Annotated in this window: 48 protein-coding genes (1 of these 48 running past the window's edge); 21 read left to right on the plus strand and 27 right to left on the minus strand. The window is 53.1% G+C overall.

Annotation, left to right across the window (positions count from 1 at the left end; all coding sequences use genetic code 11):
- Positions 1-2,600, plus strand: a 2,600-nt coding sequence (locus tag LBQ97_01755) for a hypothetical protein (GenBank protein ID MDR1831442.1), incomplete at its 5' end; no start/stop codon positions are given.
- 61 nt (positions 2,601-2,661) lie between these two features.
- Here LBQ97_01755 and LBQ97_01760 read toward each other — a convergent pair.
- On the minus strand, positions 2,662-3,357 hold the full coding sequence (locus tag LBQ97_01760; GenBank protein MDR1831443.1) for a FadR family transcriptional regulator: 696 nt from the start codon (positions 3,355-3,357) through the stop codon (positions 2,662-2,664).
- A 162-nt stretch (positions 3,358-3,519) separates the two neighbouring features.
- Here LBQ97_01760 and ilvD point away from each other — a divergent pair, with 162 nt between their 5' ends.
- From ilvD to LBQ97_01780, 4 genes are all read left to right on the plus strand, one after another.
- Positions 3,520-5,184 (plus strand): dihydroxy-acid dehydratase, encoded by a 1,665-nt coding sequence (ilvD, locus tag LBQ97_01765; protein ID MDR1831444.1) that lies wholly within the window; start codon positions 3,520-3,522, stop codon positions 5,182-5,184.
- A gap of 68 nt (positions 5,185-5,252) precedes the next feature.
- Positions 5,253-6,224: a TRAP transporter substrate-binding protein gene (locus LBQ97_01770; GenBank protein MDR1831445.1), complete on the plus strand. Its 972-nt coding sequence runs from the start codon at positions 5,253-5,255 to the stop codon at positions 6,222-6,224.
- A gap of 26 nt (positions 6,225-6,250) precedes the next feature.
- The gene (locus LBQ97_01775; GenBank protein MDR1831446.1) at positions 6,251-6,742 is read left to right on the plus strand and encodes a TRAP transporter small permease; all 492 of its coding nucleotides are present in this window, start codon (positions 6,251-6,253) and stop codon (positions 6,740-6,742) included.
- On the plus strand, positions 6,739-8,001 hold the full coding sequence (locus LBQ97_01780; GenBank protein ID MDR1831447.1) for a TRAP transporter large permease: 1,263 nt from the start codon (positions 6,739-6,741) through the stop codon (positions 7,999-8,001). The genes LBQ97_01775 and LBQ97_01780 overlap by 4 nt, the downstream gene beginning before the upstream one ends.
- 77 nt (positions 8,002-8,078) lie before the next feature.
- On the opposite strand, the gene LBQ97_01785 is transcribed toward LBQ97_01780, so the two are convergent.
- The 3 genes from LBQ97_01785 to LBQ97_01795 are packed head-to-tail and all read right to left on the minus strand — an operon-like array spanning position 8,079 to position 12,085.
- Positions 8,079-9,569: an altronate dehydratase family protein gene (locus tag LBQ97_01785; protein MDR1831448.1), complete on the minus strand. Its 1,491-nt coding sequence runs from the start codon at positions 9,567-9,569 to the stop codon at positions 8,079-8,081.
- A gap of 25 nt (positions 9,570-9,594) precedes the next feature.
- A complete protein-coding gene (locus tag LBQ97_01790; GenBank protein ID MDR1831449.1) occupies positions 9,595-11,028 on the minus strand; it encodes a tagaturonate reductase in 1,434 nt (477 codons plus the stop codon).
- Positions 11,029-11,065: 37 nt separating this feature from the next.
- Positions 11,066-12,085, minus strand: a complete 1,020-nt coding sequence (locus tag LBQ97_01795; GenBank protein ID MDR1831450.1) for a zinc-binding alcohol dehydrogenase family protein — start codon at positions 12,083-12,085, stop codon at positions 11,066-11,068.
- A gap of 318 nt (positions 12,086-12,403) precedes the next feature.
- On the opposite strand from LBQ97_01795, the gene LBQ97_01800 reads away from it, so the two are divergent.
- The 12 genes from LBQ97_01800 (at position 12,404) to LBQ97_01855 (ending at position 23,814) form a co-directional block, all read left to right on the plus strand.
- Positions 12,404-13,390: a C4-dicarboxylate TRAP transporter substrate-binding protein gene (locus LBQ97_01800; protein ID MDR1831451.1), complete on the plus strand. Its 987-nt coding sequence runs from the start codon at positions 12,404-12,406 to the stop codon at positions 13,388-13,390.
- A 41-nt stretch (positions 13,391-13,431) separates the two neighbouring features.
- Positions 13,432-13,902, plus strand: coding sequence for a TRAP transporter small permease (locus tag LBQ97_01805; GenBank protein MDR1831452.1), 471 nt, complete (start codon positions 13,432-13,434; stop codon positions 13,900-13,902).
- Positions 13,903-13,908: 6 nt separating this feature from the next.
- A complete protein-coding gene (locus tag LBQ97_01810; GenBank protein MDR1831453.1) occupies positions 13,909-15,195 on the plus strand; it encodes a TRAP transporter large permease in 1,287 nt (428 codons plus the stop codon).
- 89 nt (positions 15,196-15,284) lie between these two features.
- The gene (locus tag LBQ97_01815) at positions 15,285-15,920 is read left to right on the plus strand and encodes a GntR family transcriptional regulator (GenBank protein MDR1831454.1); all 636 of its coding nucleotides are present in this window, start codon (positions 15,285-15,287) and stop codon (positions 15,918-15,920) included.
- A gap of 138 nt (positions 15,921-16,058) precedes the next feature.
- Positions 16,059-17,381 carry an electron transport complex subunit RsxC gene (rsxC, locus tag LBQ97_01820; protein MDR1831455.1) on the plus strand — a complete coding sequence of 441 codons (1,323 nt, stop codon included), beginning with the start codon at positions 16,059-16,061 and terminating at the stop codon, positions 17,379-17,381.
- 14 nt (positions 17,382-17,395) lie between these two features.
- Positions 17,396-18,385, plus strand: coding sequence for an RnfABCDGE type electron transport complex subunit D (locus tag LBQ97_01825; GenBank protein MDR1831456.1), 990 nt, complete (start codon positions 17,396-17,398; stop codon positions 18,383-18,385).
- Positions 18,375-18,914, plus strand: a complete 540-nt coding sequence (locus LBQ97_01830) for an RnfABCDGE type electron transport complex subunit G (GenBank protein MDR1831457.1) — start codon at positions 18,375-18,377, stop codon at positions 18,912-18,914. The genes LBQ97_01825 and LBQ97_01830 overlap by 11 nt, the downstream gene beginning before the upstream one ends.
- Position 18,915: 1 nt before the next feature.
- Positions 18,916-19,560, plus strand: a complete 645-nt coding sequence (locus tag LBQ97_01835) for an electron transport complex subunit E (protein MDR1831458.1) — start codon at positions 18,916-18,918, stop codon at positions 19,558-19,560.
- 3 nt (positions 19,561-19,563) lie between these two features.
- Positions 19,564-20,148 carry an RnfABCDGE type electron transport complex subunit A gene (locus tag LBQ97_01840; GenBank protein MDR1831459.1) on the plus strand — a complete coding sequence of 195 codons (585 nt, stop codon included), beginning with the start codon at positions 19,564-19,566 and terminating at the stop codon, positions 20,146-20,148.
- 18 nt (positions 20,149-20,166) lie between these two features.
- Positions 20,167-21,051: an RnfABCDGE type electron transport complex subunit B gene (locus tag LBQ97_01845; GenBank protein ID MDR1831460.1), complete on the plus strand. Its 885-nt coding sequence runs from the start codon at positions 20,167-20,169 to the stop codon at positions 21,049-21,051.
- Between the two features lie 88 nt (positions 21,052-21,139).
- Entirely contained in the window at positions 21,140-22,063 is a 924-nt protein-coding gene (trxB, locus tag LBQ97_01850) for a thioredoxin-disulfide reductase (GenBank protein ID MDR1831461.1), read from the plus strand.
- Between the two features lie 161 nt (positions 22,064-22,224).
- Positions 22,225-23,814, plus strand: coding sequence for a L,D-transpeptidase/peptidoglycan binding protein (locus tag LBQ97_01855; GenBank protein MDR1831462.1), 1,590 nt, complete (start codon positions 22,225-22,227; stop codon positions 23,812-23,814).
- Between the two features lie 91 nt (positions 23,815-23,905).
- Here LBQ97_01855 and LBQ97_01860 read toward each other — a convergent pair whose 3' ends face one another.
- From LBQ97_01860 to LBQ97_01870, 3 genes are read right to left on the minus strand one after another with little or no spacing between them, the layout of a single operon-like run.
- Entirely contained in the window at positions 23,906-26,563 is a 2,658-nt protein-coding gene (locus LBQ97_01860) for a DEAD/DEAH box helicase family protein (GenBank protein ID MDR1831463.1), read from the minus strand.
- Positions 26,563-28,434 (minus strand): site-specific DNA-methyltransferase, encoded by a 1,872-nt coding sequence (locus LBQ97_01865; protein ID MDR1831464.1) that lies wholly within the window; start codon positions 28,432-28,434, stop codon positions 26,563-26,565. The genes LBQ97_01860 and LBQ97_01865 overlap by 1 nt, the downstream gene beginning before the upstream one ends.
- 29 nt (positions 28,435-28,463) lie before the next feature.
- Positions 28,464-31,355, minus strand: a complete 2,892-nt coding sequence (locus LBQ97_01870; protein MDR1831465.1) for an ATP-dependent helicase — start codon at positions 31,353-31,355, stop codon at positions 28,464-28,466.
- 730 nt (positions 31,356-32,085) lie between these two features.
- Here LBQ97_01870 and LBQ97_01875 point away from each other — a divergent pair.
- Positions 32,086-33,207, plus strand: a complete 1,122-nt coding sequence (locus LBQ97_01875; GenBank protein ID MDR1831466.1) for a HipA domain-containing protein — start codon at positions 32,086-32,088, stop codon at positions 33,205-33,207.
- Here LBQ97_01875 and LBQ97_01880 read toward each other — a convergent pair.
- From LBQ97_01880 to LBQ97_01915, 8 genes are all read right to left on the minus strand, one after another.
- Positions 33,164-34,495 (minus strand): four-carbon acid sugar kinase family protein, encoded by a 1,332-nt coding sequence (locus LBQ97_01880; protein MDR1831467.1) that lies wholly within the window; start codon positions 34,493-34,495, stop codon positions 33,164-33,166. The two genes, LBQ97_01875 and LBQ97_01880, sit on opposite strands and share 44 nt — an antisense overlap.
- On the minus strand, positions 34,465-35,541 hold the full coding sequence (gene pdxA / locus LBQ97_01885) for a 4-hydroxythreonine-4-phosphate dehydrogenase PdxA (GenBank protein MDR1831468.1): 1,077 nt from the start codon (positions 35,539-35,541) through the stop codon (positions 34,465-34,467). Before pdxA ends, LBQ97_01880 begins: the two co-directional genes overlap by 31 nt.
- A 162-nt stretch (positions 35,542-35,703) precedes the next feature.
- On the minus strand, positions 35,704-35,985 hold the full coding sequence (locus tag LBQ97_01890) for an HU family DNA-binding protein (protein MDR1831469.1): 282 nt from the start codon (positions 35,983-35,985) through the stop codon (positions 35,704-35,706).
- 190 nt (positions 35,986-36,175) lie between these two features.
- Positions 36,176-40,573 carry a PolC-type DNA polymerase III gene (locus LBQ97_01895; protein ID MDR1831470.1) on the minus strand — a complete coding sequence of 1,466 codons (4,398 nt, stop codon included), beginning with the start codon at positions 40,571-40,573 and terminating at the stop codon, positions 36,176-36,178.
- A 19-nt stretch (positions 40,574-40,592) separates the two neighbouring features.
- Entirely contained in the window at positions 40,593-41,156 is a 564-nt protein-coding gene (locus LBQ97_01900; protein MDR1831471.1) for an RNA methyltransferase, read from the minus strand.
- Positions 41,146-41,913 carry a tRNA (guanosine(37)-N1)-methyltransferase TrmD gene (gene trmD / locus LBQ97_01905; GenBank protein MDR1831472.1) on the minus strand — a complete coding sequence of 256 codons (768 nt, stop codon included), beginning with the start codon at positions 41,911-41,913 and terminating at the stop codon, positions 41,146-41,148. The genes LBQ97_01900 and trmD overlap by 11 nt, the downstream gene beginning before the upstream one ends.
- Positions 41,903-42,448, minus strand: coding sequence for a ribosome maturation factor RimM (gene rimM, locus LBQ97_01910; GenBank protein ID MDR1831473.1), 546 nt, complete (start codon positions 42,446-42,448; stop codon positions 41,903-41,905). The genes trmD and rimM overlap by 11 nt, the downstream gene beginning before the upstream one ends.
- Before the next feature lie 4 nt (positions 42,449-42,452).
- Entirely contained in the window at positions 42,453-42,692 is a 240-nt protein-coding gene (locus tag LBQ97_01915) for a KH domain-containing protein (protein ID MDR1831474.1), read from the minus strand.
- Positions 42,693-42,997: 305 nt separating this feature from the next.
- On the opposite strand from LBQ97_01915, the gene LBQ97_01920 reads away from it, so the two are divergent.
- Genes LBQ97_01920 through LBQ97_01930 form a run of 3 tightly spaced genes read left to right on the plus strand, consistent with a single transcriptional unit; the run spans position 42,998 to position 45,995 of the window.
- Complete coding sequence (locus LBQ97_01920; GenBank protein ID MDR1831475.1) at positions 42,998-43,942, plus strand: tripartite tricarboxylate transporter substrate binding protein; 945 nt, start codon at positions 42,998-43,000, stop codon at positions 43,940-43,942.
- Positions 43,943-43,981: 39 nt separating this feature from the next.
- The gene (locus LBQ97_01925) at positions 43,982-44,428 is read left to right on the plus strand and encodes a tripartite tricarboxylate transporter TctB family protein (protein MDR1831476.1); all 447 of its coding nucleotides are present in this window, start codon (positions 43,982-43,984) and stop codon (positions 44,426-44,428) included.
- A gap of 13 nt (positions 44,429-44,441) precedes the next feature.
- The gene (locus tag LBQ97_01930; protein ID MDR1831477.1) at positions 44,442-45,995 is read left to right on the plus strand and encodes a tripartite tricarboxylate transporter permease; all 1,554 of its coding nucleotides are present in this window, start codon (positions 44,442-44,444) and stop codon (positions 45,993-45,995) included.
- On the opposite strand, the gene LBQ97_01935 is transcribed toward LBQ97_01930, so the two are convergent.
- The 12 genes in view from LBQ97_01935 to secF are tightly spaced (at most 54 nt apart) and all read right to left on the minus strand, a layout consistent with a single transcriptional unit that may run on beyond the window.
- Positions 45,992-47,131, minus strand: coding sequence for a metallophosphoesterase (locus tag LBQ97_01935; protein ID MDR1831478.1), 1,140 nt, complete (start codon positions 47,129-47,131; stop codon positions 45,992-45,994). The two genes, LBQ97_01930 and LBQ97_01935, sit on opposite strands and share 4 nt — an antisense overlap.
- A gap of 14 nt (positions 47,132-47,145) precedes the next feature.
- A complete protein-coding gene (locus LBQ97_01940) occupies positions 47,146-48,798 on the minus strand; it encodes a phosphoenolpyruvate carboxykinase (ATP) (GenBank protein ID MDR1831479.1) in 1,653 nt (550 codons plus the stop codon).
- Between the two features lie 21 nt (positions 48,799-48,819).
- On the minus strand, positions 48,820-49,737 hold the full coding sequence (locus LBQ97_01945) for an RluA family pseudouridine synthase (GenBank protein ID MDR1831480.1): 918 nt from the start codon (positions 49,735-49,737) through the stop codon (positions 48,820-48,822).
- Position 49,738: 1 nt separating this feature from the next.
- Positions 49,739-50,800, minus strand: coding sequence for a rod shape-determining protein RodA (gene rodA, locus LBQ97_01950; GenBank protein MDR1831481.1), 1,062 nt, complete (start codon positions 50,798-50,800; stop codon positions 49,739-49,741).
- Between the two features lie 54 nt (positions 50,801-50,854).
- The gene (dut, locus tag LBQ97_01955) at positions 50,855-51,304 is read right to left on the minus strand and encodes a dUTP diphosphatase (GenBank protein ID MDR1831482.1); all 450 of its coding nucleotides are present in this window, start codon (positions 51,302-51,304) and stop codon (positions 50,855-50,857) included.
- Entirely contained in the window at positions 51,301-52,530 is a 1,230-nt protein-coding gene (locus LBQ97_01960) for an insulinase family protein (GenBank protein ID MDR1831483.1), read from the minus strand. The genes dut and LBQ97_01960 overlap by 4 nt, the downstream gene beginning before the upstream one ends.
- Positions 52,530-53,618 (minus strand): LptF/LptG family permease, encoded by a 1,089-nt coding sequence (locus LBQ97_01965; GenBank protein ID MDR1831484.1) that lies wholly within the window; start codon positions 53,616-53,618, stop codon positions 52,530-52,532. Before LBQ97_01965 ends, LBQ97_01960 begins: the two co-directional genes overlap by 1 nt.
- A gap of 4 nt (positions 53,619-53,622) precedes the next feature.
- On the minus strand, positions 53,623-54,693 hold the full coding sequence (locus LBQ97_01970; protein ID MDR1831485.1) for an LptF/LptG family permease: 1,071 nt from the start codon (positions 54,691-54,693) through the stop codon (positions 53,623-53,625).
- 24 nt (positions 54,694-54,717) lie between these two features.
- On the minus strand, positions 54,718-55,242 hold the full coding sequence (locus LBQ97_01975) for a CvpA family protein (protein ID MDR1831486.1): 525 nt from the start codon (positions 55,240-55,242) through the stop codon (positions 54,718-54,720).
- Between the two features lie 15 nt (positions 55,243-55,257).
- Entirely contained in the window at positions 55,258-56,433 is a 1,176-nt protein-coding gene (locus LBQ97_01980; protein ID MDR1831487.1) for a class I SAM-dependent rRNA methyltransferase, read from the minus strand.
- A gap of 1 nt (position 56,434) precedes the next feature.
- Complete coding sequence (gene alr / locus LBQ97_01985) at positions 56,435-57,541, minus strand: alanine racemase (GenBank protein MDR1831488.1); 1,107 nt, start codon at positions 57,539-57,541, stop codon at positions 56,435-56,437.
- 38 nt (positions 57,542-57,579) lie between these two features.
- Positions 57,580-57,671, minus strand: partial view of a protein translocase subunit SecF gene (gene secF, locus LBQ97_01990; GenBank protein ID MDR1831489.1) — the 3' end only. Its footprint extends 841 nt past the window's final position; the window shows 92 of its 933 coding nt (coding positions 842-933); its start codon lies beyond the right edge, outside the window; the stop codon is at positions 57,580-57,582.

A 57,671-nucleotide genomic window follows, 5' to 3' on the forward strand; every position in this document is an offset into this window, starting at 1 on the left:
AGACGAAGCGAATCGAGGCCGGAAACAAGGTTGATCTTACCGCGGGAACGGACATAGCGGGCGTGTTGATTACAGCGGGAACCGACGCGATTCTCGCGGCGGGGAACGATATCGCCAGCGATAGTATCACAGCGGACAATGATGCGGCTCTGACTGCTGACGGCGATATTGAGAGCACGACAGTTACTGCCGGTAATGACGCAACGCTTACTGCGAAGAATGATATCACTTCCGAAAAAGTCGAAGCTACAAAAAAAGTAACACTTGACGGAACGAATATCGTCAGCAAAACAATCAAAGCCGGAACGGATGCGATTCTTCTTGCAAAGAATGATATCACCAGCGATAGCATTACAGCGACCAACAATGCGGCTCTGATAGCGGACAACGATATCAAGAGCACGACAGTTACTGCCGGTAATGACGCAACGCTTACTGCGAAGAATGATATCACTTCCGACAAAGTCGAAGCTACAAAAAAAGTAACACTTGATGGAACGAATATCAACAGCAAGACAATCAAAGCCGGAACGGATGCGATTCTTACCGCAAAGAACGATATTACAAGCGCGACAATCACAGCGGACAACAATGCTGTTCTGACAGCAGACGGCGATATCAAGAGTACCACAATTACGTCCGGCAACGACGCGACGCTTACCGCAAAGAATGATATTACTTCCGACAAAATCGAAGCTACCAAAAAAGTAACATTAGATGGAACGAATATCAACAGCAAGACAATCAAAGCCGGAACGGACGCAGTCCTTACCGCAAAGAACGACATCACAAGCACAACAATCACAGCGACCAACAATGCAGTTCTGACAGCAGACGGCGATATCACAAGCACAACAATTACTGCCGGTAATGACGCAACGCTTACTGCGAAGAACGATATCACTTCCGACAAAGTTGAAGCTACGAAAAAAGTAACACTTGACGGAACGAAAATCGACAGTAAAACTATTAAAGCTGGAACAGATGCAATTCTAACTGCGAAAAACGACATTATTTCTGACATGATTACGGCTACGAAAAAAGTAACACTTGATGGAACGAATATCGACAGCAAAACAATCAAAGCAGGAACGGACGCGAATCTCACCGCAAAGAATGATATCACCGGCGGCAATATCACAGCAGCCCAAGACTCCAATTTGAAGGCCGCTCACGATATTACCGTAAATGCCGTCACAACAGGCCGAGACGCCAACCTGACAGCGAAAAACAATGTGACCGGAAATCTCTTCGACTCAGGCAGAGATGTCAACATCACCGCGGGAGAGGACCTCAGCGCCAAGGATATCGAGGCTGTACGCGACATCAACCTTTCCGCGAAAAACATCCGGATCGGAAGCGCCAAGGCTGGAAAAGACGTAAATGTTGCCGCTCGGAACAATATTGCCTCCGATACCGTCACAACAGGCAACAACGTAACCTTGACAGCACAAAACAATATTACATCAGAAGCGATCAGTGCAGGCCATGACGCAACTCTGACTGCGCAGCACGATATCAATGCAAACACAACCGGCGCGGGAAACGACGCGACCTTGACAGCCCGCAATACGCTGACAGCCGGCAACGTAACCGCCGGGAACGACGCGGAACTCTCGACACAAACGGGCGCCCTGAGCGCAAATACCGTTACGGCAGGAAATGAAGCTGTTGTTACGACCAATAACGGCGACATCAACCTCAATACCTTGACGGCGCAAAACAACGCCCACATCGAGAGCAAAACCTCCGGCGCCATTACGAGCAAAGGAACCCTGACTTCGGCCAAGGAATCCCTGGTTGTCATATCCAACAAAGGCGACATTGACCTGCGGGATATTTACGGCCACAAAGCGGTACAAGTCACCGCCAGAGACGGAAACGTCGTGATCGGAACCGTGAACGGCGAGACGATCATCGTCAGCACCCTGAATCCCGACAAAAAAACCGACATCGACAACATCATTGCCGGGAAAAACGTGATCATCACCAGCGACGACATCTCAGCCGATGACCTCAAACAGCGGCCGGGCTACGACAACGCCCTTGTTTTCACCCCGAGAAACCCCGATCCGACGAAACCCATCAGCAATTTCGAATTGGGCGTCACGATGGTAAATCCCTTCATTGTGGATGAACTGTGGGCGAAAAACGCGCGGATCACCATGAACGGAATCCGTCTGGAGCTGCCGAAACTCAGGATCACCGATACGGGATACTTCAGCAACAGCATGACAACCGTTACGGTCCATGGCGCCGACAAAGCGCCGGATGATTCCGACATCAACCTCTGGAATGACGCCAAAGACAACAACAGATGGGTTATGCTGTTGTTCCGGGAAGGAAAAAACAAAATTTATACGGACGCTGTCCTCCTGCGAAACATGGACTTCTATCACACCTATGCCCAGCGCTTCAGCGCGATTGATCTCATGTTCAAGGGATTGAATGATTTCTATGACGGGCAGAAAATCCGGATGGAAACGCTGATTCCAAGAGGGTATCAGAATTTCTACCAAAAACCCGAAGGAATTGAAGTCAAGATTGATTGGGACGAGTGGGAGAAAAACCTGCAGACCATGATCAAGGCGGGCGATTGATCGAAGGGGCAATCAAAAAACCGGCGCTAACGCGCCGGTTTTTTCTGTTACCCCCTCCCCCTCACTTCTCCGCCAGCATATCGTTGAGTCCCCGAGTCAAGTGATAGCGCATGGCAAGTTCGGCCCCTTCAGCGTCGCCGGCAGCGATAAAATCCGCGATCAGTCGGTGATAAATCAGCGCGTTTTCGTAGGAACGCTTGGATCCCCCGATGTGCGTGGACGTCAGGATCGTATCTTTTACGGCCGCCAGAAGGGAGGGAATCGTAAGTTTGATGACGTCGTTATGGGTCGCCGCGGCGACGGCCCTGTGAAAGGCCTGATCTTCCGCGATAATGGTCTTTTGCTCCCGGATCAGGTGCTCGAGCCGTTTGGCGGAATCGAGAATCGCCTTTTTTTCCTCTTTTGTGCCATTCAAGACGGCCAGCTTTACGCTGGACGGTTCCAGAATGATCCGAAATTCAAACCAGTGTGTGATGAGTTTTTTCTTGTCCTCAAGGTACTTGAGGCCGAAAAGGTCGTCCTTTTTCTTGGGCGAAGACGTCACGAATGTGCCGCTGCCCCGTTTGATCGTGAGGATCCCCTCTACGGCGAGGATCTTGATGGCCTCCCGGAGGCTCGCGCGACTGACGCCCAAAAGCGCCGAAAGTTCGTTTTCATTGGGCAGTTTTTCGTTCAGTTGATATTTTTTTTCCCGGAAGATCATATCGGTGAGCCTGCCCGCGATCACCTGCGATATGGGAATAAATTCTTCTTTCATGGCTTTCTCCCGATCTGATGGGTTTTTTGCTGTCAGACAAATTCTATCAAAATTAATTTTTTTTGTCAAGTCAAACTTGACATTATGGCAAAATTATGCTATATTCTAAAATCATACCTTGTCAGACCAATCTGACTGTCTGTGATAAGGAGGAATATTGACATGAGAAGCGATGAAATGAAAACGGGATCGAAAAAGATTCCGCACCGGTCGCTGTTCAAGGCCCTCGGACTGACCGACGAGGAGATTAAACGCCCCATGATCGGCGTCGTCTCGTCTTTCAACGAGATCATCCCCGGTCACATGTACCTGAACGTCATCGCCGACGCGGTGAAAGACGGGATCCGGATCGCGGGCGGCACGCCTTTTGTCTTTCCGGCCATCGGCGTCTGCGACGGGATCGCCATGGGACACGACGGGATGCATTATTCCCTGATCAGCCGCGAACATATCGCCGATTCGGTGGAAATCATGGCCATGGCCCATCCCTTTGACGCGCTGGTGTTTATCCCCAACTGCGACAAGATCGTGCCGGGCATGCTAATGGCGGCCTTGCGGCTCAACATCCCCAGCATCTTTGTGAGCGGCGGACCCATGCTTCCCGGGAAACTCAAGGGCGGGAAAAAAGTCACGCTCTCCAACGCCTTCGAACTCGTGGGGGCCGTCGGGAAAGCGGGCGTGACGGAAGAAATCGTCAAGGATGTGGAAGACAACGCCTGTCCCGGTTGCGGCTCCTGCGCGGGAATGTACACGGCCAATTCCATGAACTGCATGACGGAAGTCATCGGCATGGGACTCCCCGGAAACGGGACAATTCCCGCCGTTTACGCGGGCAGAACGCGGCTTGCCAAAGAAGCGGGCATGAAAATCATGGAACTTTTGGAAAAGGACATCCGGCCCCTCGATATCGTGACGGAAAAATCCATCCTGAACGCGCTCCACGCGGATATGGCGCTGGGTTGTTCGACAAACACGATCCTTCATCTGCCGGCCATCGCCCACAGTGCGGGCATTGCGGTGGATTTTGAGGAAATCGACCGGATCAGCAAGGAAACGCCCCATCTGGTGAAACTGAGCCCCGCGGGAGAGGATTGTCTCGTGGATCTGGAAGAGGCCGGCGGGATTCCCGCGGTACTGAAAACCCTCGCGGGTTACGGTCTCATTGACGAAAGCGCCCTGACCTGCACCGGAAAGACCGTCGGGGAAAATATCGCCCGAGCCAAAGTCTGGAATCCCGAGGTCATCCGATCCAAAGAGACGGCTTACTCGCCCGACGGCGGACTGGCCATCCTCTGGGGAAATATCGCGCCCGACGGCGCCGTCGTCAAAAAAGGGGCCGTACTCCCGGAAATGCTCGTCCACGAGGGACCCGCCAAAGTCTTTGACAGCGAGGAAGAGAGTATCGACGCCATTTTGCAGGATAAGATTGTCCCCGGAGACGTCATCGTGATCCGCTACGAAGGGCCCAAGGGCGGCCCCGGCATGCGGGAGATGCTCGCCCCCACGGCGGCTCTGACAGGAAAAGGCCTCGACAACAGCGTCGCCCTGATTACGGACGGGAGATTTTCCGGCGCGTCCAAGGGGGCGGCCATCGGTCACATTTCCCCCGAAGCCGCGGCCGGAGGCGTGATCGGCGTCATTAAGAACGGGGATAGGATTTTCATCGATATTCCCCGAAATAAACTTGAACTCAAGATTTCCGGAGAAGAGCTGAACACCCGCCTGGCCGGATTCCATCCGGTCCTGAAGGACCTCCCGGCGGGATACCTGAAACGCTACCGGGATCTCGTCACCAGCGCCAATACCGGCGCGATTTTCAAAGAATAGAAAAATATATAAACTTAATACACATTAACCCATAACGACAAAAACAATTGAATCAGGAGGAGAAAAAAATGAAGAAAAGAACAGCATTGGCAGTATTCATCATGATGATGGTCGTAAGCGCGACCGTATGGGCAAAGACCGTTTTCAAATTCGGCACCACCGTCAACGAGCAGGACAGCTTCCAGATCGCCGCCGTAAAATTCAAAGAACTCGTCGAGGACCGGACAAAGGGCGCCTACGGCATTGAAATCTATCCCAACGCCTCATTGGGCGACGAGAGGACCATGCTCGAAAGTATGCAGATGGGAACGCTGGATATGGGCATCATCACCAGCGGCCCCTTCGTGAATTTTGTGCCGGAAATGGGCGCTCTGGATCTCCCCTTCCTTTTCCCCTCAAACGAGGCGGTCTACAAAGTACTGGACGGCCCCGTGGGCAAAGAGTTGCTGGACAAATTTGAAGCCGTGAACCTCAAGGGTTTGGCCTACGCCGAAAGGGGCTTCCGAAATCTGACGAACAGCGTGCGGCCCGTAAAAAGCGCCAAGGATATCGCGGGACTCAAAGTTCGCGTAATGCAAAATGAAGTCTATATCTCCACGTTTAAATCCATGGACGTAAACGCCGTCCCCATGGCCTGGACCGAAGCCCTGACCGCCTTGCAGCAGCATACGATAGACGGGCAGGAAAATCCGGTCAACGTCATCCATTCCCACAAATTATGGGAATCCCAGAAATATCTGACCATGACGCGCCACGCCTACGCCGCTGCCATCATCACCATGAGCCTTAAAAAATTCAAGTCGCTTCCGCCCGACGTGCAGAAAATTTTCGTCGACGCGGCTCAGGAAGCCGCCGTATATGAGCGCAAATGGACCGCCGACAACGAGGAAGCCCAGCTGGCCGACATCGTTAAAAACGGCATGGAAGTCGTTATGGATCCCGACAACGAATCTTTCAAAAAGGCCGTCGCGCCCACCTATGAAAAATACGGAAAACAGTACAAAGAATTGATCGACAAAATCGAGGCGGCAGCAAAATAAACAACCGTCAGGGAGGGGAAAAGCCTGTGCTTATTTCCGCAATTGAAAAAATCAGTGACAGGATCAACAAAATCTCCGTCGCCCTCTGTGTTTTTCTGCTGGGGGCGCTGACCGTGGTGACCTTCGCGCAGATCGTATGCCGGGTCTTCTTTACGGCGCTCTCCTGGAGCGAGGAAGCGGCGCGGTATCTGCTCGTCTGGGCGACCATGCTGGGCGCCGGTTGCGTGTACAAGGCGGGGAGCCACATTTCCGTGACCGTCGCGCAGGATCTCCTGCCGCCCGTCCTGAAGAAATACGCGAAGCTCCTCGTCCAGCTCCTCTGTATGCTGGTCTTCGCCGTCATCGTCGTTTACGGGGCCCGCTATGTGAAGCTTCTGGGCAGACAAAAATCCTCGGCCTTCAATATGCCCATCAAATACATGTACGCCTCGATTCCCATGGGCGGCGCGATCATGTTTATCCACGCTTTCGTGGACTTTTGGGGGCTTTTGAGCCGCCGGGGAGGTGAGGGCAAATGAGTTGGCTCCTCTTCGGAACCTTCGCGGTCTGTCTCGCGCTGGGGGTGCCCATCGCCTTTTCCATCGCCCTTGCGGCCATCGCCGTCCTCGTCCGGGGCGACGTCGAGCTGCTCGTCGTGATCCAGCGAATGTTTGCCTCGACGGATTCATTCCCCCTGACCGCCGTCCCCTTTTTTATCTTCGCCGGGGATCTTTTGGCCAGAGGGGAAATCAGCAAGCGTCTCGTAGGCTTTTCAGAATCCTTTTTGGGGGGAATCAAAGGTGGCCTTTCGATTGTATCGGTCTTCGCCTCGATGTTTTTCGCGGCCATCTCCGGCTCCGGAGCGGCAACTACGGCCGCCGTGGGGGCGACCTTGATTCCCGAGCTTGAAAAAAGAGGGTATCGGGCCGATTCTTCGGCCGCGTTGATCGCGGCGGCGGGAACGATCGGCGTCGTGATTCCGCCTTCGGTCCCCATGGTCCTCTACGCGGTTGTGGCGGATCAGAGCGTGACGGCCCTTTTCCGGAACGGGTTTCTGCCGGGGATCGCCATGGGCGGCATCCTGATCGCCCTTTCCCTGATCCAGGCCTATAAGTACAACTACGCCGCCGGCGTCAAATTCTCGTTAAACAATGTGCTTACAACGTTTTACCGGTCGATCTGGGGGCTCATCATGCCGCTGATCATCCTGGGCGGCATCTTCTCCGGCTACTTCACGCCTTCGGAAGCGGCCGCCGTGGCCGTTGTCTACGCCCTGCTGGTCTCGTTTTTCGTCTACCGGGACATGAATTTCAAGCTCTTGTATCAGATCATGGCGGGAAGCGCCAAAACCTCGGCCATCATCATGACCATCATCGCCTGCAGCGGCGTGTTCGGCTGGGTTCTGGCCAACTGGAAAATCACGGAACAGATCGCTCAGATGGTCCTTTCCTTTTCGGACAACAAATACGTGATCATGTTTCTGATCGCGGTCACTGTCCTGATCGCGGGCGTTTTTATGGAGACGTCCTCGGCGGTTATTCTGCTGACGCCGGTATTTCTGCCTTTGATGCGCTCACTCAACGTCAATCTCGTCCATTTCGGGATCCTCTTTACGGTGGGGATCGCCATCGGCATGATCACGCCGCCGGTTGCCATCAACCTCTATGTGGCCTCCAGCATTACGGGCATGCCCATAGAGAAAATCTCCAAAGCCGTCGTGATCTATCTTTTGGGCCTGATCGGGGTGTTTTTCCTCGTGGTCTACTTGCCGCTGGCCTTTCCGGGACTGATTTTTTAGGGAAAATCGGGCGTCAGGGATCAAAAAAACCGGCGCGAACCCGCGCCGGTTTTTGTTGCGCCTTGTGATCACGCGGCTTATAGTGTGACGCCGCTTTTGAAAATCGCGATTTCCCGGAAATTGTTCTTTTCATTGCAGACCCGCTCTCCGTTGACGACGCCCACGATGTAGTCAATAAACTCCCGCGTGAGATCCTCCATGGTCAGATCTTCGGTAACAAGCCTGCCCGCGTCAAAATCGATCCAGGCCGGTTTTTTCTCATAGAGTTGGGTATTCGTGGAAATTTTGACCGTGGGCCCGTAGCCGCCGTAGGGATTGCCGAGGCCCGTCGTAAAGAGTACCAACTGGCAGCCCGCGGCAAGCAGCGCCGTTGTCGCCACCAGATCGTTTCCGGGGGCGCTCAGGAGATTAAGGCCTTTCGTTTTCAGCGTTTCCCCGTAGCGCAGGACGTCCGCCACAGGCGATCCGCCCGATTTCTGCGTGCACCCCAGGGATTTGTCCTCAAGACTGGTAATCCCGCCTCTTTTGTTGCCCGGAGAAGGATTTTCGTAGATTTCCTGGCCGTTTTTGAGAAAAAACTCTTTGAAATTATTGATCAGCAGTACGCATTTTTCAAAGGTCGCCCGGTCTTTGCAGCGCTCCATCAAAAGGGTCTCCGCCCCAAACATTTCCGGGACTTCCGTCAGGACCGTGGTCCCCCCCTGTGAGATCACATAATCGGAAAAGAGACCCAGCATGGGATTTGCCGTAATGCCCGAAAATCCGTCGGATCCGCCGCACTCAAGGCCGAAGCTGATCTCTGCGATGGACGCTTTTTCCCTTTTGTCGTTTTTCATTTCCGCATAAAGCTCCAGCAGCAGATTTTTTCCCGCGGCGATCTCATCGCCCGCTTCCTGGGCCACCAGGAATTTCACACGTTTTGGATCATAATCCCCAAGGGTTTTGACAAACTCAGCCATCTGGTTGTTCTCGCAGCCGAGCCCCAGCACCAGGACCCCGCCCGCGTTGGGGTGCTTTACGGTATCCTGGAGGATCGTCCTTGTGTTGGCGTGGTCTTCCCCCAGCTGAGAGCAGCCGTAATTGTGGGTCAGGACATTGACCCCGTCTATGGACAAGGGCCCCGCCTCCCGCAAAAACGCCTCCATAATCCGCTGTCCGATGGCGTTGACGCAGCCCACCGTGGGAATGATCCAGAGTTCGTTACGGATGCCCGCGCCGCCGTTTTTCCTGCGGTAAATATTGACCTCCCGCGGCGCGTCGGTAAAAAGATGTTCCGCGAATTTCGGCCTGTATTCGTAGGTTTGCGTGTCTTTAAGATTGGTTTTCACGTTGTGGGTATGGACCCAGCCGCCTTTGACAATAGCGGTTGTGGCGTGCCCGATGGGAAAGCCGTATTTGATTACCTGCCGTCCCTCGGCGATATCCCGCAAAGCGATTTTATGCCTTCGGGGAATATCTTCGGTCAGCGTCAGCGTTTCGTTTCCGAAGGAGATCCGTTCCCCCGCTTTGAAATCCCGCAGGGCGATGATCACATTATCCGTCGGATGGAGTTGAATCAGTTCTTTCATGGCAATATTCCTCCCGGCGGGAACCTCAGATTTCCCGCAGCGCCTGTTTCACGCCCTCCGTATCTATTTTTCCGAGATATCCGGCCACGGCTTCCGTAAAGCCCGGGATCGTATTCAAGTCCAGTTCCCAGTGCTCTTTGAGGCCCAGGACGGTTTCCGCGATCTTGCGATAGTCCTTCGTTTTCCAGAGCTCTCCGTAGAGGTCCAGAAATACCTTATCGTCCTTCAAGGGAATCGGATCCCCGTTTTCCCGGACGCCTTTATAGAAGCGAATCAGGGCCGCCAGCGCGAAGGCCAGCCTTTTGGGGACTTTTCCGGTCCGTTTTTGCGTCTCCAGCACCTGGGGCAGGATCCTTGTCTTGTATTTGGACATGGAATTGAGGGAAATGTCGATCAGCATATGCTTGATATAGGGATTCCGGAAGCGCCTTACGACGTCTTCCTTGAAGCCGTTGAGCTCCCCCTTGTCCATATCGATGGCGGGGATGATCTCGTCGTTGACGGCGGCAAGGACAAATTCACGGATCTCATCATTTTCCATGGCCTCCCGCACCGTATCGATGCCGTAGAGATAGGCGACCGGCACCATGGCCGTGTGGGATCCGTTCAAAATCCCCACTTTTCTTAGTTTATAGGGCTTCAGATCGTCGACGATGACGATATTGAGCGAAACCTTGTCCAGACGCAGTTCCTTCGTCAGGATGTCCTTGGGTCCCTGGATCACGTAGAGGTAAAAATACTCCGAGGTCGTCATAAAGGCGTCGTGATAGCCCAGCTCCTTTTCGAGCTCGTCTTTTTCCGCCCGGGGATAGCCGGTCACGATGCGGTCCACCAGAGTCGAGCACAAGATATTGGCCTCTTCGAGCCATTTTTTGAATTCGTCGCCCAATTTCCAGAGATCGGCGTAGAGGAGGACGATCCTTTTGAGCTCGACGCCGTTGTAGTCGATGAGCTCGCAGGGGAGCAGGATGAAGCCCTTGTCCTTTGCGCCCGCGAAGGCCTTGAAGCGCTCGTGCAAAAGACGCGTCAATTTGGCGGGATAGGTGGCGGGCGGCGCGTCGTCATACTTGTCCTTGTCGCTCCAGGCGATTCCCGCCTCCGTCGTATTGGAGAAGATAAAGCGGAAATCCGGATTATGCGCCAGTTTCAGGTATTCGTCGTATTGCTTGTAAACGGGGATCTCACGGTTGACCGAGGAGATGATCCGGTAGTCTTTGACCGCTTCCCCCGCCTCGTTGATGCCGCGGACAATGGATGTGTAAAGCCCGTCCTGGGTGTCGAGCAGCGGCTGGGGCGTATCGATCGGTCGCACGACGACGACGCCCGCGTTCAGACCCGCTTTTTTGTTGAGGATATCGATTTGCCAGTCAATGAAGCTCCGCAGGAAATTCCCCTCCCCGAATTGGATGATCTTTTCCGGGTACTTGGGCAGATTCAGTTTTTCGCGGTTCAGTTCCATGGTGTTCCCTCCTTTTATCAAATGGACATTCAGATCGTCAGTCGGAAAATTTGATCAAGATCTTGAACTTGCTGCCGTCGTTGTGGACAAGGGTATCGAAGGCCTTTATGCTGTCTTCCACGGGAAATACGTCGCTGATGATCGGATCAATCACGACCTTTCCCGAAGACACGAGATCAATCAGTTCCTCAAAGTCCTTTTTCAGGGAATTGCGCGAGCCGTAGACATTGAGCTCTTTTTTGAGGAGGATAGAATGATTGAACGTCACTTCCTTCTTGCCGTTGCCGATAAGGATAATGTCGGCCCCGGTGGCCGCCTGTTCGATGCAGTTGAGAAATGTGGCGCCCTGACCCACGGCCTCGACGCAGACATCAAAGCCGTTGCCGCCGGTAATGGCCTTCGCCCGCTCCGTGAGATCTTCCCTCGAGACGTCGATGGTCCCGTCGATTCCGAATTTGAGCGCGTTTTCAAGACGCTTCGCGAAGACGTCGGCAATATGGACCTCGGCCCCCTTGAGTTTTGCCGAAATGGCGGCGAAGACGCCGATGGCCCCCGCCCCGATCACCAGCGCCTTGTGTCCGGGCTTCACACGGCCGCGGCTCAGCGCGTGGTAGCCGATGGAGAAGGGCTCGATCAGCGCCAGCGTCCTGGGGGAAAGCCCCTTTCCGGGGTAAATGCGCTCAATGGGCATGGCCACGTACTCGCAAAAGGATCCGTCCCGTTGTACGCCCATGGTTTCGTTGGTCACGCAGGCGTTGAGGATCCCCCGCCGACAGGCGTAGCAGCTCCCGCAGTTGAAATAGGGGTTGGCCGTCACGATGTCGCCAACGCGCAGCCCCCTGTCGTTTTCCCCGATTTCCGCGATTTCCGCCGAAAACTCGTGTCCGGGAATCCGCGGATAGGTCGTAAAGGGTTGGTTTCCCGTAAACGTCGCGAGATCGGAGCCGCAAATCCCGCAATATTTTATTTTGAGCAAGGCCTCGCCCGCTTTGGGGACCGGCTTCGGCAGCTCCCTCAGTTCTATTTTGCCCGGTTCTTCAATATAGACTACTTTCATTTTTTTCCTCCCGGCATTAAAAATATACACAAAGCTCACATATGTATAAATATAGCAGATAAACCGGAGAAAAGCAACAGCTTTCTGAAGAAATTTTCTTCGCCGCGCACAAAGAGCCCTTTGATGGTATTCTGATAATTTATGATAGAATTCAGACCGTTTTGTTCGAAAAAAGTTTTTTTGGATTGGATATTGACTATTTACACTTTCTGTGGTATGCTGATATTAGGTATATTTATTGTGTGATATCAGTATTTTTATAAAAATCATAAAAATACGGAAAAACGAATGAGAAAAAATTGAAAAAGGAGGCTACACATGAAAAAAATCGTTTTATTGTTGATGCTGGCGGCAACGTTTCTTTCCTTCGGACTGTACGGGGCGGACAAGACCGTAACGATTCAGATCGGTTACGAGAATAACCCGGGAGAACCCTTTGACGAAGCCTGCCGCGAATGGAAGCGGCTGATCGAGGAAAAAAGCAAAGGCTCCATCAAAGTGGAACTGTTCCCCTCGAGCCAGTTGGGATCGAAAAATGACCTGATCGACCAGATGCTGGCCGGTGACTCGGTGATCACCCTGGCTGACGGCGCGTTCTACGCCGATCGCGGCGTCGTGGACATGGGGATTACGTTCGGGCCCTATTTCTTCGAGACTTGGGACGAAGCCTGGAAACTCGTCAAGAGCGACTGGTGGAAGAGCCAGGAAAAGCTGCTGGAAGACAAGGGACTGAAACTCATCGGCTGCAACTGGATTTACGGAGACAGACATACGCTGACGAAAAAGCCCATCCGCGGCGTGGATGATTTTAAAGGGCAGAAAATCCGCGTTCCCAACAACCTGATCCAGGTAAAGGGCATGGAAGTTATGGGCGCGACGCCTACGCCGATGCCTCTGGGCGAAGTGTACACGGCGCTGCAGCAGGGGACCATCGACGGGCTTGAAAATCCGCTGCCGGTACTCTACAACGGAAAATTCCACGAAGTGGCGAAATATTTAACGCTGGACGGCCACGTCAAGAATTTTACGACCCTGCTCTGCGGTACGGCTTTCTTCAATTCCCTGTCGGCCGAACAGCAAAAAGTCCTCGTGGAGACCTGCGAGGAAGCGGGCGTTTACAACAACAAACTCCAGGAGAATCTCGCCGCCGAGACCATCGCCAAATTCAAGGCCGAAGGCGTCGAAATCATCGAAGTGGACGTGCCGAAATTCCAGGAAAAGGCGAAAGCTTTCTATGAACTGCCCGATTTTACGTCCAAATGGTCCAAGGGCCTCTACGAGACAACGAAAAAAGCGATGAAATAAATCTGCCGCCATGCGGGTAAACCGCCGGGAAGGAGGGCGAGTTGGAAAAAAACGCATTTGAGAAAATTCTGAATATTGATCTGATTATCGCGGGAATCGCCATGCTTGTGCTGATTTTCGTAACCTTCGCGGCGGTTATCCTGCGCTATTGCGTGAGAAAACCCCTGATCTGGGGCGAGGAGATGCAGCTCTTCTGCTTCGTCTGGGCGGCGCTTTTCGGCTCGGGAGCGGTCTTCCGGAACGGCGGGCATGTGGCCATCGACATTCTGGTGGACCTTTTCCCGCCCAAAATACAAAAAATCGTGGAATCCGTCGTCTATGTGATCGTCGTGGGCATTCTCGCCTTTCTGTTCTGGCAGTCGTTCCTGCTGACAAAGCAAATGTACACCACAAACCGCGTCACGAACATCCTCAGAATTCCTTACTGGATCGTCTACGGGGCCATGCCCGCCGGTTGCTTATTGATGATACTGAATCACGGTATCGCCGTCTACCGGAAACTCAAGGGGTGAGAAAATATGCCTGTTGTCGCTATTGCGGCCATTGTCATGGTCGTGTTCCTTTTCATGAAATTTCCCGTATTCGCTGCGGTCTTGGCGGGGTCTCTGACGTATTTCGCGCTGACGCCCGGGATCGCCACGCGGATCTTTGCCCAGCGGGTCGTGACCGGCATGGAGTCCATTCCGCTTCTGGCCATTCCCTTCTTTGTCTGCGCCGGGGTCTTTATGAATTATTCCGGCGTCACGAAAAGGGTCATGGATTTTTGCGAAGTCTTGATGGCCCGGGTGCCCGGAGGGCTTGCCCAGGTCAATGTGCTGCTTTCCACGCTGATGGGAGGACTCTCGGGGTCCAATCTCGCCGACGCCGCCATGGAAGCGAAGATGCTTGTGCCCGAGATGGAGCGGAAGGGCTTCTCCAAGGAATTTTCCTCGGTGGTAACGGCCGTTTCCGCCATGATTACGCCCTTGATCCCGCCGGGGATCGCCATGATCATCTACGGCTCCATCGCCAATGTATCGATCGGTAAGCTCTTTATCGCGGGAATCGGACCGGGACTTCTGCTCTGTATTTCCATGATGCTGCTCTGCGGCGTGATTTCCACAAAGCGGGGATACACGTCCTCCACGAAAGAGGGGCGCGTAACCGCCCGGGAATTCCTCAGGGCCTTCGTGCACGCGATTCCGCCTCTTTTGCTGCCGGTCATCATTATCGGCGGCATCCGTCTCGGGATTTTCACCCCCACGGAAGCGGGCGCGGTGGCCATCGTCTATTCGCTGATCCTGGGCTTCGCCTACAGGGAAATGAAATTCAAAGATCTTTTGCAGGGCCTGAAGGAAACGATCCTCACGACCTCTTCGATTATGATGATCGTGGGGGCCGCCTCGTCCTTCGCCTGGATCCTGACCCGGGAGCAGATCCCCCAGAAGGTGACGAGCTTCATCATCGGTTCCATCTCCAACAAATACGTGTTTCTGATGATCGTCAACTTCCTTCTGCTCTTTATCGGCATGTTTATCGAGGGAAACGCCGCCATGATCGTGCTGGTGCCGATCCTGGCCCCCGTGGCCAGGGCTTACGGTATTGACGACATCCAATTCGCCATGACCTTTATTTTCAATATGGCCATCGGTTGCGTGACGCCGCCCATGGGGACGCTGATCTTCGTGACCTGCGGCATTACGGGTTGCAAGATCAAGGACTTCGTCAAAGAGAGCGTACCCTTTTATTTCCTCCTGTTCGGCTGTCTGTTGCTGTTGACCTTTGTGCCGCTTTTTTCCATAGGCATCGTGAATCTAATCTTTTAAGGGCCCCTTGAAAAAAAGCATTGACATTTGACAGGATTTCGCCTATGATGGGAAGGGAAAACAAAAAAGAACGGAAAACGGAGAACCACGTGAAAAAAAATATCGTTTATACGGGCGTCAAGGAAAAAATCATCAGCGGGGAATATCCCCCCGGCGGCAGCATCAGCGAAAAGGACGTGATCGCGGACTTCAACGTCAGCCGTACGCCGATTCGGGAGGCCCTGAGCCTTCTGGAACAGGAGGGCTGGATCCGGCCCGTGCCGAGAAAGGGTTATGCCGTAACCGACATCACCTTTGAGGAAATCAAGGATCTCTTTCAGATCCGTTACGAATTGGAACCGGTCTTTTTGAACGTCGCTTTCAACTTCTTCGAACGGGAAAAGCTTGAGCGCCTGCGGGAGCGCATCCTGAGCCTTATCGAAGCGCAGGATATCGGCGCTCTGGCCGAGGTCGACCGGGAGTTTCACCTCTATCTGATCAAGTCCACCTACAACCGCTTCGCGATCAAGATCATGGACAGCATCAACGACCACATCAACCGGACCCGCTACCTGACGTTCCGGGACCGGGACGAAACGCTCAATTCCGCGGCGGAGCACATCAAGATCATCAACGCCATTTTGGACGGGGACAAGCAGCGGGCCCTGGAGACCCTGAAGGCACATATTGACAGAAGTCAGCTGTTTTTTATCCGGCATTTCAACTTTAAACGTCAGGATTTATGAAGAAAAGAGAATACTCTGTGGCGCAGTCGCGACAGGGTATTTTTTTCTCCCGGAAATGAAAGAAAATTATTGTTTATTTCCGATATTTGTGATAAAATTGTGGAGTGTTAAACTTTAATAATATGGAGGAGAGTACATATGAGTTTTTTCGGTTTCAAAGGCGGCGTTCATCCGCACGATAACAAAGCCCAGACGAAAGATGAACTGACAGTACTCCTGACTGCGCCAAAAATGGTATATATCCCGTTGGTTCAATCCAACCCGGCTATTCCGGTTAAACCACTGGTCAAACCGGGCGATAGTGTACTGAAAGGCCAGAAAATCGGAGATGCGGACGGCATGATGACCGTTCCCGTTCACTCATCCGTCAGCGGCACTGTGAAAAAGATCGAAGACCGTCCTTATCCCGTAATGGGGGCCGTGGTGCCCACCGTCTGCATCGAAAACGACGGACAGGACGCCTGGGCGGAGCTGTCAAAGGTCGAAGACTGGGAAAAGGCCACGAAAGAGGAATTGCTCGCGGTTATCCGGGAAAAGGGCATCGTCGGCATAGGCGGCGCGACGTTTCCGACCCATGTCAAGCTGAACCCGCCCAAAGACGTGACCGTGGACACGCTGCTGCTGAACGGCGCCGAATGTGAGCCCTATCTCAACGCCGACAACAGACTGATGCTGGATGATCCCAGGTCCATTATCGAAGGGATCAAAATCATCAAAAAGATCCTCGGCGTCAATACCGCCATTGTCGGTATAGAAGAGAACAAACCCCGCGCCATCGCGGCCATGAAAGCGGCGGCGGAAGGGACCGGCATCGAGATCCAGCCCCTGAAGACCAGATACCCCCAGGGCGGCGAAAAACAATTGATCAAGTCCATTCTGAACCGCGAAGTCCCCTCGGGCAAGCTCCCGTCGGCGGTAGGCGCGGTCGTGCAGAATACCGGAACGGCGGCGGCCATTTACCAGGCTGTCGTAAACGGCGTTCCGCTGATCGAGCGGGTCGTGACCGTAGCCGGAAAAGCGGTGAAGCACCCCAAAAATGTAAAAGTTCCCGTAGGGACACTGTTTTCGGAAATATTGGATTTCTGTGAAGTCGACAGAGATCGTCTCTATAAATTGGTTTTGGGCGGCCCCATGATGGGTCTCGCGCAATTCTCGGAAGATACGCCGGTGATCAAAGGGACATCGGGGCTTTTGGCGTTGACGAAAGAGGAGACAAACGCCTATGAGACGCGGCCCTGCATTTCCTGCGGCAAATGTATCGAAGCCTGCCCCATGAGCCTGCAGCCTCTGCGTTTTGTGCAGCTGACGCTCAAAGGGCAGTACAAGGAACTGGGACCGGCAAATCTCCTCGACTGTATCGAATGCGGGTCCTGCGCGTACGCCTGCCCGGCCAACCGGCCGCTGGTGGAGTCAATCAAACTCGGTAAAACAAAATTAAGAGAAATCATGGCGAAGAAATAGGAGGGGACAATAATTTGGCTACTTTGTTAAACATGGGGCCTTCGCCCCATATCAGAACTTCAGAAACAGTGGAAAGCGTGATGTATGACGTGATCATCGCGTTGCTTCCGGCGCTTTTCGTGGCCGTATACATATTCGGCATACGCGCCCTAGTCCTCGTCGTCATCTCCGTGCTCGCCTGTATGGGAACGGAATATGTCTGCGCGAGAATCATGGGCCAGAAACCGACGATCCTGGATGGCAGCGCCATCATTACCGGCATCCTGCTCGCTTACGTCCTGCCGGTTACGATTTCCATCCCGACGGTGATCGCCGGGGCCATCGTCGCCATAGGCCTGGGCAAAATGGCCTTCGGCGGACTCGGCAGCAACTTCTTCAATCCGGCTTTGATCGGCAGAGCCTTTATCCAGGCGTCCTGGGCTTCGGCCATTACCAACTTCAGCGGCATAAGCCGCGCCGCGGGCACATTCCGCTACGACGTGATGATGGCTGACGGTATGGCGGGCCCCACGGTCCTGACCGCGATGAAATCGGGACAGTCTCTCGGCGCCGCCATCATCAAAAACGGCAATCCTTATCTTCAGGCCTTCCTCGGGAAAATGGGCGGCTGTCTCGGCGAAGTTTCCGTTCTCGCGATTTTGGCGGGCGGACTTTACCTGATCTGGCGCAAACAAATTGACTGGAAAGTGCCCGTGATCACCATCGGAACCGTATTTGTCCTGACGTGGATCATGGGGGCCAATCCCCTGCTGCATATCCTCTCGGGCGGGCTTTTCCTGGGCGCGTTCTTTATGGCGACGGACATGGTCACCAGACCCGTGACGAGCCTCGGCAGGATCATTTACGCCGTTATGCTGGGCGGGCTCATCGCCTTGATCCGGATCAAGGGCGGCTATCCCGAAGGCACATGCTACGCGATCCTCATCATGAACGGCATTTCGCCGCTGATCGAAAAATATACCGGTCCCAAAAAATTCGGGGAGGTGAAGGCAAGTGGAAAATAAATTCGTACGCTACGGGGTAGTGCTTCTGGTCATCGCCGCCGCCTGTGCGGGTTCCCTTGCGGTGGTCAACAGATTTACGCGGGAGGTCATTAAGCAAAACGACCTGATCGTGCAGAATGAGGCGCGCCAGAAAGCCATGCTGACGGCGACGGCCTTCAAGCCCGATGAGACGAAGAAAGTCAGTGACGCCGACGGCGAACTGGAATTTATCCCCGCCTTTGAAGGAGATAAGCAAATCGGTTACGTGACGACCGTGACGTCCAAGGGCTATAACGGCGATATCGTCTTTATGCTGGGCGTCGGTATGGACGGCAAAGTCACGGGACTTTCCGTCGTATCCAATTCCGAAACGCCGGGTCTCGGCGCGAGGGTATCGGAAGGCCCCTGGCAGGATCACTGGAAAGGGGTGGACGCTTCCTATACGTTCAAAAAGACGACGGACGCCTTCGCGGGGGCTACAATTTCCCCCACCGCCGTATATAACGGGATCATCCGCGCCCTGACACTTTTCAATAAAGAGGTGAAATAATATGGCTGAAATTGACGCTGTAGTCGTAAATAAACCCAGTCCCATCCGGCATCTGCTGAACGGGATCATCGTCGGAAACCCGACCTTTGTGCTGGTCCTGGGGATCTGCCCGACCCTTGCGGTGACAAACGCCGCCATCAACGGATTTTCCATGGGTATGGCCGTAATTTTCGTACTGGCCTTCTCCAATCTGTTTATCTCCATGTTCCGGAAATTCATCCCGGACCAGATCCGGATTCCGGCCTTTATCATGATCATCGCTTCGCTGGTAACGATCGTGGACCTTGTCATGAAGGCCTATTTCCCGCCGCTGTATAAGGCCCTGGGTATCTTTATCCCGCTGATCGTCGTAAATTGTATTATTCTCGCGAGAGCCGAAGGCTTCGCCTACACGAATACCGTCGTGGATTCCATTTGCGACGGGATCGGGACCGGCATCGGCTTTACGCTGGCCGTGACGGTTATGGGCGCCTTCCGGGAATTTCTGGGAAACGGCACCATCTTCGGTCTCGGAGGGGATGTTATCCGGAGTTTCTATAACCCCGCCCTTGTGATGGTTATGGCCCCCGGCGGATTTCTGACGTTCGGACTGGCCCTCGCGATCAAGTCTTGGCTTGAAACGAGGAAAAAGGAGGGAGGAGAATAAACCATGAGCAATATGAGTATATTCGGAATTATTGTGACCGCCATGATCGTGCAGAACATCATCTTCGCCAAATTCATCGGCTGCTGCCCTTTCTTCGGCGTATCCAAAACCCTTGATTCCGCCATCGGCATGTCCCTTGCGGTAATCTTTGTTATCGTCATGTCTTCGGCCCTCACCTGGCTCGGGTATTACTACCTGCTCGTTCCCTTCCACATCGAGTATCTGCGGACCATTCTCTTTATTCTGGTCATCGCCGGTTTCGTGCAGTTCGTGGAAATGGCCATCGCGAAGTTCTCGCCGGGACTCTACAAGGCCCTCGGGATCTTCCTGCCGCTGATCACGACAAACTGCGCGGTATTGGCCGCGACGATCATCAATATCGATGAGAACCTGAGTTTCATCAAGTCCTGCGTCAACGGCTTCGCCATCGCCATGGGCTTCGGGATCGCAATCCTGATCCTTGCGGGGATCCGGGAAAAATTGGAATTTTCGCCTATTCCCAAGCATTTCCAGGGCCTGCCGATTTCGTTTATGTGCGCGACCTGTCTCGCTCTGGCGTTTATGGGATTCAGCGGAATGCAAATCTAATTATTGGAGGGAAGGAATATGAACGAAATATTATCTCCTGTATTCATCCTCGGTGGATCGGGATTATTCATCGGCTTGTTTCTGGCCTACGCCGCGAAGAAATTTGAAGTCCAGAAAGACCCGCGGATCGACCAGATCGTAGGGGTTCTGCCGGGCGCCAACTGCGGAAGCTGCGGTTTCCCCGGCTGCTCGGGCTACGCGGCGGCCATCGTGGAAGAGGGCGCGCCCCTCAATTCCTGTACGCCGGGAGGCGCGGCGGCGGCCGGAAAGATCGGCGAAATCATGGGCGCGACAGTGGATGTCTCGGGCCCCAAAATGACCGCCAGAGTCCTCTGTCAGGGCCATAAGGTGGAGAAAAAATATGCCTTTACGGGCACGATCAATACCTGCGCCGACGTGGCGCAGTACGCGGGCGGCGACAAATCCTGCCGCTTCGCCTGCCTCGGTTACGGAGACTGCGCGGCCGTCTGCCCCGCCGACGCCATCCACGTGATTGACGGCATCGCCCTTGTGGACGAGACAAAGTGTATCTCCTGCGGGCTCTGCGTCAAAGCCTGTCCCAAGGCTGTCATCGCCCTGACCGCCGCCGACAAGAAAGTCACGGTGACCTGCTCGTCCAAGGATCCGGGCGCCGTCGCGAGAAAGGCCTGCCCCACCGCCTGCATCGGCTGCGGCATCTGCGCGAAAATTTGTCCGAAACAGGCCATAACCGTTGAGAACAACCTCGCGAAAATCGATCCGGAAAAGTGTGTGAACTGCGGCATCTGCGTCAACGGGAAACCGGCTGTGGGCGAAAACCCCGCCGTCAAAGGCTGCCCCACGGGCGCGATTGTCAACAATTTCAAACGCCCGGTAAAAGCCGCGGCGGCCCCCGCGCAAAACGCAAGCGCGCCGGTGGTATAAAAATATCTACAACTTGGGGTAAGGCCCGGCCTTACCCCTCTGTCATCCTTACCCAAATTTTGAGCAGAAGCGATTGGAGGAATGTCCTGTGGACAAACTGTATGATTTGGTCATTATCGGATCGGGCCCGGCGGGGATGGCCGCCGCCATCTACGCGGAACGGGCGCTTTTGAAAACTGTCGTATTGGAAAAGACCGGCGTCAGCGGCGGGCAGATCATCAATTCCCTTGAGCTCGACAACTATCCGGGCCTGCCGGGGATTTCGGGCTATGAATGGGGCGTGAACGTCCGGGCCCACGCCGAAAAAACGGGCGCGCGCTTTGTGACTGACGAAGTCACGGAAATCCTTGACCTCGGAGAGCGGAAAGAAGTGGTCGGGAAAAAGGAGCGCTACCTCACGAAAGCGGTCTTTGTGGCGACGGGCGCCAACGCCCGCCTGTTAGGCGTCCCCGGGGAGCGGGAGCTGACCGGAAAAGGCGTCTCCTATTGCGCGACCTGTGACGGCGCTTTTTTCAAAAATCAGACCGTGGCCGTCGTGGGCGGCGGCGATATCGCCCTCGATGACGCCCTCTACCTCGCCCGGATCTGCAAAAAAGTCTGGCTCATTCACCGGCGGGACGCCCTGCGCGGCGTGCGAATTCTTCAGGAAAAAGTTTTCAACACGCCCAATATCGAAATCCTCTGGGACAGCACGGTCTCCCGCGTCAACGGGACCGACGAAGTGACGTCCATTGACATCCGCAACGTAAAAACAGCGGAAACGACCACGCTAAGCGTCCAGGGACTCTTTTTAGCGGTCGGTATGATCCCCAATACCGACGGGATCGCGGGGCTTCCGGCGCTCGACGCCGCGGGCTATATCCAGGCCGGCGAGGACTGCGTGACGGAAATCCCGGGGATTTTCGCGGGGGGAGACGTCCGCGTCAAAAAACTGCGGCAGGTGTCCACGGCCGTGGCCGACGGGGCTAACGCCGTCACTTCGGTCAGCGAATACCTGCTGACCTTGTCATAAAGCGCTCATTTCCATGAAAACACCGGAGAAAAGCCGGATGTTCTTGATTTCATCGACATATCCCGAAAAAATCGTGCAAATTTCACAAAAAATCATGTACTTTTTATGAAATTTATGCTATAATAGAGCATATATCTCATTCGGGGGGAAACGTTTTTGTTATGGAAAGCATTGTCCGGGATCGGGATGGCGCGCTGTGGGAAGGGATTTCCGCAGAGACATCCGAAGCGCTGTTTGGCCGCACGACCGAGACCGCTCTGAAAAGGGGCGGCGGGTTTGCCGTGGCCAAATTTTTCCTTTTTGTCCTCATGCTCTGCGGGACTGGCTTCCTGACGAAATTTTACGCGCTCCACGACGCCGGACGTTTCGTGGAAGGAACCACGATTAACGGCATTGACTGCGGAAATCTGACCTACGCGCAAGTGGACGCGGTCCTGAAACAACAACATGCAGATTATCGTCTGGCGCTCCGCTTCCGGGACGGGAACGAAACGACGCTTGTCGGCGCCGAGTTCGGCTACGCCTATGAGACCGGGGAACTGGCCCGCAGGATCCAGGAAGCCCAGACGCCGAAGCATTACGCCATCGGCCTCTTGAGCAGATATCCGGTCGCGAAATATTTGCGCAAACCGGAAAACCTGAAACGCTATGAAGACTTGACCGCCATGCTCAAGCAGGAGGTCTCGGGGGAGATTGTCTACGACAAAGATCTGCTCCGGGAAAAGCTTGCCGCCCTGGTGGATGAAACGCAGCAAGGCCGGGCGACGGCCCCGCGGGACGCCTATCTTGACTATATCGACGGGGAATTTACCGTCGTAAAAGAAACGGCGGGGAATCTCATTGACCGGGAAAAAGTCCTCGACTATGTCCTCCAAAAAATGGAGCAGGGGGAAACGGCCGTCGATCTGGACGCGCCCGGCATTTATGCCGAAGCCGCCGTCAAAAGCGACGATCCGGAGCTGACGTCCCAAAGGGATACGCTCAACGACCTCGCCCGGGTCAACATCACCTATGAATTGCCCAACGATGAAAAACGGGTCCTCGACGGGACCATCGTCAAAAATTGGCTGAGCCGGGACAATGACGGCAATCTCTATGTATCGGAGCATGAGATCACGGAATACATCAGCGAATATGTCGATGAACTCGCCAAAGAACTCGATACCGTAGGCGTAGACAGGCCCTTTATCTCGACGCTTCAGGGGGAAATCCAGGTCGGCGGCGGGACCTATGGCCGGAAGCTCGACAAAAAGGCCGAAATCAGACAACTCAGAGAGGAAATCCTCGCCAAAGTAAACATTACCCGGGAACCCAATTACCTGATCAAAGAATTTTCCGACGAAAACTCGGGTTTGGGCCGGACCTATATCGAGATCGACCTGACGAACCAGAAGCTCTGGTATTATGTCGACGGGGAGCTCTTCCTCGACACGCCGCTTGTAAGCGGGACGGCCGTCGACAAGAAGCGCAAGACGCCGGGCGGGATCTACACGCTGGTCTACAAGGAAAGAAACCGCGTGCTGCGGGGAGAACGCCGGGAAGACGGCACTTACGAATATGAATCGCCCGTCAGCTACTGGATGCCCTTCAACGGGGGAATCGGCCTGCACGACGCCACCTGGCGCGGCCGCTTCGGCGGCAGGATCTATCTGACCAACGGATCCCACGGCTGTATCAACCTGCCCGCGAAAAAGGCCGAGGCCATTTACGGAATCATCGACAAAAATGTACCGATCGTGGTATTTTATTAAAAAACGGACCCACAGTCACAGGGTCCGCTTTTTTTTGTTGATTTTGAGTGAATTAAATTTTTTTGTTCCTTTACCTTTGCCTTTTTTGTTATCAATCAATAAGATTCGTTTGATACATAGATCTGCTCGTCTCCAATATCTTTGTTTTCATAATATCGCTGCCCGCATACATCTTATACTCGACTCCGCTTGCTACTGCCATCTCACTGGCGGCTGCCGCTTTTGCCTTGACAAGGTCGTCGTCAATCATATTGTCGCCTTTAACCTCGATAAGCTGATAAGAGCCGTCTGTCATCTCGGCAAGGAAGTCCGGATAGTATTGGCGAATTCGCCTTGATTCAGGGTCATAATATTGAATCGACAGATCGCCTTGATTGCTTGTGAACATCCCTGTAAAGTAGACCCGCTTCACTTTCTCTCCATTCGTTACATATTGAAGGAAGCACTCCTTTTCAGGTTTTGAGTCAAAACAGTAAGTATCAGCGTGGAAGCTCCGAGCGACTTCTTCCGGCGTAAATTGAGGATCTGCCTTCGTTACGACCAGTTCAGGCTTGCCGGAGAACTCGTAGTAGCCGCCCTCTTTTGGCTCTTTGAGGAGGATGAGTTCGCGGTCTTCTGACTTGACCTCGCTTTTGACCTCAAACAAGGTATGAAAAATCCGGGGGATAATCACGTCGTCGAGTATTTCATTATACTTGTTAACGGCTTCTAAGACGGCTGTTTCACCGTCTCTGGATTCCCTTATAATTCGAGCCGCGAGGATTGGCGAGATGTTCAGATAGCGGGAAATCTCTCCGGCAAGAGAAAAGGCGCTGTAGCGCATCCGCTCTTTCAGGTGGTCAATATTCGTCTCCTTGATGCTCATGTCGTGGGAGATGGAGTCTTTCTCATACATTATCGAGGCGTACTTTGAAAAATCCGCGCCTTCAATCGCAAAGTCAACCGGGGCATTGTAGCCTTTTTCGACAAGACTGTATTCCCGCCAAATGCGTTTCAGTTTTATCGTTCTTGGCGGCGGAAGAACCATGACCTTGTAACGCCGGGATTTGTCGGCGCTTGATTTCGTCATATCCTTGATGTCCATATTGAAGTTTTTATTCAGTTCGGCATCGAGGATATCGTAGTTCTCTTTTGAGAGAAAGACTGTGGCGGTTAGCTGTTCGGTCGTTATTTTCCGCAAGCAGCGCATAGTCGCTTGGAGGACGAAAATCTTGGACTGCGGGCTGCGGAACATCGCCACGCCGAAAAGCGATCGGCAGTTCCATCCTTCGCGCCCCTTGCCGACAAGGATGAGGATCTGTTTCTGGCTGCCGAGAGTCCCCGGCACATCAAGGTCGTTGAAGTTGCGGATGTCTTCGTTCTTTGTAATCTTCTCATCCCCGACATTGACCAGAATCTTGTCGGTCGGAACGCCGATGTCTGCAAGGATACGTTCCACGAGCGGACGGACTTCCTCGTCGGCTTCTTTTATTGTTGTGGCGAAGATGGCCAGCTTCGGAGGCAATCCCTCGAAAGTCTGCCCACCGTAGGTTTCCCAAAACGTCGTAACAACAGAGCGGAGAAACTCTCTACTCTTTACGTTCTCATAAGCTTTCAGGTCGGCGTCTTTCAGGAAGCCATTCTGAATGGATTCCCGCAAGCCGTAGGCGTAGACTACCTCCGGCAGCAGTTGTTTGTTTACATAGGGCGTGCCTGTGTAGTTGTAGCAAGCGACAATGGACGTGCTTTCCGCAAGCATGTTGATTGTGTCGCGGAGGCTCGTTTTTTGACCATTCGTAGCGCGAATCTGCTTCTCCAAGTCTGCGCCGAAAAGGTGATGCGCTTCATCGACATATACGCCGAGTTGATTAAGGCGGCATAGTTTTTTGAAGCGTTGATTATCCATCAGCGAGGAATCATCCTGCACGTCCTCGTCGTCTTCATCGGCGCCGTAAACGGAAAACAAAAGAGAGCTTTGTTTGAAGAGTTTTTCAGCAGGTTTGTCAGCTTTCCGCTTCTTTTTGACGATAATCTTCTGTGTGTTTGAAATGATGATGTTGAAATCGGAATCGTCTTGTGTAAGATGCGTCGTCCCGCTCTCATCAAGGAAATGAAACTTGATGTTGGCGTCCAGCGCCTTGGCGTATTCATTCGGTACAACAAGCGTTTTATCAAAAGTGATAATCTCACGAAGTGACTGGAGCACGGTCTTGTCGGGCGCAAAGACGAGCGCATTATGGCAGAATCGCTTATCCTTTGGATATTTATTCGCCAAAAGGAACTCATAGAAAATGCAAGTCGCCATTAGGATGGTCTTCCCGAGTCCCATCGTCAGCGCGTAGATATAGTTCGGATACTCCTCTTTGTACTTCTTCATCTGCTTGAAGAGAATATCAGTCTGTTCCGCTACAGCATCGGGCAAATAAACCTGCTTTCCGTCAGCCGTTATTCGAACCGGCAACGCCATCTGTCCGTCTCTGCGAATAGAATAATAAGACGCGTTTGAGAATCGATCCCGCTTATTACGCCAATCATCGAAGATTTGAAACATTTGCGCATTATCTAAAAACTCCTTGATAAAGACATAGAGCTCCAAGGCCTCGAATTGCGGCCGACGCAAAAAAGCGGTTGGATTTTCGTCACAGTCGTTGTAGGCGAGGAACTTCCGGGTCAGGTCGTTATAGCGTGAGCGAATCTTGCGGCGGTTTGCCTTGTAGTACATCAGCAATTGCTCATAGAAAGCGAAATTGTCGGTCGTCTCGAAAGCCATCACCACTTCACCTCCACTTCCAGAGATTCGGAAAGCAAATCCGTGATCTTGACCTTGACTGTCCCCGCTTCCTTCGGAATACCGTAAACGCCGTTCACGATTTCTTTCTTCCCCGGAATGTCCATCACGGACGGTTGCATGACGCCATCATAGTTCCAGTCAATCATGATGGATTCCACAAGCTGTCGCCAATCCTCGACATACTCTTTTTGGAGCGAGAGCTTCTGCATGAGGTTGAGCGGATAGAACGCCCTGATGACTAGGCGGTCGCCCTCAATGGCGATGTCAGCCTCGGCCTCTCGCTTGAGTTGGAGGTCGGCCTTGTCGCGCAAGATGTCCACAATCTGAATATCCAGTTTATATCCGGCCACCTCGCTTTCAGAAAAGGCAATCTGCAAATCCGGTTCATGTCCCATGCAAACGATGGTGATTCTCTCCACCGGCTCGTCCGGGGCCTCGCTTTTTCGCTTTTCGTACAATTTAAACGGCAGATTCGCAATCAGTTCTTCCGAGTCCGCTTTCGTGGCGATGCGATTGACAGGCATGATCTTAACCATCCGTCCATCCAGTTCTCCATCCCAGATTTCCGTTTGCGGGAAAGGTTGAATGCCTAGAGCTTCTATCAGTAGATCACGGGCTTCTATCGGATTACGGAAGAATTCATAATTATTGACATTGTAGACTTCGAATCCGGTATAGAGCGCGGAATCGTCTGATTCATCGGTTTCTGCATCGTCAGTTCTGAATTTGTCAGGATCTTCTGCAACCATAAAACCTCTCGAAGGCGGAACTTCATATATGTCCGCTCCTTTCTTGCGGCTTTCAGTGAGTGTTGGCAGCGTAGCATCTACCACAACAGATGTAAGTTCAGCGGCAAGGGAAATAAGCCGCTTCGTCGTGGTTTGGATAGCGCCGAGGTTGATGTCCGCGCCGATAAACCTGCGCCCCAGCTTCATAGCGACAGCTTGCGTCGTGCCGCTGCCCATAAAGCAGTCAAACACAAGGTCGCCGGGGTTAGATGATGCTTTAATTATTCGTTCAATCAATGCTTCCGGTTTTTGGGTGGGATAATCTACTGACTCTGCATAAGTCTTATTCACAATAGGAAAATTCCAATAATCAGGACAAAGTTTTCCATTTTGCTTCATATACGTTTTTGTTACCCTGCCATCAGCCAATGTGTTCTCTTTATATCTCCCATTTTCATCTTCTTTATTAAACCTCTTGAGTGTTGTTTCTGCGAAAGGTACAAACGCTCCGTTAAATATATAGCTATTCGTTTTCTTGTAAAAAAATATCACATCGTGTTTTCTGCCGAAACACTTTGAACTGTCCGTACCGCCAGTATAACACCAAATAATTTCATTGAGAAAATTGTCAATACCAAACACTTCATCACAAATACATCGTAAATATCCACTTTTGTGCCAATCACAATGCAAATAAATACTCCCTTTGTCCGACAGTAACTCGCGCATAAGGATAAACCGTTCGTACATGAACTGGAGATACTCATCATTTGTCCAGATATCACCATACTGCTTTTCTTCAAATGCGTTTACATCACTCATCGCCTTAACGCCACGAAGCGTAATAGTTTTTTTATACTCCGCCTTGGAGTCGAACGGCGGGTCGATATAGATAAGGTCTACCTTACCGCGAAACTCCTTCATGAGGTGGCTCATCACTTGGAGGTTGTCGCCCCAGAAGATTTTGTTAATCCACCCGTCCTGCTCCTCGCCGTAGCGTTCGCGGAGCTGCGCGGGAAAATACTGCGTAGAGCGGTAGGGGCGCTTGCCTGTCCACCGCAGTTCGGGGAAGCCCTTAATCGTTGGGCGCTCCGGGAATTCAAAGGTCATTTGCTCATTCATAAATTTATCCTCTCCTCGAACAAAATTATTTACTGGTTTCCACAGTAGAAGCGGAAGTCGCAGGCGCCGCAGGTCTTCGCGGAGGAAGCCTTCTGTGTATACTCTTTCCGCAGTATCTTATGAACCGTATCGTCAAACGCGGCAATAGTGGCGTCGATTGCCGTCTTTTGATACGGATAGATAATCGTCGGCATTCCGCCCTCTTCGCCCGTGTAGTAGAGGTTCATCCTGCTCACCTTCTGCCCTGTCCGTTCCTCCACAAGGTGGGCGTAGACTTGAAGCTGGCGGCGGTAGTGTTCGAGCCGCTCGGCGTCCTTGAAGATGTCGGGCTTCTTCTCTGACTTGAAGTCCACGAGTTCGACCGTGTCGCCCTCGCCCTTTATGAGGTCAATCTTACCTTCGATGATGTAGTCGGGCTTCACGAGTGAAACATCGACCTCCGCTTGCTGGATAAGACCCCACGACCCCGCCTGCCGCTCGGCATAGCGCAGAACCTGCTTCAAGGCGGCATTACGCTGCGGTTCAGCGAGGTAAGTCCGCTCGCTCTTCGTCAGCGAGGTATAATTTGAGTCAAACCACCCGATAATGTTGTCCGACTGGATGAGGTGTTCCTCGTGCCGGAGCGCGGCACGGTGGATGTCCTCAATCGTTTGGTGTACGAGCATACCAAATAACATAGCATTCACACGGACTGGTGCAAATTCCAGCTCCTTGTAGAACTTGTACTGGAGCGAACAGGTCTCGTAAACGGTGATGTGCGACGTGAACGAGAACGTGTCTTTGAGGTTCACATCCTTCACGTCCTTGAAGTCAAACTCGACAAGGTCGAGAGCGTCTGCGTCGGGCAGTTCCTCGTAGACCTCTCGGAAGTACATCGACGGGGTGCGCTTATCCTCGTTGCAAGTCAGAACAAGCAAGTCCTGCGCCCGCGAGAACGCTGTATAATAGAGTCTCCAAAAATCAAAATATTTCGTTTGGTCATACGGCTCAAACGCAGGACGCTTGTAGTATTTATCTTCCACGACCTCGATGAGGTCTTTATATGCCTTGCGCGGGATATTGCCGAGGGAGTCCACGAAGACAATCGGGAACTCCATCCCCTTCGATTGGTGAATCGTCAGGAACGAAACACAGCCACTCGGCGCGTATTCGGCGTCGTCTTCATACTCGGAGATGCCGCCGTCAAAGAGCAACCGCAGATAGAGGTTGAAGAACCGTTCCGTGTTGGTATCTATCCACTTGGCGTTAAAGATATCAACGCGGTGCAAATACTCGAACTTATTCACGACTTGCGTGAAGAGCGCTATGTTTCGTGCAGGCCGCATATCTATCAAGCCGCCTCGCATATCCGTCCCGAGAATAGTGGCAAATGGAGCAAACTCAAACATCTGGTAAATCAGTCCGGAGTACGCATAATCCGTATTCTCTTTCAATCTGGCATGAAGCTTTCCGCGACGGCGTATCCAGTTTCTGAAGTCTGCGGCTTCGGCCGTTTCGAGATAAGTGTTTGCCGCAATTACACAACCACGGTAGTATTCATAGTGCTCGGGTTGGAGAAACTTGAACGTCTCATCTTCAAGCCCCATCACATATTTCGGGAACACCAACATGAGGCAACCAATCATCAATCGAATCTCCTCGCGTTGGAAGAACATATCCGAGCGCGGCGAATAGACGTTGACCCCATTCTCTTCCAAGTATTGGGCGAGTTTCGCGACCCGCTTGTGCTTTACGGAGTTGAAGAGAAACGCTATCTGGTTATAGTCGACCAGTTTCCCTGAACCCATCAGGTCGTGTATGAAGCCGAGAATCTTCTCGCACCACTCGTCCATGTCTTCGCAGCTCGCCAATTTTACGACCGCCGGACTTTTCAGGGTTGACTTGGCGTGAGGCTCAATGGTCTTATCGTAACGGAACTTGTTCCATCTGAACCGAAAACGTGCGCCGTCCGTCGTCGCCATCCACCCGTTGTAGAAATCAATGATGTCACTGTTTGAACGGTAGTTCACCACGAGCGGGATAATCTTGCACTCGCCCTCGGCAAACTTCGCCGGAAACTCAAGGATATTACGGATAGTCGCGCCACGGAATCGGTAGAGACCTTGGTCGTCGTCTCCCACGACACAGATGTTCTTATGATTGCCTCCAAGCAGGAAAACAATCTGCTCTTGGATATAGTTCGTATCTTGGTACTCGTCTATCATGATGTACCGAATCTTGTTCTGGATTTCGGCGAGGATGGACGGGTTGTTCTTCAGAAGCCAGTATGCCTCCGTCTGAATGGCGGAGAAATCCATCAGATTATTTTCCGATAGAACTTTCTGATAGATTTCAAGCACACTCCCCAGTGCTGCAATTTGAGGATTCGGATCGGCTTTTAAGTCAGTTGGATCGACCAACTCCTCCGTGAGGTTGTTTACGAATTCACAGATATCTCCCGCTTGCCGCCAAGCGCCGCTATTCGTAAGGATAGAGTCGATATCAGGGATGTTACGAAATTTATGGATATTCTGGAAGACTGTGTAAGACTGGTCAAATTGATCGAGCATCCGATAGTTCTTCCTCAGACGTGTATATTCAAGGTGCTCTTTAATAATCCGCAGACAAAGCGAATGAAACGTGCCGATATACATCTCGTTGATATTGGCGACGATGCCACGGACGGAGAGTTCGTTCGTGATTCGGGTCACGAGTTCCTTGGCGGCTTTCTCGGTAAAGGTTGCCATAAGGATTTGCTCCGGCTTGACTCCGCGCTCCTGAATCAGATAGATGGCGCGTTGCACAAGGGTATAGGTCTTCCCTGTGCCGGGTCCGGCGGTTATAAGAACGGGTCCGTCTGCAGACTCGATTGCGATCCGCTGCCCCTCATTGGCGTTGCCGAAGTTGAACATATGATTGACTCCTTTGTTGGCGATTTGCATTCTAGAAGGATTCTTCTTTTGTCAATTATGGGAAATAATGTTCATCACCATATTGATACGATTATACCATGTTTAAGCCGTTTTGTAAATATTCGCAGGCTTAAAAAACGTATTTTTTTAATGCGCTAAATTTTCAATTTATCCTTGATTCAGGCCATTTTTGGAACAACTTCAACTCAACATTATTTCCCATAATTATCAATCGTCTGCATCCCGCTAACAATGGGGATTTTTATTTGTATAGCCAGATTTACAGGCCACAAATTGTCCACAGTAGAATCCCGCAAAAGCCGCTTTTTATAGCGCTTTGCCTTGGCGCCGAAAATTATGTTGAAATAAAGGCCACAGACAGCCCGCGGGATTTGTTTTCCGGCAATAGAACCTGATATTTGGCGGGTGCGACATCTCCATTCGGGAGGTAAGTGCGGAAAAAGGCCGTGAAAACAAAAATCTGCGCCGATTTCGCGCAGATTTTTTTGAAGAAAAGAAAAATTCCTTGGTGTCTCCCCTTCGCAAGGGGCGATGTCGGGCTCGCCCGACAGAGAGGTCAAAGGCAGGCGAGACGAGCAGTCGTCAAATATAGTGACCCACAGTCACAGGGTCCGCTTTTTTTGTTGATTTTGAGTGAATTAAATTTTTTTGTTCCTTTACCTTTGCCGATATGATATAATTGTACCATAAATCCTGTGTGGAGAGACAGAAAATGGCCGAATATCCCGTTTTTACCTTAATGCATAAGAACATCCCGACAGTCGATCTGGAAATTGATTCCAACGGCTTTATTTATCATATTCTCAAAATCCATGACGAAAAGCATCTCCCTCCCGGTATTTCCACTGCCAAAAATACCCCTGACCGCGATTCTTTGAACGAATGGCTGCGCAGTCGCTCCATTCCCGCGAGCAGAATGGGCATACAGGAAGTTCTGGAAAAACTGTCGGTCAAAACGCCGGAACAATTGATCACAAAATGTTTCGGATTGAGTCTCTCCGACCAATACTGGCTCTCTCCGAAAGGATCCGGCTTGAAATGGGAAAACATCAATTTTTTTACGAATCCCTTTTCGACAGATGTGGGGAATATCCTGTTCGGACAGGATCCCCGCGGGGATCGGCAGATTGATTTGCTTTCGCCGGACAACACGTCGGACGGCTGGCTGCAAAAAAAATGGATTATTCAGGAAGGCAGGCGCTGCCTGATCAAGGGCGGGAGCGCCTATTTCAAGCAGGAACCCTATAACGAGGTGATCGCCGGTGAAATCATGAAGCGCCTCGGCATCCCCCACGTCGAATACCGGCTGATTCAAGATCAAGGCGTTCCATTTTGCGTCTGCGATAATTTCGTCACTGCGGAAACGGAATTGATTCCAGCCGCCCGGGTTAAAGATCTCTTCAAACGAAACAACAGCGATTCGCGCTTAACGCATTTCCTGAAATGCTGCGATATTTTGGGCATTCCGGATGTGGCGTCGTCCCTTGATCAAATGCTGGCGCTGGATTTTCTCATTTCAAATGAAGACCGCCATTTCCACAATTTCGGATTCCTCCGAAAGGCCGAAACCCTCGAATGGATAGGCATGGCGCCGATCTATGACAGCGGAACGTCCCTCTGGCTGAACGCCGAACGGGTCGGGCAATCCGTACAATGTAAGCCTTTCAGAAAAACCCATGATGAGCAAATCGCTCTTGTCAAGGATTTCAGCCGGTTTGATCCCGAACGGCTCTCCGATATTGAAGAAGTGATCTTGTCGACGTTCTCCTCTTCGAGGACGATTCCGGCGGAACGCCAAAAGGATATTGTCGCCGCCGTCAAGGTTCGGATTTTGCGCTTGGAGAAGATGGCGGGACGGTGAGATACCGCGTAATCCCGTCGATCACATCCACATCCCCGAATCCGCCGGCCTTGGTGACGATAACCGGCGAAAGGGCCGGATCTCGGCCTGTGGTTTTGGCGATCACGACGCCCGGGGCGATTTCTTCCAGCGGGAAGATCCCGTCGCAGCCCAATTTTTCGATGATCCCGATCAGCGTATCGCCGCCAAAGACAACTAAATTTTTGATTTTTGAACTCTTGAGGATCTCTTTTACCAGAAGACCGACCCGGTCCGCGATCCGCAGGCCCAGCTGTTTCGATTCGATCCCCTTTTCCCGGGCGTAGGTCTCCGTTTTTGCCAATTCCCCGTAATCTCTCAGCGTCCGCACAAGCATCTTTCCCTTTTTGCCGACTTCCGCGGCAATTTTTTTCGCAAGAGCGGTAAATTCAGGCGTTTCCGGGAAATCCGGATCGAGGATCTCCCGGGATTTCAGCGTGTAGCTCGAAAATCCATGATCCTCCGCGTAGTTTGCCTGATCGACGGAAATCTGGTTTACGCTGCCGCAGAGAAACAGAAAGCGCCGATCCTCCAAGACGAGGGCTTTTTCTTTTTCAGTAGCAGGCGGAATCCATTCCGAAAGCACTTCGGCAAACCCCGCGCAACCTGCCGTATGGCGCAATTTCCCCCGCTCTCCCAAACATTTTCCGATTTCCGCCAGATCGGCGTCGGTTTCCCCGTCGCAAACGCGGATTGTCCCCGACTCATGAGGCGGCAAATCCTGTCCGGGATCCTCTCCTTTTTCGCAAAGAACTACCGCGCAGGGGCTCTGGGCCGCCAGGATTTTTATGACCTCACTTTCGCGCACGGGATTGAGGGGATCCCTGGCGAAGACCGTCTCCGCCAGGGGGACGCCGTTGACGTAATGGATGCCTTTTACGGTAGTTCTGCCGCTCTTGGGCAGAGCCGGTACAAAGATCACTTCAGCCGTCCCAAGCCCTTCAAGAAAGCCCGTCACCTCTGCGCCAACATTGCCGCGCAGGGTGGAGTCGGTCTTTTTGTAAAAAAAGCAGCCGGGTATATTCCGGAAACGCGCGGTCAGGGCGCGGACTTTCTCCCGGGCCGCCTCAGGCCTGTCGTGGCGGCTTTCCGTATCGACAACGAGAACCCCGGTCCCCGCCGGGACCGACTCCGGGCCGATGCTTTGATCGGCCGTCACCAGCGTCGGGACGCCCTTTTTTGAAAATTGGACCCCCGTATCGAGGGCCCCGGTAAAATCATCGGCGATAATGAGGAGCTTCAGCATGTCAATCCATTCCTTTTGCCGCATTTTCCCCTACTCTTTTTTTGCCGCTCCACCGCAAGCCGGATCGCGTAATCCACAGCGCTTTTCAGGCTTAACGCGTTGGCGGTTCCCTTCCCCGCCTGATCGAAGGCCGTTCCGTGATCGACCGATACGCGAATGATGGGTAGCCCCAACGTGATATTGACCCCCTGCACCGCTTCCCATTGCGCTTTTTCCTTGTTGTAGACAAACCCGACCAGTTTCAAGGGGATGTGCCCCTGATCGTGGTACATGGCAACCACGATGTCGTACCATCCGCCTCTGGCCTTGGAAAATACCGAATCAGGCGGGATCGGACCTTCGGCATTGATCCCTTCCGCTTTCGCGAGGGCAATGGCGGGGATGATCTCCGTCAGTTCTTCCGTTCCGAACAATCCGTTTTCTCCGCTGTGGGGGTTGAGACCGGCGACACCGATCTTTGGCGTCTGGATTCCGAGATCCCGGCAGGCGGCGTCCGCCAGTCGAATGACTTCGAGGACGCGGTCTTTTTTGACCCTGTCGCAGGCTTCCCGCAAAGATACGTGGGTGCTGATGTGTATGACTCGCAGATTTTCACAGGCAAGCATCATCGCGTATTTTTTTGTTCCGGTGAGCTCGGCGTAAATTTCCGTGTGCCCCGCGTAATGATGGCCTGCCAGATTCATGGCTTCTTTGTTCAGCGCGTTTGTTACGGTGGCGTCCACTTCCCCCGACAGGGCAAGCTCGATTGCGCGTTTTACATATTGGAATGCGGCGTTTCCCGCTATCGGAGACACTTTTCCGGGAATGAGTTTCTCCCCGTCCACCAGGCGCAAATCCAAAATATCCACTGTTCCGTATTGGAAAAGCGCTTCCGAAACCTGCGCGATCGGATGAATGATCAACAGCCTCTCCCGCAGAATTTCCCCGGTTTTTTCCAAAACGGAGGCGTCTCCGATCAAAAGCGGCCGACACCGTCCGTACAGGCTTTTTTCCCCGAAGACTTTCAGGGATATTTCCGGTCCTATGCTTGCCGGATCTCCCATCGTAATTCCGACGATTGGCTGATACACGTTACCTCCCTGAATGCTGTCATGTGATCACCTTCGTTTCCATGATTTTTCTCTCATCACAATCCTACCTTTTTTTTCGGAGAATTTCAAGCAAAATTTTTCCCATAAAAAAACTGTTATAGAATGAGGGCTGTCATCCTATAACAGTTTTGGCTTGCTTTCTTATTTCTTGTTAACGAGAACGCCCAGGTCCTTTCCGGCGGTGAATTTCACAGCCTTTTTGGCGGGAACTTTCATCTCTTTCCCGGTCTGGGGATTCCGGCAGGTCCTCGCGGCCCGTTCCACTACTTTGAATTTACCGAAGCCGAGAAAAGAAACTTCATCGCCTTTGGCCAGCGCCTTTTCTACTGTTGCTACGAAAGCAACCGCTTTTCTTTCCGCTTCCGCTTTTGTTGAAAAATCTCCTTCGGCAAAATAAAGATCAACAAACTCTTTCTTCGTCATGATTGATTTCCTCCTTAAAATAAAAGTTTCGTCAAGATATGGATGGTTGTCCGTCTTCCGGCGGCAGAGCACAAATTATTTCCGGTACCAGCGCGTAACCATACAACATTAAACATCTTTCATTATTATACCATATTTTACGATCTTTTCAAGCCCCCAACGCCAATTTTTTGCGTTTTTTTTCACTTTCTCAAAAAAGAGACTTTTGATTCGATTCGCTCAAGTTGCCAATACACCCCAATTTCCGGAGTTTGTCGAGGATCGTGCCCGACAGCTGCGTCCTTTTTCTGAGGTCCTCGTAGGATAAAAATTCTTCCTTGCAGCGCTCCTCGACGATCTTTGTGGCGGCCGATTCGCCGAGACCGTTCAGAGCGATCAGGGGGAATCTGATTTTTCCTTCCTCAGGCACGAATTTTTTCGCGTCGGACTTGAAGAGGTCTATGGGGAGGAAGGAGAAGCCGCGGGCGTTCATTTCCACAATGACTTCGCAAACCGTGAGCGTGGCCTTTTTCTTGGCGTCAAGGTTGCTTTCCCTGCGCAGGGCCTTGATTTGCTCTTTGACGGCCCCCACGTCCCGCATCAGCTCATAGTTGAAATCTTCGGCCTTTCTTGAGAAATACGCCGCGTAAAAGGCCAGGGGATAATGGACCTTGAAATAGGCGATCCGCATGGCCATCATGACGTAGGCCACCGCGTGCCCCTTGGGAAACATGTACTTGATCTTGCGGCAGGATTCGATATACCAGTCGGGGACGTTTTTGGCGCGCATTTCCGCCGAATGTTTCTCCCATTTGGCCGGATCTTTGGAAGGCTTTCCCTTCCGGACGAATTCCATGATGTCAAAGGCCTGTTGCTTCGATATGCCGCAGTCGATCAGGTAGTTCATGATGTCGTCCCGGACCGTGATGATCTCTGAAAGGGTGGCGGTCCCGTTCTTGACGAGCTCCTGGGCGTTGTTGAGCCAGACGTCCGTCCCGTGGGACAGACCCGCGATCCGGACCAGTTCCGTAAAGGTCCGGGGCTTTGTGTCCTTGAGGATCTTGATGACGAAATCCGTGCCGAATTCCGGTATCCCGTAAGTCCCGATATCGGATCCGATGTCGTCGCCTTTGACCCCCAAGGGTTCCGTACCCCGGAAAATCTTCAGGGTCTCGGGATCCGTCAGCGGGATCTCATAGACGTCGACGCCCGTGTATTCCTGCAGGAGCTTGATCGTCGTGGGATCATCGTGACCGAGGATGTCAAGCTTGACGAGCTGGTCCTCCATTTCGTGGTAGTCAAAATGGGTCGTGACGGAATCGCTGGTCTGGTCGTTGGCCGGTTTTTGGACCGGGCAGAACTCGTAGATGCTCACGTCGTTGGGCAGCACGATCATGCCGCCGGGATGCTGGCCCGTGGTCTTTTTCGCCCCTTCGATGAGCTTCGCGAGCCGTTCGATATGGGCGCGCTCGATGGGGATGTTGTTTTCCTCATAATATTTTTTGATGTAGCCGTAGGCGTTTTTCGCGGCCAGGGTGGAGATGGTTCCCGCCTTGAACACGTTTTCCCGTCCGAAGAGCGTCTCGCAGTAGCGGTGGATCTCGCTCTGGTATTCGCCCGAGAAATTGAGGTCGATATCGGGGGTCTTTTCGCCGTCAAAGCCCATGAAGACTTCGAAAGGAATCGTAAATCCGTCTCTCCGGAGCGGTTTTCCGCATTTGGGGCAGATCTTCTCGGGCATATCGACGCCGCAGCCCGCTTTATCGGTAAATTCCGAATATTTGCAGTCGGGATTGTCGCAGATGTAGTGGGGGTACAGGGCGTTTACCTCGGTAATGCCCATCATATAGGCCACGAGACTCGAGCCCACGGATCCCCGGGAACCGACCAGATAGCCGTTGTCAAGGGATTTTTTCACTAGTTTCTGGGCCGAGAGATAGAGCACGGCGAAGTCATTATTGATGATGGCGTCGAGCTCTTTTTTGAGCCGTTCGGAAACGACCTCGGGCAGAGGATCCCCGTAAATCCGGTGCGCCTTTTCATAGGTCATCTCTTTGATGATTTTTTCGGCGTTTTCGATTTTCGGCGGGAAAAAATCCTCGGGAATCGGGCGCACGTCCTCGATTAAACCGGCGATCCGGTTTGTGTTGGCGACGACGATCTCCCGGGCGGTTTCCTCGCCGAGCCAGGAAAATTCGGCAAGCAACTCGTCGGTCGTCCGGAACCAGAATTTGTTGTCCGTCATATAGGATTCGGGCTTGTAGGCCGTCCCGCCGCCGTAGACGAGAACGCTTCTGAGGATGGCGTCGGACTCGTTGAGATAGTGAACGTCGGAGGAAGCGGTCACCGGAATTTCGTGCTCTCTGGCGAGGCGGTAAAACCAGCGGTCCATGTCCATGACGTCCGTGAGATCTTTCATGACGCCGCTTCCGCTGTCGTCGACCAGTTCTGCGTAGGCTCCCATGGGGAGAAATTCGATGTAATCATAGAAGCTGACGCTTTCGGCGGCCTTTTCAAAGTCATAGTGCAGATAATGGGCGGTCAGTTCTCCGTAATTGAGATTGTGAGCCGTCAGCGCCGAACCCACGAGGAGGCCCTCCCGTTTTTCCTGCAAAAGGGTTTTGGGGATTTTGGGCTTTCTGTTGCCGTAATAGTCCGTGTGGGCCAGCGAAATCAGCTCATAGAGGTTCCGGAGGCCGGTTTTATTTTTGACAAGCAGGACGCAGTTGTAGCATTCGGCGTTCTTGATGTTCTTCGGAAAGGCCCCGTCGAAGTCCAGGAGATTTTTTACGCCCTTTTCCCGGTATTTTTCCAGGAAGATCGTGAACATCAGCGACGTGGCCTGGGCGTCGTCCACGGCCCTGTGGTGATTTTCCAGCGAAAGGCCCAGGAGCTTGTTGAGGGGACCCAGTCCGTAGGATTTGAGGCCCGGATAGATGGCCTTGGCTAACGTCAACGTATCCATGACCGAGGGCCGGAAATCGATCCCGAGGATCTTTTTGGCGTCCCGGGTAATAAAGCCCATGTCAAAGGGCGCGTTGTGGGCGACCATGGTGGCGTCCCCGGCAAATTCCAGAAAGGCCGGCAGCACTTCGTCGATCGCGGGTTCATTGGCGACCATTTGATCCGTTATGCCCGTGAGTTCCTGGATCTTTGGCGGAATGGGGCGTCCCGGGTTTACAAAGCGGGAAAAGCGATCGACAATCCGGGTACCTTTGAGCTTTACGGCGCCGATTTCGATAATGGGGTTTTCGTGCTCATTGAGCCCGCAGGTCTCCAGGTCGAAGACGACGAAGGTTTCTTCTTCAAAGTCGATGTCTTTGGGATTCCGGATGATGTTTTCCCCGTCGTTGACAAGCGAAATCTCGCAGCCCAGAATGAGCTTGAAGTCTTTTCCCTTTTCCTTCGCCGCTTTATATGCCCGGGGAAAGGCGTGAACGACTGCGTAATCGGTAATGGCAATGGCTTTATGCCCGTATTCGGCCGCTCGTTGGATCAATTCCCCCGCGTCGCAAACACCTACCATTTCGCTCATTTTTGTGTGGGTGTGCAGCTCCACCATTTTTTCCGGCGCTGTATCGGTCTTCTTTTCTTCGCCCAACGTGAGGGGATTGATGGAGGAAGCCCAAAATTCAGGCTCCTTGTCGGGGCTATTGTCGTTGATTTTTTTCGTTCCGCTGAGTTTCACGTATTTCATGGCGGCAAAATCCGTATCCAGATTGGGGGACAGCCAGAATTTGGCCATCATGGAATTTTTTTCGTCGGTAATGCCGATGGTGGCGATCATGCGCCCGGTTCGCGTTTCCCGGGTCTCATAGTGGAAGACCTTCCCCTGGACGACAATGCCTTCGTCGCCTGGATCGAGGGCGTAATATTCGTCGATGGGGATCACGGAACCCTTGATCTCCGCCTGGAGCCGTTTTCCCTTTCCGCCGTCGTTGGTTTTCCAAAAGGGGGCGCTTTTTCCCTGAGCGGGAGCGGCGCCGAAGGATACGCTTTTTTCCTTTTTCTTCGGCATATCGCCGATATTGACGATATTGCTTTTTTCCGCTTCCTCCTCCAGCTCCTTGAGCTTGGCGTCGGAAAGATCCACGATTTCGCTGACTTCCTTGGAAAAATCCCCCAAGTCAAGGCAGACCTCGATCTCCGGGACGCCAAAATTTCTGATGATCTCTTCCAGCTTCGACTGGATGCGCATCTCCTTCAGCGTCTTGATCGCGAGCTCGTTGTTCAGCTGCAAATGCACGGTAAATTTTTCCCCGGACTGCTCCGTGGAAATCCGGTAGAAATATAAAAAAGTCCTCGAGGTCGCGTTTTTGTTCTTGAGCCGTTTGATGGCCCTTTCAACGATATCCTTGATGTCCCCGGGCGTAAAATTCCCTTCCCGGTACCGGATCTTGAAATCGATTTCGAGGTCTTGCCATTTTTTCCGGACCTTGTCGTAGATCAGCTCCACTTCGTTTAAAAATTTGGGCGAGACGACGTCGCAGACGAGATCCATCCGTTTGTTTTTTTCATAAAAAATGATTTTATCCACATAGACATTCCGGATCCCCATCTGGCTGAACAGGTTCTCCTGCGGAATGATTACTCTCTGAAATTCGCTCATGTTTCCTCCCGTTTCTTTTCTACGCTTCTCCCAGCAGTCTGTCCAGGATAATGGCCGCAGCCGCCCGGACCGACAAATGATTGTACTCCGACTTGCCCCGGATGGGCTCAAGGATCACGTCCGCCATGTCCATGACGGCGTCCGTCAGGCCCCAGCCGGTTCCGAAGAGAATGAGATAGGGCCTTTCGTCATTCCTGATGGCTTTCGCCAGCGCCTCATAACTCGTGGATCCCGTGAAGGTCCGGGCCGAGGTCGTCACGATCACGGGGGCCGCCCCGTTTTCCGTCGTGATCCGGTGAATGAGCTTCTCGATGCTGCCGGTAACCCTGGTGATCCCGAAGGCTTCCCCCCGGTTTTTGTTGTAGTTGCCGCCGGCGCCCTCCCGCCAATAGGAGATGATCCGCTCCGTCAGGACTTTTTGCGCATCGGCGGGAATGATCAGATGGTATTCCCTGACGCCGTAAGTCCGGCATGTCCGCGAGATGTCGTGGATGTCGAAGTTGGTAACCGAAGTGCAGACTTCCTCGTGCTTTCGGTTGTAGACCGGATAATGGACGAGGGCCACATAAAGATTATTTCGCATCGCTTTCGTCCTCCGTCCGCTTGCTTTCCGCGTCAGCTTTTTCCCGCTCTTCCCTCAGGATTTCCTCATAGAGTTTTTTTTCGAGCTCGGAAAATGTCCGCCGCAAAATGAGGTCGGGCCTCTTTTTCCGGGTTCGCCGCAGGCTCTCTTTCAGACGCCACCACTCGATATTCTTGTGGTGGCCGGAAATCAACACTTCCGGAACGACCTGGCCCTCATATTCGCAGGGCCTGGTATACTGCGGAAAATCCAGGAGCCCGTCATAAAAAGAGTCCCGCTCATAGGATTCTTTCTTGATGACGCCGTCCACCAGCCTTGTCACGGCGTCCATAATAACCATGGCCGGAAGTTCCCCTCCGGTCAGGACGTAATCGCCTATGGAAATCTCCAGGGGCCGGGTCCGCTCGAGAACCCTCTCGTCGATGCCCTCATAATGACCCGCGATAATGGTGATTTCCTCTTCTTTCGCCAGTTCTCCCGCCAGTTTCTGCGTGAACGTCACGCCCTGGGGGCTCGTATAAATCAATTTTCCCGACAAGGTCGCCAGCGCCCGCAAGAGGGGCTCCGGCTTCATGACCATGCCGCCCCCTCCGCCAAAGGGGACGTCGTCGGCCTGTCTGTGCTTGTCCCAGGCAAAATCCCGGATGTTGATCACCCGGATATCGATGAGCTTTTGCTCCATGGCCCGACCGATGATGCTTTCGCGCCGGAATTCCTCAAAAAGGCCCGGGAAAAGCGTCAATACATTAAATCTCATGTTCTTTCCGCTGCCGTTTCTTCCGGTTTTTTTCTTCGATCATGCCCTCAAGGATCGTCACGCGCAGCGTGTTCTTCTCCCTGTCCACCTTCCGGATGAAGTGGTCGATGGCGGGTACCATGATCTCGTGGTTTTCGTCTTCGATCACGAGGATCGTATACGTGGGCGCGGCGAAAAAATCCGCCACCACCCCTAATTTTTCGTCGGTTTCGTCGTCTATGGCCTCCATATGGAGGTAGTTGTCCGGCCGTTCTTCCTCTGTTCCGGGCGCCAGTTCCTTCCGAACTTTGATGATGCCGTTCCGGAGAGAATCCGCCCCGTCACGGGTCGAGATGTTCTCAAAGTCCATGATCCATTTGTCCGGCGCTGTCTGTTTCAAAAACCGTACCGTCAGGACGATTTCGTCGCTTTTGTATTTTTTCACGACGACCTTCTCTCCGATCAGGAAGGAAATGTCGTCCAATGTGCTGATGACTTTGACGGTACCCCGCAAATTGTGACTGGCCCATATCTTTCCAACTTCTATCAAGTCCATGATCTCAGTCGATGAATTCCACGTTGATGTTGAGCTTGTCTTTGATCCCTGCCGCCTGCATCACTCCCCTGATGGTATTGGCGGTCAGGCCGTTCTTCCCGATGATTTTTCCCATTTCCCCCCTGGCGACGTTTACGCGAAATGTGACATTGTCATCGACAGCGTCGTATTCGATCTTGACCTGATCTTTTTTCTCGACGAGCTCTTTGATAATGTAGGCGAGCAAATCTTCCAGTCTTTCCATCGATCCTCCTTCATAGTAGTTTTCCTGTTGTCCCTTCCATTATAAAGGTTTTCAGGAAAATGTTCAAGGGAAAATTCAAAAAACAGAGCCGCCTTTTCACGCGCGCCGATTTTATGGGAGCGTCTTTGTTTGTTGATTTTAATTCATAGTTGAAATTAGTATAGTTTTGTTCTATAATAGAACGTTTGTCACATTTCCCGTTCCGGCGAAAGATTTTCGCGTCTCCCCTTGACTTTTTCCCCTTTTCATTGTAATATCGTAGAAATCCATAAAAAAACATCAAGATAACCGGAGTGTGAAATTATATGAGAAAAGTATTGATTTCTGTGCTTGCAACGCTGGCTTTGGCGGCTACCATCGTATCTGCCGGAGAATGGAAACCCAAGGAAAACGTGACGGTTGTCGTGGCCTATAAGGCCGGAACCGGAACAGACAGTACCGCCCGTGTACTGACTTCCCACGCGGAAAAATATGTGGGAAAGACCCTCGTGATCGACAATCTCGAGGGGGGCGCGGGCTCCATCGGCTGGACGCGGATCGCCAAATCCAAACCCGACGGCTATACGATCGGATTTCTCAACCTGCCCAATTTCAATTCTTCCATCACGGAAAAATTAGGCGCTTACACGATCGACAGCTTCATCCCCATCTGCAACCACGTGACGGAAACCTCAGTCGTTTTGGTCGACGCCAAGTCCAAATTCAACACGATCCAGGAACTGATCGAATTCGCCAAAGCGAATCCCGGCAAACTGAAGGCCTCCACAAACGGAAAGAAGGCCTCCAACCATATCGGCGCGCAAATGCTGGCCGTGACTGCGGGCTTCAAGTATGTGGACATCCCCTACGGCGGCACCGCCGACCAGTTGCTGGCCCTCCGGCAGCAGGAAGTGGAGTTTTCCGTGGCCAAAGTGGCCGACTTCGCGGCCTTCAAGTCCGAAGTCAAGGTCCTTGGCGTCTTTGACGCGAAGCGGCTCCCCGAATACCCGGACGCCCCCACCATCGGCGAATTGGGCTATTACGACAAATGGCTCGGTTCCTCCCGCTGTATCGTGGCTCCCGCGGGAACGCCCAAGGAAATCATTGATTTTTACGCGGAAGCCTTCCGGAAGACCATGGAGGATCCCGACTACTTGAAAGCGGCCAAAGCCGCCGGCATTGAGACAAACTACCTCAACCCCGAGCAGACCGGCGAGATCATCAAACAACAGCAGGCCTTCGCGGAAAGTCTCGAAGATATCTGGAAGTAAGCGTTCCTGCCCTTCCAAAGTAAACAGGAGGCATTGCTTATGAAAAAAACGGATATCGGCGTCGTCGCCTTCATGTACGCCGTCTGCGCGCTGTTTTTCGCGCTGACGCTGGGCCTGAAGAAAGAGGCGCAGACCTACCCGCTCTTTATTCTTTTGATGCTTTTTTTGCTGACGACCGGCTATGTGGTCAAAATGTTGATAGACGCAAAGAAAAAAGGCGTCTCCTCAGGCCTGGCCGAAGTCTTTGAGGGATTTTTGCCCGGGCAGTTCATCCCGCTTCTCGTGATGATCGTCCTCTATCTGATCCTCATTTATGTCGTCGGCTTTTATATCGCCACCGTGGCCTTTGTCACCGTGAGTCTGATCTTTCTGAAAATCAAACGCTGGCAGATCCTCTTAACCAACGCCGCGCTGATCTGTCTCATTTATTGTTCGTTTACCCTGTTTTTGGGCGTACATCTGCCCGCGGGGATGCTTTTCGGGTAAAGGAGGTCAACCCATGCTGAATACCTTATCTCTGATGGGAGCGGGCTTCATCAACGCTTTGACCCCCATAAACCTTTTGGCCATGGCGGCGGGCACCGCCATCGGCATCGTGATCGGCTGTCTGCCGGGTCTCTCCGCCGCCATGGGCGTGGCGCTTCTGCTGCCGCTCACGTTCAGTATGAAGCCCGCCACGGGTCTCATCGTACTTGGGGCCATCTATTGCGGCGCGATTTTCGGCGGGTCCATTTCCGCCATCCTGATCCACACGCCGGGGACGCCGGCTTCGGCCGCAACGGCCATCGAAGGCTATCAGATGACGCTCAAGGGCAAAGCGGGCAAGGCTCTTGCCACTTCCTGCATTTCCTCCTTTTTCGGAGGGCTGCTCTCCTGCATCAGCCTGTATTTCTTCGCGCCGCCTCTGGCGCAGTTGGCCATGAAATTCAAATCCCCGGAATATTTCTGGTTGTCGCTCTTCGGGCTCACGATTATCGCCGGGGTATCCACAAAATCCATGCTGAAAGGACTGATGTCGGGAGCTCTGGGGCTCCTTCTCTCGACGATCGGCATGGACCCTCTCGAAGGGGTGCAGCGCTTCATGTTCGGCCAGTCGTCCCTCTATGAGGGCATCAACACCACCTGCGCCCTGATCGGGCTCTTCTCCATGTCTCAGGCGCTGATCCTGGCCGAAAAGGCCATCAAGGAGCGCGCCAAAGCGACGGAATTCAGCGACAAGATCACGCTGTCCAAGTCCGAGATGAAGCGGATCACGCCGACCATCATCCGCTCGTGGATCATCGGCAACCTGATCGGAATCCTGCCCGGCGCAGGCGCTTCCATCGCCTGCTTCATGGGCTACAACAACGCCCGGCAGTTCTCCAAGCACAAGGAGGAGTTCGGCAAGGGCTCCATCGAAGGCGTGGCGGGTTCCGAAGCCGCCAATAACGCCGTAACGGGAGGATCGCTCATTCCCATGCTGACGCTGGGGATCCCCGGCGAATCGGTGACGGCTGTCCTCATGGGGGGCCTCATCATCCAGGGTCTGCAACCGGGACCCGAGCTTTTTACGCGGCACGCGGCCATGACCTATACGTTTTTCGCGGGCTTTGTGCTCGTGCAGTTCTTTATGCTGGGTATCGGCATGCTGGGCTGCCGGGGCTTCGCCAAGATTTCCCGGCTCTCCGACGCGATTCTGATCCCCAGCGTTTCGGTACTCTGCGTTGTGGGGGCTTACGCGATCCACAAGAACTTTATCGACGTTGTGATCATGATGATCTTCGGCGTATTGGGCTATTTCATCCGAAAATTTGACCTCAACCCCGCCGCCATTGTGCTGGCGCTGATCCTGGGGCCCATCGGAGAAAAGGGCCTGCGGCGTTCGCTGCTCCTTTCGGGCGGCAATCCCGGGATATTGTTCTCGACGCCCCTTTGCTGGATTTTGATTATTTTATGCGTCTTGGGGATCTTCTCCCCGCTCTTTATGAACAAAGTGGAAAAGACGTCCATTGAAAAAGCCGGCGGCGATATCCCCGACGAAACCGGGGACGATCCGGTCCGGACAGCGGATTAAGGCGCGGGGCGGAATTTCAATCGGATCCGCACGATTTCCGGCCGGTTTCCGATCCGCACGGGCGGGCCCCAGGTCCCGACCCCGTTTGTCACGTAAAAATGCGTATTTCCGATTTTTTTATAGCCCCAGGCGACTTCATAAAGGGCTTTCACGATATGATTGACGGGCCAGAACTGCCCGTAGTGGGTATGGCCGGAAAATTGGACGTCAACGCCCGCCGCGGCCGTCTCCCCCAGCTCATAGGGCTGATGGTCCAGGACGATGACCGGGAGGTTCTCCGTGACCCCCGCCATAAGCTCCGCGATCCCTTTTCGTGAAAACCCCCGCCTCGGGGCCGAACGATCTTCCCGTCCGATCACGTAAAAAGCGTCGGCGATTTTTGTGATGTCGTCGCGCAGCATATTTACCTTGTGCGCGCGAAGATAGTCGACGGTCTTTTGCACGCCCCCGAAAAACTCATGATTTCCCGTGCAGGCATAGACGCCGTAAAGGGCCTTGATCCGTTTGAATTCCTCCCCCATGTCCTCCCGGATCACAGGCTCGGCGCCGCGGTCCGCCACGTCGCCGGGAATAAGCACCACATCGGGATGCAATTCGTTGATCTTATCGACGATCTTTCCGAGACGCGCCCGCCCGATGAGGATCCCCAGATGCAGGTCCGACAGCAGGACAATATCCAGTTTCGTAAGCCCGCCGGCCGCCTTGTCCACGGTAAATTCCAGCTCCCGGATACGCGGAATACGGGAATTGATGTGCCCGCCGAGGACCGCTATCCCCACAATTCCCGAAACCATCAGCGCCGTCAGGTGTTTTGCCCGGAGCGGGTTCCGGCTTAGGGCCGCGGGGAAAAAGGGGCGGATGTGGTTCGCGAGGCGCAAGGAGTCAATAAAAAGCGCCGCCAGAAAAAAATAGATCAGCGCCACGATCCAGAACGAGCCGACCCAGGCGAGAACCGTCCCGGTGAAGGGCGGAAATCGCGTTTCCACATAGCGGCCCAGGAAAAAAGAGAGGGCGGCAATCCAGTACAAAACAACGTAGAGGGCCCGTAACAACGGGCCCCCCGGAAGGACTTGCCACCCCCGGATAAAGACATAAATATTCATCAAGAGCAATATGACCACTGGCAGAATAAACAAAGAGGCAAACCTCCTTAGAACCGTTTCAAAATCCCCTCAATGGCCGCTCTGGCTTCCGCCGGCAGCGCGTCTCTGCCCCCCTTGAAGGTTTCGAGAGAATTGAGATAGTCGACCCGGCTCTGGAACTGACCTTTCAAAACCTTCAGATAGTCGGCGCTGGAAAAATCGGGAACGAAACCCTCGATATCCATGGTCTCGATCTCGGTTATGGGACCCAGGGCCTTGAATGCCGCCGTTTCATCGACAATTTTTTCGATGATGTCTATGGTCGTTTCCTTGGGGATCTTCTTTTCGAGGAAATGTCCCGTATTGAGGATATAGCAGGCGACTCCCCTTACCTCAAAGAGATACTTGAATTTCTTGTAGTCCTCGCCTAAAGGATACGTCCGGAAAGGATTGGCGTAGGGCTCGAAGACCAGCGCGTTGGGATCGACCCCCTCGGCCAGCTTTTCGGCTGTCGTCCGTTTCGTCGCGAGACAGGCCCCCATGACCGAGGCCAGCGTCGGATCCGTCAGTTTTACCACCGGCGGCAGCGAAGGGTCTTTCATGAGCCATACGATGGAATTAATCGGTTCTTCCATTTTGTCGACGCGGTTGGCGGCCCAGAGTTTGGACTTGATGGCCCGGCCGTTGCCGTTTCTTATATCCTCGGTCACAATGACTTTCTTGCCTTCCATATCCTGCGTCACGCCCACATTCTGCACCGTAATCAAAAACTTGTTGTCGGGAGAGGTCAGCGGATAATCTTGGGTCTTGTCGAAATACGTGGGTTCCATGGCCACGGTGGAGCCGTTTTCGGAGGAAATGATATAGGCGTCGTCATGAAGCACGGTCACATCGTATTTACCGCCGTGTTTGGCGTGGGTCAGCGTGGATTTTCCGGAGCCAGACAGCCCGAATACGCCCAATACGTGGGCTTTTTTGTCTTTGCGCACGATGCGCTTCAGGCCGCCGTGACAGGAGGCGTAGCCGTTGCGGTTGGCGATGCTCCAGGCCAGCGTCAGCGTTCCTTTCTTGTGTTCGCCGAAATAGCGCATGCCCAAAAGACAAGCGCAGTTGTGTTCGGGATCGAAGTAGGCCAGGCCGTTGGGGAATTTCGGATGCACGTAATCGGGTACGGACACGATGTAGATGTCCGGCTCGTCGCCTATGGGTTTGGATTTCCCGTACATCTCGTCGTAGAAGGGCGTGATGTACTGGAAATTCAGCAGCCAGTTGTAGAGCGTGTTTTCAAAATTTTCCGGAACCAGCAGATTCGCCCGCAGGATAAAATCGGGATCAAGGCCGATATAGGCCTGGGTGTGGTACATTTTTTTAAATCTGGTCAAATAGACGGCCTCTCTCAAGACTTTGCAGATTTCCCCCTCGTCGACGCCCTTTTCGCCCAAAATTACTCGTGCTCCCGCGAAACGACCGACAGTCTCCCCGTCGTTGAACAAAAGGATTTTGGCGTCGGCGGGAAGTCCGATGGATTCCGGCTTATAGACCGGCATATCCGTCTCAATGGTCCCTACCGCAGCCTTTGCCATCTCGTATGCCTTTCCGATGTCGTTCATTTTCACCACGTTGTTTCCGTAAAACGCGGTCTCAATTGTGGTACGGGACATGGAAAACGCCCGTTTTCCCTGAGTTACATCCGCTCTTTGAAACTTCGCAATTGTTGACATATAACGCCTCCTCATAGAAATTTATTTTTTATTCCTCTCGTTCCCCATCCGCTTGATGAACCGCTCCGGCGCAGGCAATTCCAGCTCCAGATTGTATCGGGGAATTTTCAGATAACAGGAAAACAAATACAGCGTCTCCCCCTTTTCCTTTTCTCCGTATTTTCCGTCTCCCACGACAGGGTTCCCCCTTGCCGCCAGTTGCACCCGCAATTGATGGGTCCGTCCGCTTTCGAGCTCTCCCGCCAGGAGCGTCAGGCCCTTTCTTTTGCGTAAGACCCGAAAATGGCTGACGGCTTCCCTGGCGCCGGGTTCCGCTCCGGGCAGGACCACGACCCGCTCCTCTTCTTTTCTGAGCCAGTTCCTGAGCGTAAAATGCCGCTCGGCGATCTCCCCGTGGACCAGGATGTAATAGCGCTTCGTGATGTCCCGTCGGCGAATATCCTGAGAGAGGGCCCTTGTGACCGTAAGCTTTTTCGAGCCCAGGACGAGGCCCGAGGTGCTTTTGTCGATGCGGTTGACAAAATTGAACTCGGGATTTTCCGTATAGCTCTTGATCAGCTCGGAAAGGCCTACTTCATGACCGCTACCCTTGTGCATCACGACTCCCGGCGCTTTATTGTAGACGAGGATGTCGTCATTTTCAAAGACGATCCCGCTTTGGATTTCGGCCCAGCTCATGACCCCGCGCGGAAGTTCTTTCTCCGCCGGCGGTTTTTTTTCACTTCCTTCGGCCTTGTTTCCGATCGCGCCTGTAAAATCGGCGCTGACCTGATCCCCTCTGCGCAGATGATAGTTTTCTTTGGCCTTTTTTCCGTTCACCCGGGCAAGACCCTTCCGGATCCCTCTAAAAATGGCGTCCAGAGGCGTATCCGGAAAATGGTTGCGCAAAAACCGGTCAAAGCGCGCGTTTTCATACTTTTCGTCGATCGTGAATTCCATTCTATTCCCCGCGATAAATCTTGACGCTCTGGACGATCCCCAGCATCATAAAGGAAAAAAGCAGAGAACTTCCGCCATAGCTCATAAAGAGCAAAGGCAGGCCCGTAACAGGCATGACGCCCATGATCATGCCGATATTGACCGCCACGTGGAAAAAGAAAATCGAGGCGATGCCATAGCAGACGAGTTTGCCGTAGGGATCTTCCGTCGTATCCGCGACTTGCAGGATCTGAAAAATCAGGATCAGGTAGAGCGCCAGGAGAATGAGTCCGCCCACGAGACCCCGTTCTTCAAGGAAAACGGAACCGATAAAGTCCGTATGGGATTCGGGCAAAAAACGGAGTTTGCTCTGGGTGTTGTTCATGAAGCCCTTGCCGTAGACGCCGCCGGAACCGATGGCGATCATGGACTGGATCACGTTCCAGCCGCTGTCGCTGATGTTGCTTTCGGGATTCAAAAATGTCAGGATCCGCTCCCGCTGGTAGTCCTTGAGGACGAAAAGATAGACGAGCGGGACGGAAACCACGGCCCCCGCCACCATCAGGGCGATCATTTTCCAGTCGATGCCGTGGATAAAGACGAGGACGACGTAGATCACAATGAGCACCAGGGAAGTCCCCAGATCCGGCTGCCGGAGGATCAAAAGAAAGACCGGCAGGATATGCAGGCCCGCCAGGAAAAGGCTCTTGACGCCGTCAAAGCGTTCCCGGTAATTCCTCACGAGAAATTCCGAAAACGTCAGGATGATAAAAAGCTTCGCGAATTCCGAAGGCTGCACCGTAAAAGGTCCCAAGGCGACCCAGCGGTAGGCGCCTTTGCGGGAAATCCCGATGACGTAGACCGACATCAGCAAAAGCAGGTTAAAGCCGTAGATGACCTTATAGTATTTTCCGTATTTTTTATAATCGATCAGCGTAAAGAGAATGTAGGCCCCGACGGAAATCCCCAGCCACAGGGCCTCCCGCCGGAAAAAAAGCGAAGTCCTCGTGATGGTGGCGCTGTAAATGGTCGCGAGGCTGATGACGCAAATAAAGAGCGCGTTCAACAACAACAGATGGTTCATTTTTTTGACCCGTTTAAAGATGTTTTTGCTGTTTCGCAGCACAGGCCCTCCCTCCTATCGCGTGCCCGTATGGCCGAATCCGCCGTCTCCGCGGGCCGTGGCGTCCAGGGTTTCGACTTCCGTCCAGCGGATTTGCGCCACTTTGTTCAGGACAAGCTGGCCGATCCGCTCCCCGGGTTGGATCACAAAGTCTTCGGCGCCCAGGTTCGCGACGATGATCCGCACCTCGCCGCGGTAATCGCTGTCTATGGTGCCGGGCGTATTGAGGAGCGTAATCCCGTGTTTGAGCGCCAAACCCGAACGGGGCCGCACCTGGACCTCGTAGCCTTCGGGTACCGCAATTCTGAGCCCTGTGGGAATCAGGGCCCTTTCCAGAGATTTGAGCGTCACCGGGGCCGTGAGATGCGCCCGCACGTCCATGCCGGCGGCCCCTTCCGTTTCATAGCGGGGCAGCTCCGCCCCCTGTTCCCGCGTGATTTCAACTTTGATTTTTTCTTCTTTCATCGGATATCCCCCAAAACCGTCGTGGAATAATACGCTTCGTCAAACATGTATTCGGCCGTGGCCATGACGTCTTTTCGCGTAATGGCCCGGATTTCCGCCATGACTTCCGCGATGGGGACGACCCGCCCCATGAGCATCCAGGAATTGGCCATGCGCTCCATGCGGTTTTTCGTGTTTTCCAGGCCGAAGATCAGCCCGCTCATAATCTGATTTTTGCTTTTGGCGAGTTCCGCCGCCGTGACGCCTTTTTCCCTCATGGCCTTGAACTCATCGAGGACGATGCGGGCGACTTTTTTCCAATCCTTCTTCGTCGTCCCCGCGTAGACCGTAAACAGCCCCCCCTGGGGAAACCAGCTGCCGTAGGCGTAAATGGCGTAAGCGAGCCCCAGATCCTCCCGCACTTTCTGAAAAAGCCGGGAACTCATGCCGCCGCCCATGGTGTTGCCGATGACGGCCGAAACATACCATTTGTCGTCGATGATCGAAAGGTCCCGGGTGTTGACGCACAGGTGAATCTGGTTCGTCTTTTTCTTTATTATATTCTCTTTTTTCAAAACTGTAAATCCTTCGCTCACATTTCTTTTTGGCGAAGGGTTTTTGTACTTGCCGAGCTGCCGCTCCAGGCAGTCCTGGATTTCCGCGAATTCGATCTTCCCGGCAACCGATACCAGCATGTTTTCAGGCGTATAGGTCTCTTTATGGTATTTCCGGAAGGCCTCCTCCGTAATGCCTTTGAGGCTCGCCTCGGTCCCGATCACGGAGTTGCCGTAGACTCCGGCCAGCGCGAAGCGCGCGTTTTCATCGTGTATGGTCTCCTCGGGGATGTCCTCGTACATATGGATTTCCTCGATAATGACGTTTCTTTCCTTTTCGAGCTCTTCGGGCGGGAAAATGGAGCGGGTCAGAATATCGGAGAGAATGTCGATTCCGGTTTTGATCGTCTCCGGCAGCATCTTCACATAATATACAGTTTTGGTCTTGCTTGTGTAGGCGTTGATCATGCCCCCTTCCCGGTCGATGGCCTCCGAAATTTCCTTTGCCGTCCGCTTTTTCGTGCCTTTGAACATCATATGCTCAAGATAGTGGGAAACGCCGCTTTCTTCGGGTTTTTCATAGACGGCGCCCGTCCGGACGAAGACGCCGAGGCAGACGCTTTCAACGCCCGGGATTCTTTCCATCAGAAGGGTAATGCCGTTTTGGAGTTTTGTCACTTTGAGATTTTTCATCAATATTCCGCCCTTTTCATAAAATAGACGCCGACCAGCAAAAACAGGATATTGGGGATCCAGCCGGCCACAAAGGCGTCAATCATGCCGTTTTTGCTGTAAGATTCGAATATCCCCTGCACAACGTAATAGCCGTAGCCGAAGCAAAGACAGAGCGCGATGCTGATGGCCGACGTGCTCCTGACATAGCGGCTCCCGAGGGCAAGGCCCAGAAATACGCAGATGAAGCTGCTGAAGGGGAAGGAATAGCGTTTCCCCAGCTCGACCATGATCTGCCGCGTATCGCTTCCGGTGGTCTTGGCGGCCTGCACGGCCTTTTTCAGCTGCGCGATGGAAAGCGTCTTCGGATTGACGTCTTCGGTAATGAACAGATCCGGCTTTTCCGTATATTTTTCATCCCGGAAGATCCCGGCGGGTTCCTCCGCCCGGGCTTCTTCCCCGCGGTAAATTTTGGCTTCCTCCAGTTCCCAGACGCCGTCCCGGAAATTGTAACTCCCCCGGGGCGCCAGGATAATGCGCTCCCGTTTGTTGAAGTCCTTATTCAAGTCAATAATGACAATATTTTCCCCTTCGCCGGTGATCCGGTTGATCTTCCCCATATAATAGATATGGCCGCCCTTTTCGCCCCGCACAAAGGCCCGCTCTTTTGTGGTGACGACCTTTTGGAGCCCGTCTCGGTCGCCGGAGCTCCGCAGGCGGTAATTTTCCCGAATCGCCCCCGGGTAGACCCTGTCATTGATCACGAAAACCCCGACGGAGATCAGGAAGGCGATCAAAATCGGAAAGAGGACGATCCGCCGGAAGCTGACGCCCGAGGTCTTGAGGGAGATCATCTCAAGGTTGGCGGCCATAGTGCTGATCGTCAAAAGAGAACCAAGCAAAACCGCGATGGGCGTCACGTCGATTACGATCTTGGGCAGCATGGACACGATGTAGGTAAGGGCTTCCGCCGCCGTAAAGCGCCCTTCGCTCACATAGCGCATGATCTTGAAAAGCTGGCTGATGATGAAGATCCCGATAAAGGCGACGAGGCTTATGGCGAAGGAGCGGATGAAATTTTTGCTCAAGTATTTGTCAATGATTTTCACGGCCTCACCTGCTCTTCCTGCGATACATCCCCGCGGTCAGGCCCAGCAGGATAACGTTGGGGAGCCACACGCCCAAAAATGGCGGGATTTTCCCTTTGTTCGCCAAAACCATGCCCATGTTGAGGATCGCGATATAGACAAACATGATCACAAGGCTGAAGGAAAAGCTGGTCCCGCGCCAGTTGCGATGATGCCCCACGGAAAGGAGTACGCCCAGAAGCCCCAGCATCAGCGTTGACAGCGGAAGCGCGATCTTTCTGTGGATTTCCACCCGGTAGGGGAGTTTTGCCGCCCCCTTCAATTGCCGCATCTCTTCGAGAATCATGCGAATGTTCATGGCCTCGATGTCTTTGATCTTGATGGCCATGGAGCCGAAATACGCGGTCAGCGGAACGCTTTTGTCCCGGAATTCCCCCCGGAGTTTCTCTCTGCCGTCGTCGTCATAGGTGTAAAATTTTGAAGACGTGATGATCATGGAGGATTCCTTCCAGTAGGCTTCATTACCGATCAAAACCGTCGGGTATTTGTTTTTCTTTTCATTTTGGAACACGAGCACCCCTTTGGCGGTCCCCGTGGTCTTGTCCATTCTGTCTATGTAAAGGTTGTATTTTTCCACTTCGTCGATAAAGGTTTTGTCCTGCAGGTTGAACACAGGATTTTCGTAGGCCATTTTGGCCGTCAGGTACTGGAGTTTTTTGAACGAGCGGGGCACAAGGCTTTCCTGGAGGAAGAAAATAAAGAGGGTCACGACGACCGAGAGCAAAAGTACGGGCTTGAGGATGGTCCTGAGGTCGACGCCCCCGGCGTACATGGCCGTCACTTCGCTTGTCCGCGTGAATTTTGAAAAAGTCATCATGATCCCCAGAAAAAGCCCCATGGGAATCGTCTGGGCCAGGATCGGCGGCAGGTAGAAGGACAGCATCCGCAGGATGTCCAAAAGCGATATGCCTTTGACGATAATGCTTTCCATCATGGTTACGATAATTTCGATGATAAAAATAAACGTAAAAAGGGAGATCCCGAATAAAATCGGCATCTTCACCTCTTCCAGGATATATCGGTCGATGATTTTCATTCCTTGCTCCCTTTACGGAACAAATCACAGCCTGCTCAGTTTGTCCGCCAATTTTTTGTTCCGGATCTCGTTCAATTTTTCGTTGACGATGGCCGGCAGATATTTTTCGAGGGAAGGGATCGTATCCACAAACATCTGATTCGCCCTGCTGTCTTTCGTGTAAGTCTTGACAACCTCAAAATAGTCGCTCAGGATATTGAGGATCAATAAAAATACGGAAACGACGAAAACGCCTTTGAGGACGCCCGCGATGGCGCCCAGGAGCCGGATGACAAAGCCTTTGTCCCCCTCAAAGATCCGCTTCAGAAACTGGATGATGATCGTAATGCAAAACAGACAGATGAAAAACCCCACGGCGTAAGAGATCACGTCGCCGTTTTTTCCTGTGTCCAGTCCCATTTTTTGCACGAATACCGGCGTCAGTTTCTTGCTCAGGAAAAAGCTTGCCACAAATCCGAAGACCGAAAGGAACTCAATGAAGATTCCGTTCCGGAACCCCAGGATCAGCGCCAATAACAACACGATGACCACGAAAATGTCCAGATACATTTTTCCTCCTCTATGTCAGTTGATTTTCACCCATAATGCTTTTAAATAAAGCGTTTCCGGAATCTGAAGCAGCCAGGGATGATCCGCGGGCTGGTAATTGACCCCGAGAACCGCGAGGGTCTTCCGGTTTTTGGAACCGGCCATTCTTGTCACCTCCAGCAAATCCTGCAAGGTGATATAATAGGCGCAACTCATCACGCCCAGGATCCCGTCTTTTTCCAGAAGCTTCAGGGCCTCTCCGCAAAGGGCCAGAAAGATGTCCCTCCCTCTGGGGACGTCGGTTTTTTTCTTGACGAGGGCAGGCGGATCCAAGGTTATTATATCATACTTTTCGCTTTTTTGCGAAAGGCTTTGCAAAAGGCCCAGGGCGTCCCCCTCAAGGGTCCGGAATTCGCCGGTGAATCCGTTCAGCGCGTAATTTTCCCGGGCAAGCTCCAGCGCGTGAGCGTCCTTGTCGATGGCGACGACCTTGGCCGCGCCGTCGGCCAGCGCCCTCATGGAAAATCCGCCCGAACTCGAAAACACATCGAGAAATTTTGTCTTTTTGCTAATATGGGGGCTGATAAAGGCCCGGGAATCCCGCTGATCGAGGAAAAACCCCGTTTTTTGCCCGTTTACGAGATCAATGGCATAGCGGACGCCCCGGTCTTCCATGAGGATCCGCGGGGGAATCTCCCCGTAGAGCACGCCTTCGCCGCCCCGTTCCCCTTCTTTGATCCGGATCTCAATATCGCTTTTTTCGTAGATTCCAAGGGGTTTGAGCGCTTTTTTGACGGCCCTCAGGATGTCTTCCCGGAAGGCCTCGACGCCATGGTTTCTGAATTGGATCGAGACATAGCGGTCGAAATAATCGATGATCAGTCCGGGGATTCCGTCCCCTTCGGCGTAAAAGGCCCTGACGCAGTTCGTCTTTGACAAAAGCTCCCGTCGCCTTTCAAAGGCGGCGGCGATTTTTTCCGTGAACCAGGCCCCGTCGATTTTCCGCTCATCCAGCGTCAAAACCCGGATGACCGCGGCGCTTTCGGGGCTGTAGTAGCCCTTTGCGATAAAGGCCCCTTCCCGGTCCGTGACCGTGACGATCTCGCCCGGCCCGGGATCCCCCGTGAGCTTTCCGATCTCGTCGGCGTAGATATTCGGATAAAAATTGAGTATCTTTTTTTCCTTGCCCGGCAAAAGAACCGCGATTCCCATGTCATTCACTGATCCATTTGACGGTCTTGTAGGGTTTTCCCCCCTCGTAGTACACCCGGTAGACCCTGCGGCCGATGCCGGTCATGATCTCCCAGCTGCACGCGCTGGGGCTCTTGATGTCGCCGATGAGTTCGTCGGTATAGACCGTCGCCTCTTCTCCGACCCCTACTTTTTGCGCGATCTCGGGAGGGAGCTTCACCATGGTCATGTCCATGGTGATGTTGCCTACTACCGGACATTTGACGCCCTTGATCAGGATGTCGGTCTTGTTGGAGAAATCCCGCCGGAGCCCGTCCTCATAGCCTACGGAGATCGTCGCGAACGTATCTCCGGGCTCCACGTAAGCGGTCCGGGAATAGGAGATATATGTCCGTTCGCTCACGCTTCTCTTGTAGATCACGCGTCCTTTCATGGCGAATACGCTTTTGAAGCCCGTGATCTTTTCATTGCCCAGCATGCCGTACATGCAGATCCCGGGCCTGACGGCGTTGCCCTCGATGACCTTGGAATAGCGGACAATGCCGCCGCTGTTGAAAATGTGGCTGTAGCGGACGTCCTTTCCCCGGGAAAGCTCCCGGAAAAGGGCGATCTGCCTGAGCGTGTGGCTGTGGGCCTCTCTGGTCATGACGTCGGCTGAGCTCAGATGCGAGTAGACGCCGGTGACGTCCAGCCCCGCCTCAACGCAGTAATCCCAGGCCGTCTGAAACTCCCCTGGCACAAAGCCCACCCGGCCCATGCCCGTATCGACCTTGAGCTGGATCTTGGCCGGCAGCTTATTTTCCCGGATGAAACGCAGCTCATCCATGGTATTGACGCTGACATGAAAGCCCCGGGCCACGGCCGCTTTGATCTCATCCTCAAACATGGCCCCGAGGACTAGAATTTCGGCCTTGACCCCGCTTTGGACGAGCTCGAGTCCCTCTTCATAGTTGGCGACCGCGAATACCCGGACGCCGAATTCCGACAATTTCCGGACCATTTCCACCGCGCCCAGTCCGTAGCAGTTGGATTTCACAACGGCTATGATTTCGCGCTTTCCGCATAATCCCCTTATTTTATCAAGATTTGCTTTCAGATGGTCCGCGTCGATTTCAATCCACACCCTCATAGGTTCTCCTTCATATTTAGACGTTACTTTGGACGGCCTTATACGAGAATTTTTTCCTCGGCCTCGTCTTTTTCTTTTTCATCGAATTTTTCCAGGGAATTCTTTCTGCGACCCAAGAGATAAACAATGA

The organism is Fusobacteriaceae bacterium, from assembly GCA_031272775.1.
Classification (GTDB): Bacteria; Fusobacteriota; Fusobacteriia; order Fusobacteriales; family Fusobacteriaceae; genus JAISST01.

Coding starts and splice junctions, on each gene's coding strand:
- LBQ97_01760 (MDR1831443.1), bottom strand. CDS start 3,357: ATGAAAGAAGAATTTATTCCCATATCGCAGGTGATCGCGGGCAGGCTC.
- ilvD (MDR1831444.1), top strand. CDS start 3,520: ATGAGAAGCGATGAAATGAAAACGGGATCGAAAAAGATTCCGCACCGG.
- LBQ97_01770 (MDR1831445.1), top strand. CDS start 5,253: ATGAAGAAAAGAACAGCATTGGCAGTATTCATCATGATGATGGTCGTA.
- LBQ97_01780 (MDR1831447.1), top strand. CDS start 6,739: ATGAGTTGGCTCCTCTTCGGAACCTTCGCGGTCTGTCTCGCGCTGGGG.
- LBQ97_01785 (MDR1831448.1), bottom strand. CDS start 9,569: ATGAAAGAACTGATTCAACTCCATCCGACGGATAATGTGATCATCGCC.
- LBQ97_01790 (MDR1831449.1), bottom strand. CDS start 11,028: ATGGAACTGAACCGCGAAAAACTGAATCTGCCCAAGTACCCGGAAAAG.
- LBQ97_01795 (MDR1831450.1), bottom strand. CDS start 12,085: ATGAAAGTAGTCTATATTGAAGAACCGGGCAAAATAGAACTGAGGGAG.
- LBQ97_01800 (MDR1831451.1), top strand. CDS start 12,404: ATGAAAAAAATCGTTTTATTGTTGATGCTGGCGGCAACGTTTCTTTCC.
- LBQ97_01810 (MDR1831453.1), top strand. CDS start 13,909: ATGCCTGTTGTCGCTATTGCGGCCATTGTCATGGTCGTGTTCCTTTTC.
- rsxC (MDR1831455.1), top strand. CDS start 16,059: ATGAGTTTTTTCGGTTTCAAAGGCGGCGTTCATCCGCACGATAACAAA.
- LBQ97_01835 (MDR1831458.1), top strand. CDS start 18,916: ATGGCTGAAATTGACGCTGTAGTCGTAAATAAACCCAGTCCCATCCGG.
- LBQ97_01840 (MDR1831459.1), top strand. CDS start 19,564: ATGAGCAATATGAGTATATTCGGAATTATTGTGACCGCCATGATCGTG.
- LBQ97_01845 (MDR1831460.1), top strand. CDS start 20,167: ATGAACGAAATATTATCTCCTGTATTCATCCTCGGTGGATCGGGATTA.
- LBQ97_01855 (MDR1831462.1), top strand. CDS start 22,225: ATGGAAAGCATTGTCCGGGATCGGGATGGCGCGCTGTGGGAAGGGATT.
- LBQ97_01860 (MDR1831463.1), bottom strand. CDS start 26,563: ATGGCTTTCGAGACGACCGACAATTTCGCTTTCTATGAGCAATTGCTG.
- LBQ97_01865 (MDR1831464.1), bottom strand. CDS start 28,434: ATGAATGAGCAAATGACCTTTGAATTCCCGGAGCGCCCAACGATTAAG.
- LBQ97_01870 (MDR1831465.1), bottom strand. CDS start 31,355: ATGCAAATCGCCAACAAAGGAGTCAATCATATGTTCAACTTCGGCAAC.
- LBQ97_01875 (MDR1831466.1), top strand. CDS start 32,086: ATGCATAAGAACATCCCGACAGTCGATCTGGAAATTGATTCCAACGGC.
- LBQ97_01880 (MDR1831467.1), bottom strand. CDS start 34,495: ATGCGGCAAAAGGAATGGATTGACATGCTGAAGCTCCTCATTATCGCC.
- LBQ97_01890 (MDR1831469.1), bottom strand. CDS start 35,985: ATGACGAAGAAAGAGTTTGTTGATCTTTATTTTGCCGAAGGAGATTTT.
- LBQ97_01895 (MDR1831470.1), bottom strand. CDS start 40,573: ATGAGCGAATTTCAGAGAGTAATCATTCCGCAGGAGAACCTGTTCAGC.
- LBQ97_01900 (MDR1831471.1), bottom strand. CDS start 41,156: ATGCGAAATAATCTTTATGTGGCCCTCGTCCATTATCCGGTCTACAAC.
- trmD (MDR1831472.1), bottom strand. CDS start 41,913: ATGAGATTTAATGTATTGACGCTTTTCCCGGGCCTTTTTGAGGAATTC.
- rimM (MDR1831473.1), bottom strand. CDS start 42,448: ATGGACTTGATAGAAGTTGGAAAGATATGGGCCAGTCACAATTTGCGG.
- LBQ97_01915 (MDR1831474.1), bottom strand. CDS start 42,692: ATGGAAAGACTGGAAGATTTGCTCGCCTACATTATCAAAGAGCTCGTC.
- LBQ97_01920 (MDR1831475.1), top strand. CDS start 42,998: ATGAGAAAAGTATTGATTTCTGTGCTTGCAACGCTGGCTTTGGCGGCT.
- LBQ97_01925 (MDR1831476.1), top strand. CDS start 43,982: ATGAAAAAAACGGATATCGGCGTCGTCGCCTTCATGTACGCCGTCTGC.
- LBQ97_01930 (MDR1831477.1), top strand. CDS start 44,442: ATGCTGAATACCTTATCTCTGATGGGAGCGGGCTTCATCAACGCTTTG.
- LBQ97_01940 (MDR1831479.1), bottom strand. CDS start 48,798: ATGTCAACAATTGCGAAGTTTCAAAGAGCGGATGTAACTCAGGGAAAA.
- LBQ97_01945 (MDR1831480.1), bottom strand. CDS start 49,737: ATGGAATTCACGATCGACGAAAAGTATGAAAACGCGCGCTTTGACCGG.
- rodA (MDR1831481.1), bottom strand. CDS start 50,800: ATGAACCATCTGTTGTTGTTGAACGCGCTCTTTATTTGCGTCATCAGC.
- dut (MDR1831482.1), bottom strand. CDS start 51,304: ATGAAAGAAGAAAAAATCAAAGTTGAAATCACGCGGGAACAGGGGGCG.
- LBQ97_01960 (MDR1831483.1), bottom strand. CDS start 52,530: ATGAAAAATCTCAAAGTGACAAAACTCCAAAACGGCATTACCCTTCTG.
- LBQ97_01970 (MDR1831485.1), bottom strand. CDS start 54,693: ATGAAAATCATCGACCGATATATCCTGGAAGAGGTGAAGATGCCGATT.
- LBQ97_01975 (MDR1831486.1), bottom strand. CDS start 55,242: ATGTATCTGGACATTTTCGTGGTCATCGTGTTGTTATTGGCGCTGATC.
- LBQ97_01980 (MDR1831487.1), bottom strand. CDS start 56,433: ATGGGAATCGCGGTTCTTTTGCCGGGCAAGGAAAAAAAGATACTCAAT.
- alr (MDR1831488.1), bottom strand. CDS start 57,541: ATGAGGGTGTGGATTGAAATCGACGCGGACCATCTGAAAGCAAATCTT.